The sequence below is a fragment of the Lysinibacillus sp. FSL W7-1291 genome, assembly GCF_038593415.1.
GTDB classification, from domain to species: Bacteria; Bacillota; Bacilli; order Bacillales_A; family Planococcaceae; genus Lysinibacillus; species Lysinibacillus fusiformis_D.
In genome coordinates, this window is the sequence record NZ_CP151994.1 from 3960001 (window position 1) to 4017671 (window position 57671).

The following is a 57671-nucleotide window of genomic DNA, read 5'->3' on the forward strand; positions in this document are numbered from 1 at the left end:
CTACGATTACTAGAGCTGGTGCAGTTACTGCTGGCGTTACAACAGCTAGTAATGGTGAGAAGAATAAAGCTACTAAGAATAGTACTGCAGTTACGACTGCCGAGAACCCTGAGCGTGCACCCGCTGCTACCCCAGAAGTTGACTCTACATACGCTGTTGTTGTTGATGTACCAAATAAAGAACCGATTGTCGTTGCTAGCGCATCCGCCATTAAGGCACGCCCTGCACGTGGTAATTTATTATCTTTTACTAAGCCAGCCTGTGTCGCTACAGCCATTAAAGTGCCTGCTGTATCAAAGAAATCTACAAACAGGAATGTTAACACTACTACTAAAAACTTCACGTTAAATAACGTTCCAATGTCACCAAGTGGTTCCAATGCTACCATAAATGTAGAGTCTACACTTGGAATAGCCGAAACAACTGCTGTTGGAGGATCAATGATACCTGTGATCATCCCAATAACCGCAGTAATGACCATCCCTAAGAAAATACCAATACTACGGAATTTAATGATAAGAATAACAGAAAGAATGATTCCGAATACTGCTAGTAATGTAGCTCCAGTAAAAGTTCCTAAAGTTACTAATGTCGCTGGACTATCAACTATAATCCCTGCACCTTGTAAACCTACGAATGTGATAAATAAACCAATACCTGCTGAAACAGCATATTTAAGTTGTACTGGAATGGCGTTAATAACAGTTTCACGAATACCCGTTAAAGATAAAATGATAAAGATAATTCCAGAAAAGAATACACCTGTTAAACCAGTTTGCCATGGAATACCATAAGCTCCGACTACAGTAAATGCGAAGAATGCATTTAATCCCATCCCAGGAGCAAGTGAAATTGGGAACTTAGCGAAAATCCCCATAATCAAAGAACCGACTGCTGCTGCTAATGCTGTTGCTACGAAAACAGCACCTTTATCCATCCCTGCATTTTCTAGAATACTTGGATTAACAGCTAGAATATATGCCATTGCAAGGAAGGTTGTAATACCACCAATTATTTCTCGGCGATAATTAGTTCCTAATTCATCGAACATGAAATATTTTTTCATTATCAAAAAATCCTCCGTATGGTCGTCTTCAATATCGAAAACAAAAAAGACACGCTGACTACTCTACTAGTCGCATGTCTACGATATATTTCATCACCATAGTGTGTGAAATAAATTAGTGTTTATACATAGATAAACCCAAATCGTAGTCAAGTTATTTACGGTAACTTGGTAGAAACTCACGGGCCTTATTCCCGACATTATACGACGACGTATTTAATTTACATTCGTAATATATCATTTCACTTTTTAGATTTCAACCCCATTTCCGAACATTTTTACAAAAATAAATACGAAAGTTCGTGTAAAATTCTTATTTAATGTTCATATTCAAATAATTCACCGCTAAATAAACGTAGTACTGAACATTTCTGTAATCAATAAAAAGCAAAAACCCCCTGGAACTCTTTCGAATTCTAGAGGATCGTCCCTTGAACGTTATGACTTAATTCATCACCTTACTTTGTAAGATTTGAATCCTTTTTTCTAGTTTTTCTTTCCAATCTTCCGCTAATGCATCCACTGCTTGTATTTGTTTCATAGCTATCGCATCTTTATTTTTAAAGTACACTTCATTGCCGTACAAAACTGTGATACGCGCAGGATGCTTTTCCACAACTTCTATTGTTGAATCTGCACAAATTGACCCCTCCTCCAGTACGCGTGCAAGATAACCTGTATAACCTGTTTCAATTAAACGTTTAAGTAATGTGGTTGCCTCAGTATATCTATCAATCGTACTACATGGAATACGTCCTTGTGTGATTTGTATGACGGCATTACCTATTTTATAAATATCCCCAATACAAACATCCGCTTCTAACATATTCGTTACTGTTAAATTTTCACCAAATGCAGCAGTAGGCAACGGTTTTCCAAGTTCATGTTCCCATTGTATGTAATGCTCTGCAGGGTATAAACAAACTGCACGGTCTGGGCCACCATGATGTTTTTTATCTGCCACATCATCCCCTTCGAAGCCACGCGATGACAAATAAACCTCTTGCATTTGTTGCTTTTCAATTCCTGTAATCATCGAACGTCCTTTACTATCAAGCAATTCTTTCGGCATTCCAACAGCAAGTGTGTGAATTATTGGCCTATTTTTCTCCATTTAAATCCCCCCCTAATCTGAATAGTACAATTCTTTTGCATTCATTTAGTTTACTACATACAGCACTTTACCAGCAATTACTGCTTTAACCTTGATATAATTCGAATTATACAATCTATGAATAGACTAAAAATGATCAAATCAAAAAACCCTAAAAACCTCTCAAGGCTTTTAGGGCAGTTACTGTTATTCCCACTCAATCGTTGCTGGTGGCTTAGATGTAATATCATACAGCACGCGGTTCACGTGTTTTACTTCGTTTACCATGCGGACAGAGATTTTCTCTAGTACGTCCCAAGGGATACGTGCCCAGTCAGAAGTCATGCCGTCGATAGATGTTACAGCACGGATACCGATTGCGTAATCATACGTACGTGCATCGCCCATTACACCAACTGAACGGATATCAGGTAATACCGTGAAGTATTGCCAGATGTCACGGTCAAGACCAGCATTTGCGATTTCTTCACGTAAAATGAAATCTGCTTCGCGAACGATTTCTAATTTTTCTTCTGTAACTTCACCAAGTACACGAATACCTAATCCAGGACCTGGGAATGGTTGACGCCAAACGATTTTTTCATCAAGACCAAGTTCTAAACCTAGCGCACGAACTTCATCTTTAAATAACGTTTTCAGTGGCTCGATTAATTGGAATTGCATATCTTCTGGAAGACCACCAACATTATGGTGTGATTTGATTGTTTGCGCCGTTGAAGTACCAGATTCAATGATATCTGTGTATAGAGTACCTTGTGCTAAGAAATCCATACCTTCAAGCTTCGATGCCTCTTCATCAAATACGTAAATAAATTCATTACCGATAATTTTACGTTTTTTCTCCGGATCTGATACACCTGCAAGTTTGTCCATGAAACGTTTGCGAGCATCAATTTTAATAAGATTCATATCAAAGTCTTCTGTGAATGTTTTCATTACTTGTTCAACTTCACCTTTACGGTTTAAGTTGTGGTCTACGAACATACAAGTCAATTGATCGCCGATTGCTTTATGAATTAAAACTGCTACAACTGATGAATCTACACCGCCAGAAAGAGCACATAATACTTTTTTATCGCCAACTATTTCACGAATTTTTGCGATTTCAAGCTCAATGAAGTTAGCCATTGACCAGTCGCCTTTTGCCTCACAAATATCGAATACGAATTGACGTAGTAAGTCATTACCATAAACAGAGTGACGTACTTCTGGATGGAATTGTACAGCATATAATTTGCGTTCTACATCTGCCATTGCAGCAATCGGACAAGATGCACTTGTAGCAATTACTTCAAATCCAGCTGGAACTTCTGTTACATGGTCACCATGGCTCATCCACACGATTTGCTCAGTTGGTAAGTCTCCAAATAACTTATTTGAAGTAGTGACTTTGATTTCCGCTTTACCATATTCACGCGTTTCAGCACCTTCAACTTTACCGCCATTTGTATGTGCCATTAATTGCATCCCATAGCAAATACCTAATATTGGTAAACCTAATTCAAAAATAGCTGGATCCACATGGAAAGCATTTTCATCATAAACAGAGTTTGGGCCACCTGAAAAAATAATACCCGTTGCGTTCATATCTTTAATTTCTTCCGCAGTTACCGTATGTGGGTGCAATTCACTGAAAACACCAAATTCACGGATACGACGCGTAATTAACTGGTTAAATTGGCTACCGAAGTCCAGTACAACGATTTTTTCTTGCTCTTTTAATAAAGGGCTAGCTGTCAAAATTTCCACCTCTTCTACTATTTTTAAAGGATATTTTCATTTGTTCAAAGAAAAACGCGAAGAAAGTAAAAAAACTTTCTACGCGTTCATAAGCTCTAGAATAGTGATAAAGGCGAATGCGTAGCAAAGTAAAGTGATTTACTATACTTTTCACCTAACGAAAACATCCGCCTTCATAGAGAAATCATTTAAGGTGATTTCGTAGAAACATCCGAACCCTATTATCGAACTTATATGAAAGCAATCCTTGCATTTAATTTTTTTCATTTTACTCTTTGTACACATTAAAATCAACTGATAGTGCGATTGATTAAATATTCCCAACTTTCTTTCAGCTCTCTAAAATCGACTTCTTCCTTATCTTTTCCATAAACATGTTGTTCATATACTTCTGTCAGCTTTTGCATTTCATCTGTCTCTAGCGCAGCATCTACTCGCTCAGCGAACGCACGCAATGTTTCCCCATCTCTTCTACGCAATCCAATACGGGATAATTGCTTCAGCAATACATGGTAAGAAGAATCGAAGTTTGACCAATCCGCTACCTTTTTGCGATATACACGCACATGCATCTTAGGAATCCATGTTTTACGTTGTAAGTATAACGTAATACTAATAATGATCAGTAAAACCACGATGGCAATCCACACATAAGTGAATTTTTTCAGCCATGTCCATACTGCATCTAAATTAAATGTTGATGGAGACTGTTCCTTTTCAGATACCTTTTCTTGTGGTTGGGGCTGCTCTGGTTTTTTTTCTGGCTGCAATACCTCTTCCTGATCAGCTGTATCTAGTGGTATATCATAATCAATATTCACATTACCTGTAAAGCCGATGGTAGGTTCAAACTCCATCCAACCCGTGCCAGGTATATATGCTTCCACCCAAGAGTGCGCATTGTCATTCGTGATTCGATATTCGCGCAGTCCGTCTGTTATCGGTCCTACTGTGCCAGGTGCAAAGCCTTTAACCCATCTTGCTGGTATGCCTAGTGTACGTAAAAGCACAACCATTGAAGTGGAGAAATTATCACAATAGCCTACTTTAGTATCGAATAAAAATTGATCGACATAATCTTGATTTTCAGCAGGAATTGCCGCTTCATTTTTATCGTATCTAAAGCCATTGGTTCTAAAGTAACTTTCCACAGCTTTAATTTGATCGTATATCGTAGCTTTACCTTTCGTTATATCAGAAGCTAAATCTCTTACACGCTGAGGCAGCTGGTTTGGTAATTGTAGAAAACGATTATATGAAGGATCTAATGTTTCAAGTGTAGTAGGATATGACAATTGAAGCTGCTCCATACTATAAACTGGTTCACTATAAGACAATGAGTAGTTTGATAACGATTTTGATTCACCCGCCTGCTGCTCTATCGTCATTTTTTCAGTCTGCTCATCCTGAATAAATAAAGTGGCGTCTTGAGCTGAAACAGATAATAAACCATAAGTTTGAATCAAAAATGGCATTGGAACAGCAATATCTAATTGAATTTGTCGCTCATTTTCTGGTAATCCTACTTGTAAAGAAGTATGAATGGGTGTATTTGTTTCATAGACATTTTTGCCAAAGTTTCCATCCGAAATAATCCAGCCTTTTGATGTATACGTATCTTTTGTTTCAATACGCCAATAATGCCGATCACGAGAAGAAGCCGTGAAAATTAATGTATTATCCCCTTGGAATGGGCCTCCGAGCTGACTATCATCTTGGCCATAGCCAACTGATTTTTCCCCAGTTCCGCTTCCAGCTTGGCCAGTAATTCCTTGGATAAATGGCACAGGATCTGCCCATGTTGGTCCTGTCTTTGGTAAAAAGAATGCGACAGAGCTAACAAGCAATACTGAGACAAGCATCGGAATGACAATTTTCCATTTCTCCAGTATAGTACCCGTTGTCTCAACTTGAAGCCATAGACGTTTAACAAAGAGTACTCCTGTCATAATTAATCCAAGTACAATAACTTTTACAATAGCCGCTTTACCATCATAATCACTAAACGTATCTAATGTGGCAATAAAGAAGACAGTCATAGCAAAAAAGTAAAATATATTTTTCCGCACTGAAACCCAATGGTGAATTAAATAAACAAGCATCCAAATTAATACAAGAAATAGCACTGTCCTAAAGGCATTTGATACTTGTCCAAAATCCCCCGATAGTATGGAGGTCATATTCCCTGTCCATTCAGACAATAAAAACGGTAAAGTTTCTCCTGAAAAAACGGGGCTTGTACTATAAGTGAAGACAATAAGCCAAGTAATATAGCCTAACTTCACTAATCCAGATAATATTGGGTGTACTCGGCATAAACTTAACGCTAGGGATAAACCAATAAACACAAGGAAGAGATGCATCCCGCCAGTATTCGTTAATTGCATAATAGGAATAAGCCATTCACGCAAAATGAAGAATATAATAATATACGCAATGGTTAATTCTATAAATTCCCCTAATGGTCGTTTCACGGTTTCATCACCTCCGTGAATAAATGATAAAAATCTGTTGGATCTACATAAACGATTTGAATATGTTTATAACGCATCATAAGCTCAGATTGCACAGGTGGCTGTTTTGCCACTACAAAACAAATACAGCTTTTCACTAAATTCGCAAGAGTATGTAGTAATTCTTCTGATACATCACTTGTCACATAAAGCAATGTTGCAACTTGCTTAAAAGATTGCTGATCATAAAATCTGAATTTGACATTCTCTGTAGGCTTTATAGCAGCTAAATGATACATAATCTGATCTAATTGCTTTTCACCTTGTATAACCGGGAATACTTTCGTCATTTCTTCAGCGGAAATAAAAGATAAATCTCCTCGTTCTTGAACAATCATCTGTAGCATGGATGCTACTAACTCCACTTTTTCTTCAAACATTGGAGATTTTTTAGCGTCTAATACGAGCAATAACTCTGAAGATTGTCGATCCTCAAACTCCTTCGATTGTAAGGTTTGCGTTCTCGCAAATGATTTCCAATGAATCCATGAAAAGCGATCTCCTGGAACATACTCTCTTAACCCAACAGCCATAGATGTGTCCTTTACAATGGAATAGGGTGACATCATAGAGCCAACATCATATTTCGTTTGAAGGGTAGCGTATTTCATCTCCCTGATTCTCGGATAAACTAAAATAGTTTGTTCCTTTTCTGCTATGACAGGCTTTTTTGCCCAGCCAAAGAAATCATAGAAAACCATTGTAACCCCTAAGTAGCGATGCTCTCCACGAGGCATCTTTTCCAAGTCATAATGCCAGCTAAATTTTTTCCTAAAGCCAACAAACTTAATGGCATTTGAATTTTCTATTTTAGCCTGTACTAACCCTTCACTATCTACAAGTTCCTCCATCATGATATAGGCAAATGGGAAACGTGTTCTTCTTTCTATCGTAATAAACACCTTTGCCGATTGCCCTCGTTCTATATGATTTGGTTCAATTTTACGCTCTACAAGTAAAATATCTTCTCTCACTACAAAGAACAAGAGTGCGTACACTAAAAATGGACTAACCGTAAAAAATACAAACCAGCTGACGAATCCTCCTTGGAACATAGCGTAACTAAATGTTACGACCATCAAAAAGGTAATCAATAAAAAATGTTTGCTTTTTTCTAAAAAGCCTTTCCATTTCTTCATTGTTCTGCAAACCTTTTAGTCGGAACAGGTGTACTCGCAATAATGCGCTTGATTATTTCGTCTGCGGCTACGTTATCGTAGCGTGCATCTGGTTTTAAAACTAAACGATGGTTAAAGACAAATGGCACAAGATATTGAACATCATCGGGTGTCACATAGCTGCGCCCTTTCATAAATGCATAAGCTTGAGAAGCTTTCATTAGCGCTAATGTTGCCCGCGGACTCACCCCTAAATAAACATAGCTATTTTCCCTTGTTTGGGCAGCAAGCTCCACCATATAATTTTTAACTGAATCTTCCACATACACGCCCTGAACAAGCTCCTGCAATTCAATTAATTGCGTTACAGATAACACTGATTCGATTTTTTCAATTGGTTTACCATTTTCAGCTCTTCGCAAAATTTCTACTTCCTGCCCTCTAGATGGGTAACCCATTTTTATCTTCAATAAAAAGCGATCCAGTTGTGCCTCTGGTAAAGGATAGGTACCCTCATGTTCAATCGGATTTTGTGTGGCCATAACAAAAAATGGCTGGTTAATTAGCAGTGTTTTTCCGTCAATTGTGACAGATGCCTCCTCCATGCCCTCTAATAAGGCAGATTGTGTTTTTGGCGACGTACGGTTTATTTCGTCTGCTAATACAACATCCCCCATAATTGGTCCTGGGCGAAATTCAAACTCCATTGTTTTTGGATTATAAATAGATATACCAACTACATCTGAAGGCAATAAATCTGGCGTAAATTGAATGCGTTTAAACTGAGCGTCAAAGGATTTCGCAAGCGCTCGTACCATCATCGTCTTTCCTACTCCAGGTACATCCTCTAACAAGACATGCCCTCTCGCTAATAATGCGACAAGACTAAGCTCAGCAACCTCTCTTTTACCAATCATTACTTTTTCTATATTTTCTAAAACATCCTGTATTTGAGAATTCATAAATCAAAAAAGCCTCCTATTCCATCAGGCAATTGTGTGAATTGCACGATAACTTATCCTAAGCATAGCGAAATCTGTCTTCTAAAACAATTATCTGAAACCGCTACATACTATTGATCCTCATAAAGAAGACTTGTTTGAATGTTATCAAACAAGCCTAGTCCTTATTATATAACGTCATTCTGTAATAGAATGTTACAATTTTATTCTTTTTAACCATATTTCTTCCAATGATGTAGCATCTTCTTGTAAAAAAATATCAGTTATCGTCCCAGAAACAATAATTTTCCCTTCATGTAAAACTAATATATCATCTGCTATTTCTTCAGCAAAAGACAGCAAGTGTGTAGAAAATATGACCGTATTCCCTTTCTCCTTTTCCTCCAACATCATTTTTTTCAGCTGCGCTATCCAAAATGGGTCAAGGCCATTAGTCGGTTCATCTAAGATTAACAAAGAACCGCTGCCAAGTAAGCTTTGCGCAAGATTTAATCGTTGTAGCATTCCCTTAGAAAACTGTTTAGCCTGTTGCCCGCGAACGTCCCACAAGGAAACGCGCTTCAAAATGTGTTCTTGTTCATATTTATCTACTTGTTTTAAAGATGCCAACAACTCTAAAATTTCAGCGGCAGTTAGCATAGTAGGGAAATCTACATCGTCAGGCATATAACGAATTGCCTGTGGTTTATGCCATATCATTTCCCCAGATTTTTGCTTTTCTTGCCCCGTTAATAGTCGAATCAACGTACTCTTTCCTGCTCCATTGCCTCCAACCAGCGCTAAAATTCGACCTGAATACAATGTAAAGGTTGCTTCTTTTAAACCTCTATCATTATCATAGACATTAGCTACATTTTTCGCTTCTAAAAGAATCATCGTTGCTGGTCCTCCTTTAATAACTTCGTAGCAAGCATAAGCGGCAAAACAATCCAACAAGTCGTCACAATCCCATATACCACGTGACCCAATGGCGACAAATAAAACTTCGTTACTCCATAAAACGCTGGACCAAGCACACTAGCTTGATTGCTGAATATAAAATAACCAAAGCGCAGCCATTCCACAGGATTTATATGTATCGTTATGATGGTAAGCTTTTGTAAAACATGACCAGCTACAACTGCACCTAGAGCCATTAAAGCATAAGATATAAGCAATAAAAAAAAGGACCATACAACAAGTGATAATGCTAGTGCAAATAACCTTGTTTGGGCAAATGCCCCCAGTGCAATACCTATTGAGACAAAAATAAAGATACTTAATAGCGTAAGGATAACTAAAACAAACGGTAATCGTACGCCGCCTAAAAAACCACCTAATGCTAAGACAACACCAAATGCCACTAACACAACCAGTAAAAAGGCAAGTGATGTTGCTACATATTTGCCTATAATATATTGTCGTCGTTTCATCGGATAGGTTTTTAGTAACGAATACCAACCAGATTCTATATCACCAGCTATACTCATACTTCCAATGCTTACAATAAATAATGGTAATAGAAACAATAATACATTTAAAAATGATGCTGTTTGACGTGTAAAACCCTCGATATCAGGTAAAGCCATTTGTTGAATGACAATAATTGCTACAAAAACAAATGTAAAAAGAAAGGCTACTAGTTGCATCCAACGACTTCTTAAAATTTGCTTCAGCTCTATTTTCACAAACATCACTCATGTATCCCCCAATTAAACGTTAGCAAATCCTGATAAGCCAATAGTTGACCATCTCCTTCATTAGTCATCCATTTTTGCGCTTCATCTTTTGTCGCAAATGCTAGAACTCCATAGTTCATCGGAGTCCAATACTCTTTGTTGTATACAAATGTCGCTTTATAAATGTCAATCCATTCATTGTTTGCCTTATTTTTAATATAGGCTGCGCCAACTTCATCCTCACCATTTAGCTCAAGATATTCCATCAGACACCCAATATCATCAAAAATCTCATAGTCTCCATTTTTCAAAACAATCTGTCCAGCATATTCATTATGAACAATACTCATATTACAAATTTCACAAACATCTGTTTCACTGATAATCTCACGTGGTTTATATGTTTTATCGCTACATCCTACCAATAGTGCACTGCATAAAATCAAAATAGTTATCCATCTAGTCATATTCGCATCCCTCTTTTCCAAAACCATAAACCACACATAGATACCACTAGACCAATTAACAATTGTATGATATTTATCGAAAACTCCGTCTTTCTCATATCGCTAAGTAATTTTGGTTCATTATCTACGAGTAGATTTTGTTCTGTTTTATTAATTTGCTGATCTAGTGACGTCAAGATCATGACGCTTGGTGATGCTACAAAAAATTGATAAACTGGTTGTCTCACCATCCACTGTCCAAAGCTCGATACAGCTACGTAGGGAACATCCCCGAAACCATCGCCCGCAACATCTATCCCAGTATAATCATCATAAAAATTGCCAATGAGACGCAAACCTTGGTGGTCTGATCTTGCCGTTAATATATTTCCCGTAAACTGATTATCATTTATGATTGAGTCATCCTCTACCTTTGTACCTTCTAATGCGGTCTGATTCATTCGAAAGCGATTTTCTTGTATTTGAATGTCTGAACTTTTTTGCAATGCTACACCTACTCGATTATTATGAAAGCTATTTTTTCTTATCATTGCTTGCTGAGTGTCATACATTAAAAGACCATAGCTATTGAAATCGTTATGGCTACTGACTGTATTATTAGCTATTTCTAAGTCAGTAGTCATCATGACCATTAGACCTGTAACATTATGTGAATACGTATTGAAAAGCACCTCCACACCACTCGAATACATAAAGTGTGTTCCGTAACGGCTATTCGTCACCTTGTTTCGTTGAACATCAATTTGCTTCACTTCTTCTACGTATATACCATCTTGCACTTGTTCAATAGTATTTTGTTCGATGGCAATGTCCTCGCTTTTAAACACAGCAATCCCATTGCCTTTTTCAGCATAATGTGACTGATTACCAATAATCCTATTTTCTAAAATTCGAACATGCTTTGAACGTTGAATATGGATACCTACTTGAACATCTTTTACCTCTATCTCTCTCAACTCTAGATTCTCTGCCTCATTGGCTACAATGCCTTTGTTTTTTGCACTTATCATTATATTTTCTACAGAGACATTAGCTACATGTTCAATTTTTAGTGCAGGGTTATTATTTAAAGAATACAACTCAACCCCCTCTTCTCCGCGTAGTATAATTGGTTTCTTCACCGTAAAATTCCCTTGGTAACGACCAGCAGGAATATGAATAATCTCTCCAGTTTTCGCTTGATCAATAGCAAATTGAATATCAAATTCCGCATATGCCGTTTGACTTGTAAATAGAAAAAACAAAAAGAAAAAACTGATTTGTTTCATCACTCTTCACCTCCCCATTCAGCATGAAAAGACTAGAGGAATGCCCCCTAGTCTAACGCTTTAATGACTGTGTCCCTCTTGTTCATGATTCATTTCATTCGAATGCATGGAACCAGATTCGCCATTTTCTTCCTCAGCCTTTTTTTGCATCATTTTCTTCTTACGTCTCTCCAATGCATCATCTTTAATTTTTTGTAGATCTTCAACGTAAGCTTTCGAATTTTCTTGGATATATTTATCTGCTTCAGCCTTGTTCACAAAATAAATATAGCCCCAGTTCATTGGAGATTTCAGCTCTGTTTTCACAATAGTTACATCTTCAACCTTTGCCCAATCCTTTGTCACAAAATCACGGACAAATTTTTCATTTTTTTCTTCATTGGCAACCTCCGCGTTCAACAAACAGCCAATATCGTCATAAAAAGCAATGGACCCATCTTCTTTTATAGCTTGTGTTGAAAATACTCCCATCTCGTGATCTTTCATGTAAACCTTCATATTACACATTTCACAAACTGTATCTTCCTTTGGCTCTTGTAACCGTGGGTCTACTAGCGAAGCAACCTGGACAGAATCTTCTTTCAATGTTGCTGTTTCATTTTTCGTAGCCTCTTGCTCCGTTTCCTTCTCTTTCACTTGGGCTTTTTCACTGCCACATGCTGCAAGTACAAATAATAATATTAGTGCAGGTAACCATAATTTTTTCACAACTATTTCCTCCAAATTTAGTTTTCTGTTGCTATACTCTACATTACAGATTAGTTGTGAAATTAGTTAAAAATCGGAGTGAAGAATTGGAAAAATTATCTTGAACATTCAATGAACATCTTCACTTCAAATATTTTGAATTTAGAGCAATTCTTTTTCCACTCTTATATAAAAACTCCCCACACTATGCATGTGGAGAGCTCGTTATTTATATGGAAGAACGGTAACTATTGAGTCGCTTCTTTTGTTTGCTTAAACGGCTTAGCTTTAACGCAGTTTCATTTAATTCCCGACGAATTTGTAAATCACTAGCACTATCCATATGAATAGGCGCTGTATGTTGATGTTGCTGCTGTTGATTTGGTGCATTTATTGAACTGTGCTTCTTCTCTTTATTTTTTTGCAAACTATTTTTAAATAGTTTTTGTGGATTTTGCCCAAAGTTATGGCTAATATCCCCAGCATGCAAATACTGATTTTCTTGCCGAAAAACACTGCTTGTCGTTGCACTCACTCTAGAAGTCCTCATAAAAAGTTACCCTCCCCTACATTTTATTATCCTTATAGGTAATTATATCGACATTATATGCTGATAATTAACAACATAGAACCAAATGGCATAAAAAAAGAGAGAAAAGAGCTATTTTCAAAAGCGAAGTTCACTTTTTCATAACTCTTTTCACTCATCTTACTTCCAAAAATCATCAAATATCGTAATTGGCATATGACGTTTATGTTGAGAACGCAAATAATATCCTTCTAAGATTCGGCGTGGTTCTTCAGGAATTTCTTTTCCCTCTAAATAATCATCAATTTGATCATATGATACACCAAGTGCCACTTCGTCTGGCAATGATGGACGATTCTCCTCTAAATCCGCTGTTGGCACCTTTTTATAAAGATGCTCAGGACATTTAAGTTCTGCTAACAGTTGCTTACCTTGTCGTTTATTTAGACGAAAAATCGGCATTAAGTCCGCTCCACCATCACCAAATTTTGTATAAAACCCCGTAATAGCCTCCGCAGCATGATCCGTTCCTAACACAACTGCCCCATTCATCGCGGCAATTGAATATTGCACCTTCATACGCTCACGAGCTTTTTCATTCCCTTTCACAAAATCATTCAGCTCAACGCCTGCATTTGCTAAAGCCAACACACTAGCATCTACAGCATTTTTTATATTCACAGTGTAAATTTTCGTTGGTTTTATATAATCAATGGCATCCTGACAATCTTGTTCATCAGCCTGCACGCCATATGGTAAACGTACAGCCAAAAAAGAATACTTCATTTCCCCAGCCTCTGCATTTAGTTCATCAATTGCCAACTGTGCTAGTTTTCCTGTTAACGTCGAATCTTGACCACCAGAAATACCAAGAACGAATCCTTTTACAAAGCTATAGTGTTGTGCATATTCCTTTAAAAAATCAATGGATTTACGTATTTCTTCCTGTACATTAATAGTAGGCAATACACGTAATTCTTCAATAATTTGTTGTTGTAAAGTCATTGTACCCGTCACTCCTCTTATTTACATTCGCTTAACCATATTGTGCACTTCTTCAATATTACGCATCTTATTATCCCAGCATTTTTGGCTGAGATCGACCGGATACTCTTCAGGATTCATCGCACGTTTATATTCATCCCACAGCAATTCTAAATTTTCCGCAGCATAATCACGCATTTCCACCAAAGTAGGATTTTGATAATTGATTACTCCATTTTTAATGACATGCTGATGTAAATTTTTTGCTTCAAAATTTGTGACAAACTTTGATACAAATGTATGGATTGGATGGAACATTTTTATGCGTTCCTCAGCTTGAGGGTTTTCTTCTTGCATCGTAATATAATCGCCCTCTGCCTTCCCATTTTTTTTATCGATAATACGATAGACATTTTTTAATCCTGGCGTTGATACCTTTTCCGCATTAGCCGAAATTTTGATTGTATCTTCAAGTTGCCCTTCGCTATTTTCGATAGCCACCATTTTATAAACTGCACCTAATGCAGGCTGATCGTAAGCTGTAATAAGTTTTGTACCGATTCCCCAAACATCTACTTTTGCACCTTGAGATTTTAAATTTAAGATTGTGTATTCATCTAAATCATTCGAGACAATGATTTTGGCATCCTGGAAGCCTGCAGCATCCAACATACGACGAGCTTCTTTTGATAAAAACGCGATATCACCGCTATCTAAACGTATGCCAATAAAGTTAATTTTGTCTCCTAGCTCTTTAGCTACTTTAATAGCAGTTGGCACACCTGATTTCAATGTATTGTAAGTATCTACTAAAAAAACACAATCACGATGACGTTTAGCATAAGCATGGAATGCATCATAATCATTTTTATAAGCTTGTACTAACGCATGTGCGTGTGTACCAGAGACAGGAATATTAAAAAGTTTACCTGCACGAACATTACTAGTAGAAGCAAAGCCCCCTATAAACGCAGCACGAGTTCCCCAAATAGCTGCATCCATTTCCTGTGCACGCCTTGTCCCAAATTCCATCGCCACTTCATTTTTAGTAATTTGTTTAATACGGCTTGCCTTTGTGGCAATTAATGTTTGGTAATTAACAATATTAAGCAATGCCGTTTCAATAAGCTGCGCTTCTACTAATGGAGCTTCAATTCGAACAATCGGTTCATTGGCAAAAACAAGCTCCCCTTCTACCATAGAATACATATCCCCTGTGAATCGAATATTTTTCAAGTACTCGATAAAGTCCTCCTTGTAGCCCACTTCCTCACGTAAATAGGTAATATCGGATTCGCTAAAATGAAAATCACGTAGATAATCAAGCATTCGCTCTAACCCAGCAAATATGGCATAGCCATTACCAAAAGGTAATTTCCTAAAATATAATTCAAAAACTGCTTTTTTATTATGTATGCCATCCGCCCAGTAGGATTCTGCCATATTAATTTGATATAAGTCTGTGTGTAGCGCTAAGCTATCATCTGCATAGTTTGATCTCAAAAGAAACCCCTTCTTCCGCTTTGATAATTAGTCCTAGTATACACTATATACCCAAATTCTTGCGTTTTACATATCTTCTATTTGATGTTAGGTTTTCTAACATAAATAGTCAGAAAATTTAGAACTGTTCACATTTTAGACACATTTTTTAGTACCGCTTTCATTCCTTTTATAAAAACATTTTCTGCAAACTATTTCGAGAATAGAAATATAAGATGTAAGGTAATGTAACATGCATTCTAAAAAAACAATTGCATTGATTTTTATTCCGCTTTAACATGTAAATTAAATTTACGCAAGGAGCTGGTACACATGAAAAAAATTGAAGCAATCATTCGTCCTGAAGTTTTTGGGGCCGTTCGGGACGGACTTGCAAAGGAAGGAATTGCAGGTTTAAGCGTCTCTGAAATTGCCGGCTGTGGTCGTCAGTTAGGTAGAACAGGACTCTTTCGCGGCAATACGTATGAAATTGAATTTTTACCTAAATTGAAATTGGAAATGATTGTGGACGATGGGAAAATCGATGCCATCGTAGAGATTTTATTGCGTGAAGCAGCAACTGGCAAGGTCGGGGACGGAAAGATTTTCATTTATCCAGTAGAACAAGCAATTCGTATCCGAACAAAAGAAGTCGGATCGATTGCAGTAGAGTAAAGGGGGAAGATGTAGATGGATGCAGTATTATTATCGGTTAATTTAATTTGGGTGATGCTTGGTACTATTTTAGTATTCTTTATGCACGCTGGTTTTGCTATGGTCGAGGCTGGATTTACCCGCTCGAAAAATGCCGTCAATATCATCATGAAGAATTTCCTAACGATTTCCCTTGGTGGCATTGTCTATTTTTTATGTGGTTACGCCATTATGTTCGGCGACACAGTAGGTGGTATTTTCGGCACTAGCGGCTTTGCTTTAAAAGGAGTAGATGATCTTTCCTTCTTTATCTTCCAAACAATGTTTGCTGCAACTGGAGCAACGATTTTGTCTGGCGCTGTCGCAGAACGTACTAATATTTTTGCTTATATCGGCGTCATTATACTTATGTCTTTAGTTGTTTATCCTGTTGTTGGTCACTGGGTTTGGAGTGGGCAAGGCTGGTTAACAGATCTAGGCTTTGTTGATTTTGCCGGCTCTACAGTTGTTCACTTAACGGGGGCTGTCGCAGCATTTGTCGCAGCTGTTATGGTTGGACCTCGACTTGGTAAATATGAAAATGGTCGAGTAAATGTAATTACAGGACACAGTATCCCATTAGGAGCTTTAGGCGTATTTTTACTTTGGTTTGGTTGGTTTGGCTTTAATGGAGCTTCAACGTTAGCTGCCGATCCTGAACTTGTTCCTAGTGTTATTTCCAATACATTCTTTGCAGCAGCTGCTGGTGTAGTTGCTACCGCTTTCTATACGAAATTCCGTTACGGTCATATTGATGGCTCCCTTACATTAAACGGTGCATTAGCCGGGCTTGTAGGGATTACGGCTGGTGCTGCGAATGTCAGTATCATGGGCTCCCTCATCATCGGCTTAATCGCCGCGCCATTACTTGTAGAAGGTGTACGTTTCCTTGAATGGAAGCTAAAAGTAGATGATCCTGTTGGAGCGATTGCGGTTCATGGTATTTGTGGTATTTGGGGAACATTGGCAGTTGGTTTATTTGACATTGGTGGTCAAGGCTTATTGTATGGCGGTGGTTTTGGTCTACTAGGGATTCAAGCAATCGGTGTCATCGCAACAGTTGCCTGGGTTAGCGTATCTGTGTCAGCAGGCTTATTGATTATCAAAGCATTTATCCCATTACGTGTAACAGCTGAAGAAGAGATTGCTGGTTTAGATGTAATGGAACATGGCGCTCCTGCTTACGAATTCCAAGACATTTTCAAAAGCTCTGCTGTACGAGGAGAAACCTTTGCTCATCGCTTAACACATTTCGGTAAATCACAAAGCAATGTCCAAGAAGAACAACATGTATAGCTAGTGGAAAATCTGCTCCTGTATCTCTAGATGATGGGGCAGATTTTTCTTTTTTAGTTCGGTAATTATTTCCAATTCTTTCGCTCAAAACGCTCTTCCCATTGCTCAAACCACCCTTCATCAACCTTCACTTAATTTAAACTTGCTCTAACTCAAGTAAAAACTGTTTCATAGCGAGGCCACTTCGGAAGCCTGTTAATTGACCATTTTTGCCAATGACTCGATGGCATGGAATAATCGCTAGTATTGGATTTGCACCAATTGCAGTCCCTACAGCTCTAACTGCTTTCGGATTACCAATGCGTTGTGCGATATTACCATAGGATGTTGTTGTACCATAAGGCAATTCTTTTAGGGCATCCCAAACGGCTAATTGAAAAGGTGTTCCCTTTACATGGACAGGTAGGTCAAACTCAGTAAGCTCCTTGTTAAAATAAGCAGTTAACTGAGCCTTATATGGCTGTAATTTTTCTGGATTTTCTTCAAAGCCATACCCTTTAAAAGGTTTTTTAGCCCACTCTTCTACTTCCTCAAATGATGCATTTGGTGTTCCTATATAGACAAGACCTTTATCTGAAGCCACTAGATACATATCCCCCTGTGTATACGTTAATGTATCGACATACAATATTTGCATTTCCAAATCCCCTACTTTCTACTATTTAAACTGCATCTTCCAGTCATTTCATGCTACAGTTATTTTACCGACTATAACAAAGGAGCTTCAATAAATGAATACGTTATATGAGCCTGCCATTCACTTTCAACAAGTTCATTTTTCAGTAAATGACAAAATGATATTAAAGTCAATTACTGGGTCATTTCCAAAAGGGCAAATTACGACTCTTGTTGGTCCTTCTGGTGCTGGTAAAACAACGCTACTTAAATTATGTAATGGTCTTCTGTCACCAACAAACGGGCATATACTCGTTGAAAATCAGCCTATTTCTACATATGAGCCCACCGCTTTAAGGAGACATGTTGGTATTGCTTTACAGGCAGCTCCGATGATAGCAGGTACAGTGCTAGATAATCTCGCCCTTTCCCGTACACTACAGGGGCAAAAACTCTCGCAGCAGGAGGCTGTCCAATATTTAGAGGATGTTGGATTAAACGAAAGCTTCTTACACCAATCAACAAGTGAATTGTCTGGTGGACAACGTCAAAAGGTATCCATTGCACGAACCCTGATCAATCAATCCTCTATTTTATTATTAGATGAAATTACATCTGCGCTGGATCGTCAATCCGTACAAGAAATTGAAAAATTGATTGCTACTATTAACAAAAAATACAATGTCACGATAATTTGGATTACACATAATTTGCAACAAGCATTGACAATTGGTCACTATACATGGGTTATGATGGATGGTGAGTTAATTGAAACTGGTAAAAGTGCTTTACTTGAAGCCCCAACGAATCCACGTGTTGCAGCGTTTGTTCAGGGGGTTAATCAATGACATTTACAGCCTTATCCTTAACCCTAATCTTTGTCTGTATTCCTCTCATATTATCTAAAACATTAAAGTTGGGTCTTGAAAAAGATACGCTCATTGCAACGTTACGTTCCATTGTTCAATTGCTTGCTGTCGGCTATATTTTAAAATTTGTTTTTGACGCCAATAGTTATGGTTATATACTTCTCATGGTAGCGCTAATGATTGTCGTCGCAACATTAAATGCACGAAAAAAAGGGGTGGGTATTAAAGGAATTACTTGGAAAATAGCACTGACACTTGTCGTCATAGAAATTGTTACACAAGGTGTCTTGCTAGGATTTCATATTGTTCCAGCTACTGCCCAGTATATCATTCCGATTAGTGGGATGTTAATTGGCAATTCGATGGTGCTGTCCATTTTATTTTTAAATCGTTTTACAGCTGAAATTAGTAGCCATAAAGATCAAATGGAATTAATTTTATCGCTAGGTGGCACGCCAAAACAAGCCGTTCATCGCCAACTGATCAATGCCGTAAAAGCTAGTATGATTCCTACGATAGAAAGCCAAAAAACAATCGGTTTAGTACAGCTACCAGGTATGATGAGTGGGCAAATTATTGGTGGGGCTGACCCTATCCATGCTGTCCAATTTCAACTTTTAATCATCTTTGCGCTCTTAACAACAGCAACATTATCCAGCATCATGATTGGTTTTTTAAGTTATCCTGTGCTATTTAATGAACGTATGCAAATACTTGATATGAAATAATTGTTAAGCTGAAATGAATATAGTTTAAAACATTTATGTTATACTAAAAAGAAAATGCAGTTAGGAGAATGACCATGTTATTACGCAATTTTTTCATCCAGTTATCTGAAAACCAACTATTAAATAGTGCTGCAAAGAAATATGGCCTAAAATTAGGAGCACAGAGTGTAGTAGCTGGTACAAATATTGAAGAAACAATTGCAAGCATCAAAGAACTAAATGCACATAATATTTCTTGTACGGTAGACAACCTAGGTGAATTTGTTTCAAGTAAAGAAGAAGCAACGGCTGCAAAAGAAAAAATCCTTACTGTAATCGAAGCCATCCATGAGAACGGTGTTGCTGCACATATTTCATTAAAACCATCTCAATTAGGTTTAGACATTGATGTTGATTTTTGTTATGACAACCTGTATGAAATAGTAGAAAAAGCCGCTTCTTATGATATATTTGTTAACTTTGATATGGAAGACTACGGCCGTCTTCAAACATCCTTTGATATGGTAGAAGAGTTATCTAAAACATTTAATAATGTTGGTACAGTTATTCAATCCTACTTTTACCGTGCAAAAGACGATATCGAAAAATTCAAGGACTACCGTTTACGTATTGTAAAAGGTGCTTATAAAGAGCCTGTAGAAGTCGCCTATCAAGATAAATTAGATATTGATTTAAACTTTATTGAGTTGATTGAATATCACTTGCTACACGGCAAATTTACGTCAATTGCAACACATGATCATAATATCATCGCACACGTAAAACGCTTTGTTGCAGATCATAATATTCCACTTGATAAATTTGAATTCCAAATGCTATACGGTTTCCGCACTGATATGCAGAAAGAGCTTGCAAAAGAAGGCTATAACTTCTGTGTGTACGTTCCATTCGGTGAAGATTGGTACGGCTACTTTATGCGCCGTTTAGCTGAGCGTCCTCAAAACCTTAACCTTGTAACAAAACAAGTGTTTACGAAAAAAACGAATACTGTTCTTGCTGTAGCAGCAGGTGCATTCGTTCTTGGACGTATAACAAAACGCAAAAAGTAAAAAAACGAACCTTATCGCGCTCATGCGATAAGGTTCTCTTTATTTGTTCCATCCTTTTTCTTTAAAGCGTGCAATGGCCTCAATACGATTACCAACATTTAGTTTTTCTAAAATGGTTGAAATATAATTACGTACCGTTCCAGCAGATAAAAATAGCTCTGCCGCAATTTCCTTTGTCGTCTTGCCCTCTGCCACAAGTGTCAGCACCTGGCTTTCACGCTCTGTTAAAGGATTTTCACTATCATCCTCATAGACAAAATCAACAAGCTCTGGTGCATAAATACGTTTACCGTCCATTATTGTACGAATCCCACTTACTAATTCCTCAATAGGGCTATCCTTTAATAAATAGCCTCTTACGCTCGCTTTCCTAGCACGCTCGAAATAACCTGGTCTGGCAAATGTAGTTAAAATAATGACCTTACAATCTGAGCCAATACTATGCATTTCTTCTGCTGCGTCTAGTCCCGTTTTCACTGGCATTTCAATATCCATAATACAAATATCAGGCTGATGCTCTGCCACCAGCGTCAATGCTTCCTCACCATTTTTTGCTAAGCCGACGACCTCCATATCCTCTTCCATACTAAGTAAAGAGCGAAGAGCCCCTAATAGCATCCCCTGATCTTCAGCGATCACAATTCGTATCATGTCACAAGCCTCTTTTCTATTCTATATGTTCTTCAGATTTTCTTTGACATTTTGATGCGTAATAGCCACTGGTATAGTTACCGTTAATGTAGTACCCTCAACACTTTCAATCTTAAAGGACCCATTAATAAACTCTAAGCGTTCCCTCATTCCCTTCAATCCGTTCCCCGTTTTCCATGCTTGTTTTTTCGTAATACCTTGTCCGTTATCCCGAACGATTAAGTAAACTTCCTTAAAGTTTTGATGGAAAGCAATTTCACATTTTGTTGCTCCACTATGTTTGACAACATTATTAACCGCCTCTTTTAGGCACATGCATAAAACATTTTCGACAAGTGGCGGAACTTGCAATGCATTTTTATCTCCTTCAAAAACAAACTCCATTTCTGCTGCCTTTAGTATTTGAGAAATACGCATTAGCTCATCCTCAAATTTTGCCGTCCGCATGTCTGACACCAATTCACGAACCTCTTTTAAGGCAATGCTTGCCGTCTGGCGTATATCCTTAATCTCAATCAAAGCCTGCTGTGGATCACGTTCAATCAACCTAGAAGCTAGATCACTTTTTAAGCCAATCATGGACAATTTTTGCCCCAAAGTATCATGCAAATCACGAGCAATTCGTTGTCGTTCCTCAAAAACAATTAACTCGGCAATACGTTCATTAGCTGTTTCTAACTGCCCCTCTAAGTTTTCACGTTTATTTTTGGAATAAATTGTTAATGGCAAAAGAACAACAGCTAGAATGGTTAGCACAACAAAAGGTAGCTGCGATAAAAATAAGTGAAGCTCCACAAAGAAGCCGACACCAGTAGATATAACTGTAAACCCAATATGTAGACCGTACATAATATAAAAGCCGACAGGTCTTCGTATGTTGCCAATAAAAAATGCTGTGAAAATAGATAGATACACATAGCCATATAAGATGGTCATGACAATATTGATGGCCATTTCAAAGCTGATCCACATATAAACTAAACCGCTTTTCGAATTCATGGAAAATCGATAGAAAATAAAATAAAGCATTAAAAACGTAATGCCAATCGAGATTTCGATATAAGATGATTTCCTAAAAATGAAGAAAAACGGTAGGAAACAAAAAATAATCCATAAATATACACTGAGCATTGGACTATTCGGAATAATACTATGCCATTTCCTCAACATAATCTCACGCTCTTTCCTACTTTTCCCTTATTATAACAAGAAAATTTAATTTATGCCTGCACATGCTTTAGACAAAACCCATCCTTTTACATAAAACAGCCATCTCGTTTGCAGAGATGGCTGTTTTCAACTAAGCGGCAATACTGCCTCTTGCTTTGCGTTTGATGATTTCATTTACTTCTTTAAACGATACAAATTTGCCTTGATCTTCATCATATAACTTGTAACGTAATGATTCTAAACTTGTACGTAACGTAATCGTTGTTGCCATGTGTAAAGGCGGCGTTTCATTATGTGCTTTTTCAAGATTATAGTTAGGTACTCGAGGAGCTAAGTGATGGACATGGTGGAAACCAATATTCCCTGTAACCCATTGTAAAATCTTTGGCAATTTATAATACGAGCTACCTTCCACTGCGGCTTTAACATAATCCCATTCCGATTCATGTTCAAAATAAGAATCTTCATATGTGTGCTGAATATAAAACAGCCAAATTCCTAAAGAACCAGCAATAAATAAGGTAACGCCTTGGACTAATAAAAATGCTTGCCAGCCCATGAAGAAAATTAAAGCAGCACAAATTCCGACCATAACGATATTCGTTAAAATTGTGTTCAAGCGTTCTTTCTTTCTTGCATCCTTACGATTAAAACGATTTAAGATAAGCACCATATATAATGGTCCTAACCCAAACATAACGAATGGGTTACGATAAAAGCGATACCATAATCGTTGTCCCTTTGAAGCTTGCATATATTCTTCCACTGTCATCATATCAATATCACCAATACCACGCTTGTCTAGGTTTGAGCTTGTTGCATGGTGAATTGTATGTTCACGTTTCCATTTTTCATATGGGAATGATGTTAGCACTCCAGTAAAAAATCCAACCCAGTCGTTTGCCTTTTTACTTTTGAAAAATGATCCGTGTGTGCAATCGTGAAAAATAATAAAAGTTCGTACGACAAACCCCGCTGAAATGGCACTTAAGCCAACTGTTAGCCAAGGTGAAACATCTACTAATAAGTAACCAGCCACCCACAATGCAATTAACGGTACAAGTGTATTTATCATTTGAAAAACACTTTTACCCGTATTAGATTTAGCAAATGGCGCTACATCTTGGCGTAACTTTTTTGTTTTTTCTTTAATAGTTGCCATCCTTTACTCCCTCGTTTCTTTTTTTCTTATGACCTCATCATAAAACAAGAGTACAAGTCAGTAACAGACGCAAACATCATAAAAAGGATATGACATTTGTCATATCCTTTTTATGATGTTGGTCCATTCAAATGCAACTGATAGAACACAAGGTCTAGCCATTGTTCAAATTTATAGCCTGCATTTTTAATTGTACCTGCATATTCAAAACCTAATTTTTCATGTGCTTTAATGCTAGCAATGTTTTCTCCATCAATGCCAGCAACGAGTGTTTTGACACCACGCTCCTCTGCAATCGCTATAAGCTTATGCATGAGCTTCGTTGCAATCCCCTTTTGATAATGCTCATTATGCACGTAGACGGAATGCTCCATTGTATATTGATAACCAGGGTAAGGACGGAATTGACTATAAGTAGCAAAGCCAGCAACAATCCCATTTTCCACAAATACAAGCAGTGGATTGCCGAATGCTTGCTGCTCCTTATACCATCGCATTTTTTCATCTAAAGTTTGTATATCATATCGGTAGACAGCCTTACTTGTTAAAATAATATCATTATAGATGTCTAAAACCTCAGGTATATCTTTTTCTTCCATGAATCGAATCATCCTGCTCACTTCCTTAATGAAATTGTCCTCACACTCTTCAATGATTCAATGGAATGGATATAGATAGTCAATTCATTGACTATCTATATCCTCCTATTTTACGCCTTAAACATTGAAGTAGCGAGCATCGGGATGAGCAAAAACAATCGCTGAAACAGATGCTTCAGGCTCCATCATAAAACCTTCTGTAAGGTGAACGCCAATATCCTCAGGCTTTAATAAGCCGAATAGTTTTTCCTGATCCTCCAAGTTAGGGCACGCAGGATAACCGAAAGAAAAACGTTGCCCTTGATATTTAGCTGCAAAACGATCTCTCATTGTAAAATCAGTGGCATCTGGGAAGCCCCATTGGTCACGTATTTCTTGATGCATACGTTCAGCAAAGCCCTCTGCTAATTCTAGTGCAGTCGATTGCAGTGCATGGCTTTCAAGGAATTTGCCAGAATCTTTTAACTGACGAGCTGTTGCCATAACCCCTTGCCCTGCTGTTACCACCATGAGCGCAATATAATCCATTTCTCCACTCTCTACCGTTTTTAAGAAATCGGCAAGACATAAAAATGGTTCTACTTGCTGGCGCGGGAAAGTAAAACGTTCAATTTCTGTTTTACTATCGGCAGGATCATAAACAACGACATCATCCCCATCCGCTTGAGCAGGGAAAAATTGATATAAACCTGAAGGCTTTAATAAATCACTTTTTAAATAATCATCTACTAAATCCTTTAGCTCTGTTGCTCGTGAATCACCGGCATCTAGCAATTGCTGAACCTGCCCTTTCAAGCCTAAATGATGTCCCAGCAATGTACGCATATTGACGTATGGATATAAATGCGATACTGCATAGTCTTTCTTCACATGACGACGTAAATCAGCTGGTAAAAATACTGACGCTCCCTTTACAGTACGTACTGGCTTTATTGTTATCTCTTTAGCTGGACGTGCAGCTCTTTTTACATCTGCCTCTAGACGTTTTTGACGAGATTCCTGGATTTCAGCTAAGAAATTCGCACGCGTTTCCTTACCCATTAATAGATTTGCTTGCTCTAATCCCTGCATAGCATCCTTTGAATAAATAACTGGACCGTTGTATTCATCTGCAATTTTTGTTTCTGTAAAGCGTCGAGAAAGTGCAGCTCCACCAACTAAAATCGGTACATCAATGCCAGCCTCTTTGAAATCCTGAGCAGTAATGACCATCTGTTGCGCTGATTTTACCAGTAAGCCTGATAGCCCGATAAAATCTGGTTTTTCCTTGCGAATCGCTTCAATCAATTGTGCTGGTGTTACTTTAATGCCTAAATCGACAACCTTATAGCCATTATTACTTAAAATAATATCAACAAGGTTTTTCCCAATATCGTGCACATCTCCTTTAACGGTAGCCAAAACCATTTTCCCTTTTCCAGCACTCTCTTCATCCTTTTCCATGAATTGCTCTAAATGGGCAACAGCAGCCTTCATCACGCCTGCTGATTGTAAAACCTCCGCTACAATGAGTTGGTTATCATTAAACAATCGACCTACCTCAGCCATACCAGCCATTAAAGGACCATTAATAATATCAAGTGGCGCCTCAAAGATTTCGCGTGCAGCATCTAAATCCTCAATCAGCCCTTCTTTTGTACCTTCTAAAATATAATAAGCTAAACGACCCTCAACCGTTTTTGGTATATCCGCTTCGGTCTTTTCTTTCTTTTTATCACGATAAAAGTCTGTGAATACTGCTAATGTTTCATCATTCGTATTAAACAGTAAGTCATTTGCAAGTTTAATTTCTGCCTCTGGAATGGATGCATAACGCTCTAGTTTCTCTGTATTGACAATGGCATAATCTAAGCCGGCCTGTGTACAATGATAAAGATACACAGCATTCAGTACTTCACGGCCAACTGGTGGTAAGCCAAATGAAATATTACTTACACCCAGTACAGTTAATGTCTGTGGCATCTTTTCTTTGATTAGTCGAATTCCTTCAATTGTTTCTAGAGCCGATCCAATATACTGCTCATCACCAGTCCCTACAGGGAACATCAACGGGTCGAAAATGATATCCTCCGGTGCAAGTCCCCATTTTTCAGTTAATAATTTATAGGAACGTTCGGCAATTTCAAGCTTGCGATGACGATCAACGGCCATTCCTATTTCATCAATGGTTCCAACTACCAATGAGGCTCCATACTTCTTTACGAGTGGCATTACTGCATCAAATCGTTCTTCACCATCTTCTAGATTTATAGAGTTAATGATGGCTTTTCCTTGAGAAAATTTTAATGCTTCCTCAATGACCTTTTCATCTGTCGAGTCGATTACAAGAGGAACCTTAACCTTTTTCACAACCTCCTGCATAAAACCACGCATATCAGCTAATTCATCACGATCAGGGTTGGCTAAACAAATATCAATAACGTGTGCACCATTTTTTACTTGCGCACGTGCAATTTCTGCAGCTTCTTCAAACTTCCCATCAATGATTAAATTCTTAAATTTACGAGAGCCTATAACATTCGTTCTTTCACCAATAAATAATGGACGCATAGAATCGTCATACAATAATGGTTCGATTCCTGATACCGCATGACCATGTGTTTTCTCTGGTATTTGGCGTGGTTTTTCATCTTTTAAAACCTCACGGATAGCTGTGATATGAGCTGGAGTCGTCCCACAACATCCACCTACAATATTAAGCCAGCCCTTTTCTGCAAAGCCTTTTAATTTTTGTGATAAAGATTCTGGTGATTCATGATAGCAACCTTCTTCATCCGGTAAGCCTGCATTCGGATAACAGCTAATATAGCCTGTGGAAAGCTCTGCTAATGAACGAATATGATCCGTCATAAACTCTGGTCCAGTCGCACAGTTTAAGCCAACGGATAGTGGTTTAATATGTTCAATAGAAATATAAAAAGCATCAATCGTTTGCCCTGCGAGTGTTGTACCCATCGGTTCAATTGTTCCTGAAATCATGACGGGTAGTTCTTTGCCAGTTGCCGCGAAAGCACGTGCTACACCTAGAGTACCTGCTTTTACGTTTAACATATCCTGACTAGTTTCTAGTAAAAGGACGTCTGCTCCTGCCTCAATTAACGCCTTCGCCTGTACATAAAAGTTTTCCTCTAGCTCATCAAATGTAATACCGCCAGTTACGGATAATGTTTTTGTTGTTGGACCCATTGCGCCAGCAACAAAACGTGGCCAATCTGATGTTGAAAAGTTATCCACTGCTTGACGAGCAATTTCGACGGCACGTTTATTAATTTCTTCCGCTTTTGCGCCAAGATCATATTCATTTAACACAAGAGGCGTCCCGCCAAAAGTATTCGTACAAATAATATCTGCGCCTGCCTCTAAGTATTTATGGTGAATTTCCTTAATTACATCAGGTCTAGTCAGCACAAGATTTTCATTACAGCCATCAAGCTCCTCCCCGCCAAAATCCTCAGCGGATAAGTTTTCGTTTTGTAGCATTGTTCCCATTGCGCCATCAAGAATTAAAATACGTTTCTCTAGTTGCTTTTCAATCAAGTGCTTAGCCATGTATACTTACCCCTTTTTTCTGTTCATCCAATTGCTCAATATATTTCATCAACTCTAATGTCACATCATAACGTAAAAATGGAGTGATAAGGTAAATGCCATTGAAATACTGCGCAGCCACCTCAACTAATTCCTTCGCAATGGCAATCCCCTCAAATGTTGCACGTTCTTTATCTTCACCACAGGCCTTCATTCTTGCTAAGGCATCTTCAGATAATTTTATGCCTGGCACCTCATGATGTAAGAATTCAGCACTTTTATAACTTGTAACGGGCATAATACCAATATAAATAGGTGCTTGCAAATGCTTGGTTGCCTCATAAATTTCCACAATTTTTTCCTTCGTATATACTGGCTGTGAAATAAAGTAGTCTGCTCCATACTCAATTTTCTTCTCTAAGCGTGCCACAGCACGATCTAATACACGGACATTTGGATTAAATGCAGCAGCTACTGAAAAATTTGCTTTTTTACGAAGTGGTTTACCTGAGAAGGAAATGCCTTGATTTAACTGCTTAATTAATTGGATCAGCTCCATTGATGAGACATCATAAACACTTGTGGCACCTGGGAAGTCCCCAACTTTTGTTGGATCACCAGTAACAGCTAACACATCATGAATTCCTAATGCATTTAACCCCATTAAATGTGATTGCAGACCGATTAAATTACGATCTCGGCATGTAATATGTGTTAGAGGACGTACACCATTAGTACTCTTCAACAATGCACCCATAGCAATATTGCTAATACGTGGAGAAGCCAGAGAATTGTCTGCCATCATGACGACATCTGCTCCTGCATCATACAATTGTTTTGCCCCTTCCAAAAAACCATCAATTTCCAGATGTCTAGGTGTATCTAGCTCTACAATGACAGAGCGTTCGCGCTTTACTTTTTCATGAAGAGGTTCATACTTCGTTGGCTCTGCTTCACGAACAATTTGAATCTTCTCCGGTTTGGCATACTTTTCATGAACTGGTGATAACTCTTCTAAATACTTCTTCGCTGCTGCTATATGCTTCGGTGTCGTACCACAACAGCCTCCAATTAAGCGTACCCCTTGATCACGTAATTCCACAGCCGCTCGACCAAAATATTCAGCTTCTGACTCATAAACGACACGACCATCTTCTAAGTCAAGGAGTGAAGCATTCGGATAAGCCGACATAAATGCCTTATCAGGAAGTTCTACACCTTCAAACGCCTGAATGGTATGGTGTGGACCTAAACGACAATTGACACCCACAATATCCGCACCAAGTTTTTCTAGCTCATGCAGGGCGTTATTTAAAGACATACCGTTTTGTAAAACACCAGGTTCGTGCATGGAAACTTGCGCAATAATCGGTAATTTTGTCTTTGTCCGTAGCATCTTTAAGGTAGCTGTTAATTCTTCAAAATCATAATAGGTTTCGAGTAAAAGGCCGTCTGGATTCCCAGCAAGTAAAACACTCGCTTGCTCCTCAATAGTTGCTAAGATTTCATCTAACGTTGCATCACTTTTACGAATACCACGAATACCACCAATTGTCCCTAAGACAAACTGACCTCCATCTGCCGCAGCTCGCTTTGCGATTGTAATCGCTGCTTCATTAAATTGTTGGACACGCGATTCTAATCCATAGCGAGCTAATTTAATGGCATTTGCACCATACGTATTCGTTTGGATGATATCAGCACCAGCTGCAATATATTCTCTATGAATCTTTTCAATTAACTCAGGTTTCTGTACATTCATTTCCTCATGACAATACTCCAAACCATAGCCATAAAGTACTGTGCCTATTGCGCCATCTGCCGTCAATACATGCGTTTTTAACCTTTCAAGCAATCTCATTAAACTAGCCTCTCTTCCTATATCTCTGTATAATAAAAAGCCTTCTTTTATAAAAAAAAGAAGGCTTTAATGACTCATCATTGTTTTTTCCTTCTCATCTTCGACTCAATGGTCTTCTGGATTTAGCACCTGACAAAAAAGTTGGTTGCTGAAGCTTCAATGGGCCAGTCCCTCTGCTTCTCTTGATAAGAATGTAGTATGAATTTTTTAAATAATTAAAAGAATCATATCGTTTACTGACGAATGAGTCAAGACTATTTCACATAACAAAGATATTTTTCACTTAAAAGCTTAGAAATTGGCTAGTTCCTTTGCAAGCTCCTCACCGATTTTCTTCCCATTTTGAATACAAGCACCAATCCCTACCCCAAAGTATGAACAACCTGCGATGGATAGATTAGGATAGTTTTCTTGTAATTCTTGAACTAAACCTTGTAATGCTTCACGGTGAGCTAGATCATATTTTGGCATTTGATCAATCCATTTTGTGACATTAATAACTGTTGGCTGTTCCTCTATTCCTAGGCTCTTGCGCACATCCTCTAAAGCAACCGCTGCTAATTCTTCGTCAGACATGGCATGGAGTTGCTCATATGCTGGATTGATGCTTTTATAAAAGAGTCGCACAAGTAATTTATGATCTCTTGATGTATGCCTCCATTTACGACTTGTCCAAGTTGCAGCATTACATGTAACGTCAGAATTATGTGAGACAATATAGCCCGTTCCATCTGCTGGCAATCTAGAGTCTGGTACATCAAAACCTAAATAGATCGTAATTGCTGAAGCTGTCGTAAATTGGTCAAAATAACTGTTTAATGATTCATCCTGTAGTAGGCCTTGAACAGCCTCATTCGGCAGTGCTAAAACGACATAATCTGTCTCGATGCTTTCACCATTAGCTAAGGCAATTGAATAGTGGTTTTCTTGCTTTTGAACATTGACAGTTGCGACACCCTTGATGATCTCTACATCGGTTAATGTTTGTTCGAGACGATCAATTAGAGAAGATAAACCGTTTTTGAACGATATAAACTTTTTATTGGCTGCTTTAGCAAATTGCTCACGATTCGCATCAAAGCCTTTTATGATACTTCCATACTCGTTCTTATAGTCAATCAAGTACGGTAAAGTAGAGGCAATCGAAAGCTGGTGTAAATCACCTGAATAAACACCTGCAAGAACGGGTGCAATTTGATTTTTTACAAGCTCTTCCCCTAAATAATAAGTTAAAAACTCTCCAATTGAACTTTCCTTTGTGAAGTCTTTGTTTGGTAAAGTCAAATCTTTTAATGCATCTTGTTTACCTTGCTCTGTAATCAATGTGCTTTGCTCCAAGGATGCCAAACTCATTGGTATTCCAAAAGTAGAATCTGCCGGAATGGCATGTAATTCATTATTCGTATAAATATAGGAAATACCTGTTTCGTTGTAAACTAGATTCTCCTCAAAATCAAGCTCCTGTACAAGCTCCATAACACCTTTATGACGAGCTACAATCGAGTCAGCACCTGTTTCCATAATAAAACCTTGCTCATGTGTTGAATATAATTTGCCCCCTAAATATGTATTTTTTTCTACAAGCACTAGACGCACATCTACATTATTTTCCTTCACTTGACGTTGTAAATAATGCATTGTGCATAATCCTGTAATACCGCCACCTAATACAACAACTGTTTTCATAGTAACCGCCCCTATTTTAGTTCTTCCTACAGTATAAACTTATTTTCATTGAAAATTACGTTAAACCCTTTACAAATTTAGCAAAAATAGAGCTACCTCATCTGTGAGATAGCTCTAGCTTAATCATATGGAATTTCCATTTCAAGGTTTACAAAAAATACACATATTTATAGGTACTATAGTGTTTAATATGTTTAAAAAATACGGAAACATAAACGTTAATTTAGTAGTCTATCCTTTTAGATTTTGGGAAAAGCTCGCTAAGTTTTCTGCTGAATTCGTTACTTCTGTAAATGATGTCCCTAACTCGTTTAATATCCCGACGATTGCTTGTATTTTCGTTGCCATACAGTCGTTTTGATCCTTTGCTTCTGTCATGGCTCCCAATATGCTTGTAAATTGACCTTCAGTTTGTAACATGTTTTCCTCACCTGACGCTACTTCATCTTGAATATTTGCCAGAGAATGCTCTAATTTCTCTGTCCGTTCACTCGTTTTTTTCAATAACAATGCCACCGAAGTAACCGAATCCTTCGTTTGAATAGATAATTTACGCACCTCATCAGCCACTACACTAAAGCCTTTGCCCGCTTCTCCAGCACGCGCCGCTTCAATTGCAGCATTCAATGCCAACAGATTGGTTTGATTAGCAATATTAGTAACAACATTCATGATTGTCTCCATTTCCCTAGACATATCCGATAATTGTTCAATATTTTCTTCTATATCATGAAGTGAATGAATAATATTAAGCATATTTTGTGATTGATTTTTTAAACGTTCACGACCTTCAAGTGCTTGATTTTCAGCCAGTGTTGAGACATCAAGTGATTTTTTAGCCAATTGTTTAATTTCGTCAGATTGCTTGCTTAAGCAGCAAAATGAATTATTTGTTTCCTGAGAAATTGTGGCAAGTGCTTCGGAAGAATCAACAATTTGTCGTTCAATAGCTTCTTTCTCATGCATCATTTTTTCTTTCATTTGTTCTACAGTGTTTTCAAAAGCCTCCAAAACCAGCTGCTGCTCGAAATTACAAATTTTCGATATGGCCCTGATCGTATTAAATTGATCTTGGGGGTGCTCTATATTTTTTTCGACTAAATCAATAAATGATATGGATAAATCTTGAAATGCGCAAATATACCATTGGGTTCTAAGCCCAATATGAACATGTACCTTTGCAATTTTTACTCGTCTTTGGTAATACACCTCATCAATGGTTCCGTTAAACATTTCAATAATATGCTGCCGTAGTGTTACTTTAAGTCTGTCTACAGAACTATGATGACTAATAATATCTACCAAATGATGCTCTGTTCCTATCATGTTGTAAAAACGGTTTACGATGTGATCTACATTGTCCATAACATATGGCTGGAAAGCTTTTAAATATTGTAAGTCTTGCTTCGTTAGATTCAGCATTTCAATTTGTTTCACCATTGATTGGCGAGTAGACAAATCCATTTTTACTGTATATTGCTGTAAATCCAATACCTTCGTCTTTCTCTGTTTTTGAAAAATCACACATCTTCCCTCTTTCATTCCGTTTACTTTCAGCAGGCTGAGAAACACCAAATCCCTTTTTTAACATATTGATTGATACAAGAAAAAATACCGATAAAAACAGATTAGCTATTATGCTATAGGCTAATGCTCTTTCTGTCTGGCACACTTCCTCCAAAAGCATGTCGAGTACCTCTTTGTACAATCACACAAAAAATATTCCCGCTCAGCAAGCAGACCTAGTCAGTACATGACTAACAGTAGACTTATTTACGTATGCTTTATTTCAAAATCACTCATTTACATTAATCATTTTATAAATTGCTGTCAATCTTATCGATTCCGTTTTTTTACATATATCATACCAAAAGTCCCTATCTTAAAATTAATGGTAATGCATAAGAAAAAAGCTACCACAATATTATTTGGTAGCTTTTTTACCCGTTTTCTTGTTTATTATGCCTATTTTTTTTATTTTTCTTATCCTTTTTTATTAATCTTCTTTAAATATCACTATATCAATATTTTTTACCCTCTCCACAAGAGCATCTATATACCTAAAAATACAACCCATTTTAAATCAAAAGTTTTATAAATGCATGACAAATAAATAATTCAAATAAACTATATTTTTTCACACAAAATTTACAATCCTTTAAGTTCCTGTAATATTTTAGAAGCTTCTGCAACACCAGCATCCGCTGCGAGGCCATACCACTTGATGGCTTCTTTCAGGTTTCTAGCAATTCCTTCACCTTTATTGTAAATATGCCCTAGTTGTAGCTTAGCATCCGCGTCTCCTTGAATTGCAGCCTGTTTAAACCAATGAATACCTTTTTCGATATTGCGTATACCAGTTAGTCCATTACTCCATATATAGCCCAAATCATAAAAGGCATCTACATGATATTGTTCAGCAGCTCTTTCATACCAAAAGAGGCCACGGTTTACCTCCTTTGTTTGACCCAAGCGTCCCTCTAAATATGTTCCACCAAGCCGATATTGTGCTTCGACATAACCTAGCTCTGCTGATTTTTTGTAGGCATTGAAGGCTGCTTCTACATCTGCTTCGACACCCAGCCCCTGCTCGTATATAATTCCTAACGTAAACATCGCCTCTGCCACATTTTTTTTAGCAGCATAGTCGAACCATTGTTTTGCTAATATAAAATCTTGCGGTACGCCCTCCCCATTGAAATACATATCCGCTAAATTATTGGCGGCATCCGCATGCCCCTGTAAAGCTGCTTTTTCATAGTATGAAAAAGCAAGGGAATCATTTTCTTCCACACCAATCCCCTCAAAGTAAAAATTCCCTAGTACGTATTGAGCATCTGCATGATTCTGAAGCGCTGCTAATTCAAACCATTTCAATGATTTTTCAGGTTGAAAATGTTCACCTTCTCTAGCGTTGTAGTATTCTCCCAATTGATATTGTGCATCTGCGTCTTGTTCTTCAACTGCTTCTTTATATAAATCAATAATGACTTCATGATCTAAATCCTCTTCATCTAAAATAGGGAGCTGTTCATCTTGATGACGGAAGTACCACTCCACAATATCAAGTACATCATCAACTACTGCTATACGGCTTGCTAGCTTTTCTAACGAAGAAATTTGCCAAACAAGGATATAGATAGATTCGGGAATGGCATCACGCAAGACATCGTCATATTCCGCTAACAATGTTAAAACATTCTCCTGTATGGACTGAGATTGTTCTGAATGGATAATTTGTAAATGCCGTTGTTGCTGTTCTTTCAATAGCCCTCGCACTATTTGATACAATATTTTTTGCAAGGTTGTTAGGGTAACTTCCGTGAATGTAAGTAATTTTATATTTTGAGCAAACCATGTATTTTCTGACTGTGTCAGATTTTGTAGGGAATCAATTCTTTCTTTATTTCGCTTGGCTAACATTTGCTCGTACATTATTTTCCTCCCTTGCACACTATGTAAAAAAACTGCCTTGCCACTATTATATGGAAGACAGTTGAAATTTGGTTACACATATGCTCTCAATAATAAGCCAACAAATAGCGTAATGATTAAAAAAACTGTAATATGGGCCCATTTATACATATCTAATAAGCCTATAAATTCTCGTGTAAATGCATTGGGAACATAGTAAAAGGCTGTCTTTGAGCCAATTCCTTCTGCATCTAGCTTTGCTTTCTTAGCATAAATACTTGCACGAAATACATGGAAATTATTTGTCACAAATAGCGAACGATATTTTTCTCCCTGCGCATGATGGTCCATTATTTTTTTTGAAAAGACCATATTTTGTTCTGTATTGATCGATTGATCTTCGAGCAATATCTTGTCAGTGGGAAGATGATGTACATCTATTAAGTATTGTTTCATGGCATATGCCTCGGTTAGCTTTTCGTCATTGCCTTGACCACCTGAGACAATGATATAAGCTCTCTCCCCATACTTTTTATACTGCTTTACTGCCTCATCTAAACGACTTGCTAAAAGTGGGGGCACTTTATCCCCAATTAACCCTGAGCCCAATACAATAATATAATTTGGTTCATAGCGTATGGGTGTAAAATGATACAGTATTGCATAGGCAAGGACACTTGTGTATAAAAACATTGTATAGCCAAAAACCAAAAACGCATAGAAGAAAAGAATATGCCAAAGTATATTTTCTATTTGGATAAAAATGACGAAAACATACCATATCATCATAATAACAAAACTTAGTCCGAGAATGGCTAACATTAAATTACGTACTTTACGCCCTTCCTTCTCTAATAATACTTTACTATTGAAAAACATTGCGATTGATAAAATAAACATAATGCTTGGAAAGCTTCCCAATATAATAAATATCCCCATTTCTGAAATAATCCCCTGATCATTTGGCAGCAATAATGGATAGTGCATAATGAGCGCTCTTATCAGATAGATCCCTATTAAACCTAGTGCTACCGCATTGAGAAAACGCCTTTTTTCTGTTAAGTACAACACGATAAATAATGTGATGAAAAGTGTTAAAGTTAGTAGCATCGTTTCACTCCTTTCTATTGCAGAATTTTCACAATCATGGCATTTGTCACTACTTGTTCAAATTTGATGATATAGCTCAATTATTGAAGGCATTTGTTTTATTTTTTAATATAGTTCATGTAATATTACTATATAAGAACTAGTTTATGACCAAATTCAAAATTATATTGGAGGAATGTAAGTAATGAAAAAAATTCTTGCCGCTCTTTTTGCAGCGACACTGATATTTTCGACTGTTGGTGCAACATTATTCATTTCGGATACACCAACGGCAGAAGCTAAATCCTATAAATCAGGTAAAAAAGGCTTCACTAATAACAACAATAATAGCTCGAATATCCAAAAATCTAAGGATACTTCTAAAGATCAAAATAATGCAACAACAAATAAAAACAACTCATCCTCTACTAATAAAGTAGATACTACTAAAAAAGGCGGCTTTTTCTCTGGCGGTCTAATGAAAGGCTTAATGCTTGGTGGTCTAGCTGGTTTATTATTCGGCAGTCTATTTAGTGGCATGGGGATTCTTGGCAATATTTTAGGTCTACTCATTAATGTAGCTGCAATTGCCGTTATCGTGATGCTTGTGGTAAAGATTATGAATATGTTTAAAGAGAAAAAGCGCAAAGAGGAAGCACAATGGCACAAATAATCAACGAACAAGATATTATTAATGCTATTTGTTTATCTCAAGCTTATTATAAAAACATTCGTCCCGAGGCAGTTCTTGTCGAATTGACTTACGAAGATGACGCTGGCTTTGGTGCAGAGGTTGAAGTAAACGGTCAAATCGAAGTGCTTAATACAGCAGCTATGATTGGTGCATTACGTGTTTGGATTAAAGATGTTCTACATAGTGACCCATTCTCAACTGGGATTGAGCTTGTTTTAGACGACGAGGAAGGCATTATTGCCAAACTATCATAAAAAAAGCAGTACAATGAATTGTTCAAAAATTCATCGTACTGCTTTTTACTTTTTCAAATGTTTCTTCATCTCTTCTTTTTCTTCCTCATTAAGAGAAAAATCTACGATAGAACGCCCTAGCATTAGCAACATAATAAACATTACTCCCGTACCAACTATTAAATAAATCATTGTAAATACTTTAGAATAAGTCGTTGTTGGATATAACCCTGTTTCTACGCCTGTTGGTATCAAACTCACTACAGCAAAATACATAGCATCTAACCAATACCATCCTTCAGTTCCCTTGTAAAACAGTGTTCCTGATAAAATGATTAAAAACAATGTAGTAAATAATGAGATAAATTGAGGACGTTTAAATGACTTCCACAACCCTTTTACTAATCTTTTTGCAGATAATATAAATGACAGCATCCCCATTCTCCTCTTTAAATACGTTCTACAACATAGTTAGACTATACTTCGTTTTTATTAAAAACGTCAAAAGGTAGAGGTGATGGTCCCCTACCTTTTCAGAATTATTTAATGAATATTTGACTAAGGCTTGTAAATATTTTAGCGGCTTGACCTCTTGTTGTGACAGCTTCTGGTGAGAATTTCCCTTCATTTCCTGTCACAATCCCCAACTCATACAACATGGTAATGGCACGTTTTGTTTCTACATTATAAGAGGTTACATCTGTAAATGGCACATCGCCCTTTGCACTATATGGTTGATTAAATTGCTGTTCATAGGCACGACTGATCATTAAGGCTAGTTGACCACGTGTAACAGACTGTCCAGGGTTAAATTTCCCATCAGTTCCTTTAATAAGCCCATGAACATATGCTGCTGCAATTTCTGATTGTGTTACTGCGTCATAATTTGCAATGTCAGTAAATGGTGCCTTCTCATCTGTAGATAACTCTAAACTTCTTACAAGAATAGCAGCGGCCTGCGCACGCGTTACACTACTATCAGGTCTAAATGTCCCATCCGTATAACCATTCATTAGCCCAGCATCCGCAGCTTTTTGAATGTATTCTTTCGCCCAGTGCTGTGCTGTATCTGTAAAGCTTACTGTTCCCTTTGTAGTGAAAGTAATCGTTGGATTTTGAACACTTTCATTACCAGCTGCATCGATTGCTTTGATGGAAACATTGTAGGTTGTATTTTCTGTTAAATCTTCAAGTGTAAATGTTGTCGTATCTGCATCCAATGTTGAGATTAATTTTCCATTCACATAGACATTGTAATTTGCCACACCTACATTATCTGTCGCGTCCTGCCATTTAACCTCTACAGTTGTACGATCTTTCACATCTACTTGAATAGCCTTCGTTATATCCCATAACGAGCTAGTTTTAATGATTGGTAAAAATGCTTCATTTGCGACTGCTAAATAACCAGCTTCACTTAAATGAATGTTATCAGGGTTTGGTAAATAGCTTGCAACATCCTTTGCAACAACATCGTATGTCGGCACAAAAATGGCACCTGCTTTTTCAGCGGTTGCTTTAATTGTTGAATTCACTGTAGCCAATAACAGTTTAAATTGATTTTGTAGATTCTCACTATAGTATGGGAAAGAATTATAATAGCCCATCACATATATTTCTGCTTGTGGATTTATCTTTTTGATTTCAGATAGGATTGTAGCAATATTCGATACAGCTTCTTTAGTAGCTTTAACAAGGGCCATCGTATCAATTCCCGTTGTTTGGGACTCTTTTAATAATGGTAATAAATCATTTGCTCCAGCCGTTAATGTAATGATTTCTGCCTCTTTAATAGAAGCGCGTAACTTTACTTGTTCCTTTGTGTATCCAAAACCTGTGACTGTTTTCTCTACATCATTTTGTAAATCTGCTAAAACATTTTTGGTAGTGTAGCCTGACATAGCAAAGCCCTTATTATAAGAAGTAAGGAAGCCCCCCTGCTGTAAGGCCTGTGCAATAAAATCCGTGTAGCCTAACCCAATAACACCTACCTCATTCATGCCATGTGCTAATGAGTCGCCTAGTGCCACATAATCAGATTGAATAACCCAGCTTGGTGCTATGTAGTCGTCTTGTTCTTGTGCATTAGCTACTACAGGGATGGTTAATTGCAAAGCCAGTACACTCGCTGCTAAATAACGAAATTTCTTTGATAATCGCATTTATTCTCTCCTCCACTTGTAAAATAGTCATTGTTTCACTATTTTACTAGAGGCGAGTTAAAAATAGGTTAAATTACAGCAATCTTTTTAAACTTTTCTCTACTCAGACTGTATTTTTCCATATATTCCACCACCACCAACCTCGATCGCTAATTGACCCGTTCTAGCTAAATCAATTAAATGGGCGATTTTATGTGGCACAACTTGTTCAAGCTGGTTGAGCGTTACCACATGTAAAATATTCATTTCAGTACCAAATGCTTCTATTAAACGTTCCATCATTTTAGGGCCGATACCAGGGATGAAATCAAGTGGTACTTGATGAATATAAGGCGGTCTATTTCGTTCATTCAGAAAATCCTCTGATAGTTCCTGAATACGTGTAGCTACACCCTTTACGATTTGCATACTTCCACAGTTTGTACATATGGTAGCTTCGTTACCTAGTCGTTCTCCACATTTAGCACAGACCGTTTGATGATACTTGCCAAGCAAAGGATTTAAACCATAATTCGCTGTTACTGCTCGACCTTGTTGTTCATGTAGAGCCATTTTTAATTCTGCAAAATTTGCTTCTGCTAATTGTAACTTTTGATATTCACGTGCCAGTTTTCCAAGCGAATGAGCATCAGAATTACTAACGAACGTATATGCTTGTAATTCTTTGATACGACTTACCATATTGGTATCAGAGCTTAACCCTAATTCAATGGCATCGATAAGCTGCGCATCAAAGACTTCTGTTAAGCTACGCTCAACCCCTCTACCAAACAAACTTTTAAATGGTGTAAAAACATGGGCAGGAATAAACAGACCTCCCAATTCATGCACCTTTCGCTGTAATGTGAGACCGTCACAATAAATTCGCTGTGAACTCAAGTGGATATTTTTCATATGTTGGGACATCCAATCAGAGAACTGCTTCATTAGCATCAGTGTTGGAAAGTAAGCAAGCACATGAATAGGTCCATGACAATATTGATCGTAAATTTCGATTTCCGACCCTGGAATCAACGTTGTTTCCTGAAAGCGTAGGCCGCCCTCTTTTAATTCCTGTAGTTCACCTTGTTCAATCATCTCCATCATTTCTTCGATTACTTCGGGTGAATGACAATCAATAATCCCAATAATATCTAATCCCTTTCTAGCACTAGCAGTCTCTAAAATTTTTGCTAATGTTAATGTTTTACTGCCAGTAATTTTCACTGCTCGCCCACTAGAAGTACGCCCAATATGAATATGTAAATCTGCATAAAATGTTTGCATTTCAATCGCTCCCTTTAGTATTCAAATACGTAAAAATCTTTGTTCAAGCGGATTCAAGATAAAAATACCTTACATCACAGCAAGGTATTTCTCACTTTATTATGATGGATGATTGGCGGTAGTGCTATTATTTGTCTCATAAGCATCTGAACTATGTGATGACCCTGACGATGAATCATAGGCAATTAATGTCACACCAATCTTTTTTTCAAGCTCGTTAATTTTCGCAAGTTGCTGTGGATCTAATTGAGCAAATTTAATGTCTTCCATTATCATCAATCCTTTCACTCATAAAGTTCCCTGAAATAAAAAAAGTATACTTCATTCCACCTCAACTTAATTGCTTAAAGCTTTGTGATTTAGCTAATTTCCAAACGTTTGTTGAATGAAAATGACTGATATTCAGTCATTTTTTTATTGACATTGTTTTTCTCATCCTGTAACATACTAAACAAGTAAGGCAAAAGTGAGGGATTGCATGTCAAAGGAAGAAAAAATTATTCAAGCTGCAATTGAAGTTTTTCGCGAAAAAGGAATTGAAAAGACGAAGGTTTCAGATATCGTCAAAGCTGCTGGGATTGCTCAAGGAACATTTTATCTCTACTTCCCATCACGCCTTTCTGTCATGCCAGCTATTGCAAAAAATATGGTAGAAAGAATTATTACTACCGTAGATGAAGGTGTTTCAGATCATAAGCCTTTTGATCAGCAACTTGAAGAGGTTGTTGAAATCATTTTCTCGATCACAAAGGAATATGGTGATATCGTTGCACTCATTTATGCTGGAATTGCACAAACAGAGCATTTAAAAGAATGGGAAAGCATTTATGCACCATACTATGATTGGATGAGTAATTTCTTATTAACGGCTCAACAACAAGGCATCATTCGAGATTCAATTAATCCATCACGGTCAGCAAAGCTTATTATTGGTCTAATTGAATCCGCCGCAGAACAAGTTTATTTGTTTGATGACAGCAAGGATGAAACGATGACACTGCTTAAGCTTGAACTTCTAGACTTTTTATATCATGCACTTGGCCTACGTCACGCGTAAGTGACGTTCTCTTTTATCTACAAAATGACTGAACGTCAGTCATTCATTCTATTAATGAAAGGATTTTAATTATGCAAAAAGAATGGTTATATGTCGGTCTAACAAGTTTATTTGAATTATTTTGGATATTTGGTTTTAATGTAGCAAGTTCCTGGTGGCATTGGATTATTATTGTGTCTATAATTGCTATCGATTTTCACTTCTTATCAAAAGCTTGTGAAAACCTACCTACTGGTACCGTATACGCTATTTTCGCTGGTGCAGGTGCAATTGGCACTACGTTAATGGACATTTTTATTTTCGATGGAGAGTTTAATGCGATTAAAGGTATTTTCATGTTTATTTTAATATCGGGCGTTATTGGATTAAAATTAGCAGATAACGCACCAACAGATCACGATGAAAAGAAAGGAGTGAATGCATAATGGGTTGGGTATATATTTTATTAGCAGCAATAGCCGAAATTATAGGTGTTATTGGATTACGCTTTTATAGTCAAAATAAAACGATACGAAATTTATTATTATATATCGGTGGCTTTGGATTATCATTTGCCCTTTTATATGCATCCTTCAATTATTTACAGCTAAGCATTGCCTATGTTGTCTGGGTAGGTATTGGTACTGTCGGTGCAGTGCTTGTCAATATCATTTTCTTTGGTGAATCCAAAAATCTATCACGAATTATCAGTATCATTGCTATTATCATCGGTGTAGCAGGGTTAAAGGCCGTATCTTAATTAAACTACACTCAAAGGACATCCTTCTTATATCGAGGAATGTCCTTTGTCATTTAAACCATTGAGTATATCTTTGAACCTGTTACATTTTTATAATTAAAAACAGATACACTGCGGTCATTACTCTAGCTAATGAAAAATCCGTCTCCTGTATAAACATTGACTATTTTTCTAACTAAGAAACATAAGAACTCTTCCTGATATGACTGTTTCCAATGCCATGTATTTTCGTAAATGCTACTTTCATAATGAATATATTATGTAAATTAGTTGTCCTTACTTTTTTAAACTTGACTGACCTTCTTTGCGAATTGATCTGGAACATACGTGAGGTATGGTTTACCAGTCAAGGAATGTGTTTGAATATCAGCAAAAACACCAAATACTTCTTGTAACAATGCTGGTGTTAGCACTTCCTCGGGTGTCCCATGACACACAATTCGACCTTGCTGCAACACGTAAATTTGATCACAGTACATTGCCGCAATATTCAAGTCATGTAAAGCCGCAACTACTGTTAAATGTAAGGTTTGAATTAAGTCCATAAGCTGAAGTTGATGTTGGATATCTAAATGATTCGTTGGCTCATCTAATATAAGCACTTGTGCTTGCTGTGCTAGTGCTCGTGCAACCATTACACGTTTTTTCTCTCCACCTGAAAGGGAGCTAAAGCTTCGTTTTTCTAAATGAGCTATACCTGTTTGCTTCAAAGCATCTTTAACAATTTGAAAATCTTGCTCTTGATCTAGCTCTAACAGTTTTTTATGTGGCGTTCTCCCCATGCTAACTAAATCATGTACAGTGAAATCAAATAAAACAGGTGTATCTTGACTAACAACAGCTAAATTCTTCGCAATTGCTTTACTAGATTGCTTTAAAATATCATGCTCATTTAATAATACCGTCCCGCTTTCAGGTTTTAGAAGACGATACATATTTTTTAGCAATGTTGATTTGCCACTACCATTAGGACCAATTAACCCAACAAACTGCTTTTTCTTTATTTGAATACTTACTTCATGTAGTATACGTTGATCGTTAATGGAGAATGATACTTGCTTTGCTTCTAATGTCATATAAGTTAATCTCCTTCACCGAAAGAATAATTATTGCGACGGAGTAGCCAAATGAAAAATGGACCTCCGCAAAAGGCTGTAATAATACCAATTGGCATTTCCTGAGGAGCAATGATAATTCGAGCAAAGGCATCAGCCCACACTAAGAAAATCCCCCCTATTAAAGCACTAATCGGTATCACATATTTATAGTTAGATCCCACAATTAAACGTACTATATGAGGGATAATTAGACCTACAAAACCAATAGAGCCACTGACTGCCACCAGTACACCTGTTAACAGGGAGACAAGTAATATAAGCTGAATCCGAAATTGCTGAAGATTAACGCCTAATGTCACTGCCGCTTCTTCCCCAAGTAAAAGTAAATTTAAATTTCGATAGTGTAGCCAGAGAAGCCCAAATACGACGAAAAATATGGAAGCTGGAATGATAATATTATTCCATTTAGCTCCTGCTAGACTACCTAGCATCCAAAACATAACAGCTTTTAAAGCCCCCTCTTGCTTTGACATCATTAAAATAAAATTAGAAATGGCCGTTAAAATAAAGGAAACAGCCATACCTGCCAATAACAGACGAAAAATAGAAACCCGTCCCCCAACACGAGATAAGAAAAACACCAGTGCAATGGCAAGTAATGATCCTAGAAAGGCTGATATTGAAAGCGCGTAAATACCTAAAAATGAAAAGGCTCCTAAAATAATCACAGATGTCGCTCCGACGGCTGCCCCTGAAGAAATCCCTAAAATATACGGGTCAGCAATGGAATTTCGCACAAGTGCCTGAATGGCTGCCCCCGCAATGGCTAATCCAGCACCAACAATAGCAGCCAATAAAACACGAGGTGCTCTTATTTGCCAAATGATAATTTCCTGTGAGCGACTCCAATCTTGCTCTATGGCATTTTGTATAAAGGGGATTTTAGAAAGAATAACTTTCCATACATATAATGGTGTAACTGATACAGAGCCGACCATGACAGCAAAGGTCATAGAAACAATTAATACGAAGAAAAGGATTAAGGAAAAAAATATAAACTTTTTATTCATCCGTTTTAAACTCCTACTGAATAGTGATGAATGAAGCAATAAAAAAAGGTATTCCATACGCAACTACGCATAGAAATACCCTAGAATAAACAAAGTCAGAAAAAATCCAGCTATTGTCCGTAATTGCTTGCATCCTCGTGGGCATTACAGGTATTACTAACTGGCAGGTCTCCTGGCTTCGATTCAACACCCTATAATTGCCTTCCCATTCTTCCACAGTGGCAAATAATATTATAGGACTCCTCGTTACAGTTGCGGGACAGCGTCGGACTTACACCGACTTCCCTTTTAAGTGACATTATAAAATGGCACACCAATAGTATTTGAATTTATAAAATTGTGACGATTCTATCATACATTTTTATAGATTGTTAGTCTACATGGAATTTTATTTCTAAGGAAGAACAATATATAAGCTGTATCTTCGCAGTTTTGAGCACAATAGCTATTTGCTCGTTATAAATTGGCTATCTATTACTTAATAGTTTTGGCATGGGAGGATACTCCACCACATCTTAGCCACTTTTCCTATCACATACATCAATAACATTTCGCTCTCTTCATTCATGTCAAAAAGCAATTGACATCCATCATTTCTGCACATTTGTTTGCTACAGTAAGGGAAAATAGTGAGGAGGATATTACATGATATTTAAAAGAAAATGGTCTACTGGACTTCTAGCAGTAACGGCCTTCATTAGTTTAACAGCTTGTGCGGAGGAGCAAACGAAGCCTGCATCTCCTTCCAATAACACTGCTGAAGAAATGGATCATTCTACGATGAGCCACTCAAGCTCAGGTGAAGTACCATCCACATTAAAGAACGCGGATAATCCGAAGTTTTCTGTTGGAAGTAACGTGATTATTACGGATGGACATATGGACGGTATGAGAGGTGCCGAAGCAACAATAATAGGTGCCTATAACACAACTGCCTATGTTATTTCCTATGAGCCAACTTCCGGTGGAAAGCGTGTAGAAAATCATAAGTGGGTGATTCATGAAGAATTGATTGATCCAGAAGAAGCACCACTAGCCCCTGGCACAGAAGTAAAAACGGACGCAGCGCATATGGAAGGTATGGAAAATGCGACTGTCCGTATTGAGGAGGCTATCCAAACGACTGTTTATATGGTTGATTACACTTCGACCACAAATGGTGAAGCTGTTAAAAATCATAAATGGGTGACAGAAGAAGAATTAACCTCAAAATAATATGAACAACCTCTCCAGCATTTCTGGCAGAGGTTGTTTTCTAGCTTTTGTGTTGTAACGGTTTTCTATCAATTGACTTATGCCATTTATAGCCGATACCCCATACTGTTTGCAAGTAATCATCCGCAGGGAACCCACTTTTTCTTAATTTTTCTCGTAAATTACGCACATGAGAATCAATGGTACGATCTTCAATTGTCACATTATATCCCCAGACTGTGGTGATTAGATGTTCTCTAGAAAATACTTTACTTTGATGATCTAAAAATAAAACAAGCATGGAAAATTCCTTTGGTGTTAGGGGAATTGCCTCATGTTGAAAATATAATTCAAAGGATTCCTTATCTAAACGAAGACCCTCAAAGCTAATAACTTTTTCCTCTATTTTCGATCTTCTTAATACCGCATGTATACGTGCTAATAACTCTTCCTCATCAAAGGGTTTTAATATGTAGTCATCAGCACCGAGGTTTAAGCCTTTTACAATATCCGCATGCTCTCCTTTTGCAGTAAGCATAATGATGGGTACATCCCAAAACTTCCTAATTTCTTGGCACGCCTGCCACCCATCCATCTCTGGCATCATAACATCCAAAAGAATTAAATCTGCATGCCCATCTTCTAAAAAATCGAAAGCCTCTTGAACGGAAGACATAGCTCTACAATAAAAATTCGGCTCTAAATAAAGGGTTAATAAATCTAACATTCTTGGCTCATCATCAATGCATAAAATGGTTTTCATCTGTTTCTACCCCTTTAAAAGATAATTCAAAAGTAGTTCCTTTATTTATTTCACTGCTAACCTTCACTTCGCCCCCATGCGCCTGTACAAGTTCCTTGACAATAGCAAGCCCCAGTCCAGAACCACCTAAAGCACGACTACGAGATTTTTCCACTCGATAAAATCGTTCAAAAATATAGGGTAAATCCTTCTTTGGAATCCCCTTCCCTGTATCTTGAACGATAATGCTTAAAACATCATTGTGTTTCTTTGCGGTGACTGAAGTCGTATCTCCTGACGCACAATAGATTAATGCGTTATTTAATAGATTTATTAGGATTTGCTCTAGCCTTGCTTCATCTGCCCATACTGTCAAACCCTCTTCATAACGTACAATAAAATGTATACCCTTCTCTTGAAAAGCAGGGCTTAGCTTTTTTTCAATGTTTGTAAAAAATGAATTTAAATGTACGTTTTGTTGTTCAATCACAAACGAGTTTTCATCCATTTTAGCTAAATCAAATAAATCTTTAATTAATCGAGAAAGTCTATTTGTTTCTTCTATTATAATGGCTAAATACTTTTGGCGATCCTGCTCTGTTAAATCCCGTTTCGAAAGAATGTCGGTATAGCCTTTAATAAAGGTTAGAGGTGTGCGAAGCTCATGTGCAATGCTCGATAAAAATTCCTTACGCTCATGCCTTAAATGATTCAGATCGTTAGACAACAGCTGTATAGCATTCGATAAATCCCCAAGCTCATCCTTTCCATTGGTAGAAAGGGCGACTGTAAAATCACCTTTGCTCATTTTCAATGTGGCCTCTTTCATTTGAATTAATGGTTTAGCAAGCTTTCGAGATAGAACGATAATGACTGCTATAGTGACAAGACCAGATACTAACCCAACGATGAGAAAATGTTTATTTAAGCGTTTCATTAACGCATGAATGGAGTCTGTATTTTGAAACATAAAGACATAGCCAATCGTTCTTTGCTGATTTTGAATAGGACTAATAGTGGCAATCGCTTGAACCTCTTGCCAATCATCTTGTAAGATCCTTCCCTCATACGGTATTTTTCCCTCAATCTTATGGATCATATCACTAATTTCTAAATCAGGCTGCGAAGAAACCAGTATTGTTCCCTCATAATCAGTCACTACTACATCCGTACTTTCATTAGATTCCATAAGTACCACATGTGCTAGCGTTTCCTCGTTGAAGTTCTGTTCTAATACCGTACGATGTGAATTTCCCCTTGCTTGCAAACTTGCTAGCTCTTCCTCAACTCTAGAATTGGTTAAGGAGACATGTAAAAAAAACATCATAAATGTTTCGATACAAAATAATGTAATAAAAAAGATGATGCCCAGCTTTAGTGATAATTTTCTCATCTGCAACCACCATTTTAGAATTTCTTAAAAGTATAGCGTGAAAGTATGAAGATTTCATGCAGAAACAACATTAAAAAAATGTCTATAACGAAATGGACCTCCACTAAGGGAAATTTCTTGATGCTAATGCTTCTTCTTGTGCAGGGTCTTGAATTCGGCACAACTTTATAAAATGATTGTCACAACCCATGTACGTCAGCAACAGTTAATTAATTTAGTACATAATATTGCTTAAGCTATCTTCGTTAACCTGACTTGCTATAAAATTAGTTGATGAGTAATGGATTGATTGAAGAAAAACAAGCGACTCTTTGGGGATTAGCGTCACAGAAGTAGTTTTGGAGAGAACAATGTGGGTGAAACAGTTCATCGGATGATCCTTGAAAGCTTAGCTCTATGCAAAGAACAAAGTGATCGTTCACAAAGGAAATCAACTTTGCTTTGCTCAACTGCCATTCTTATTTTTCTAATAAGATGACCCATAAGTAAAGTATACTTATGGGTCAGATTTTAATTAAATGTATTTTTTTGCCCAGTTTAAAAAGTTATCGATGACTACATCAAGGAATTTTACTGTACCTTCATCAGTTAAATTGCCTTCTGCATCGAATTTAGTGTGAACAGCACCAATGTAAACATCATTGCCGCTTAGTAATGGTGAGTTAATGCCAGGAGAGAATAAAATATCGCGTAAATGTAATTGCGCTTTTACAGTACCTAAGTTCCCCATAGATGCACCCATAATGATAGATGGTTTACCAATCATTACTTTATCTACACGAGATAGCCAATCAATGGCATTGACCATAACGCCTGGTACTGTACCATTATATTCTGGTGTCACCCATAGTACAGCATCTGCCGCCTTTACTTTTGCTTTAAAATCAAGAACCTCTTGCGGTGCTTCATTTTCGATATCTTGATTATACATTGGTAGATCCTTTAAGCTTAAAACTTCAAGATCTAACTTTTCTGTATAACGTTTTTGAATAAATTGAGCTAATTGCATATTATAAGATTCTTTACGGATACTACCAACGATAGCTACCACTTTCATGATGTTTCCTCCTAAATGTACATTATTCATAGTATTTGTATAGCAATTCTATTTTATACCACATTAATAATAAGTGGCAAATTCTTCAACTGGCTTGCGATAGCCTCGTAAGCGACGACTGTCTTCTTTTTCTTTCCCAATTGTAATCATCAGTGCTATCTCTTTGGTTTCTGGCACATGAAATAGTTCTCGCAATTTCTGATGATCAAAACCAATCATAGGACAAGTGTCCCAGCCGCGATTTTTTGCAGCAAGCATAAATAGCATGGCAGACAAAGACGCATTTCGAATAGCTTCATCCTTCATAAATGTCTCACCACGTTCTTCATAAAATTTAGTATTCTCTGCAACAATTTCTACTAGTTCACTAGCTGTTATTATACCCAAATCAACCATACCTTGACTTAGTTCAGCAGTATCTTTATAAGCATCTTTATCACCTAAGACAAGGATTACCCCTGAAGCTGAATGCACTTTATATTGACCAAATGCCGCCTCTCGCACCTTTTCCTTCATATCCTCATCCAGCACAACGATATAGCTTGCATGCTGTAAGTTAAATGCTGATGGGGCGAGCTTAACATCCTCCAAAATAGGACGAATATCTTCCTCAGTCATCTTAACGCCCTTGATAAAATTATTAGCAGAGCGACGCTTATCAATCAGCTTGGAAAATTCCACTTATTAAACCTCCAATATAGTTATGTATTCATCCAGTAGTAACCCTACTGAATGAAATAATATTACTCATATTCTTTATCGAACGTAATGGAGCTTCTTACAGTATCTATTGGACGAACGAGGCCTTCAATCTGCTCACGCTTTGGTTCTAAAAACGGTGGTAATGACAGTTTCTCACCTAGCGTTTCATATGGCTCATCACCCATAAACCCTGGACCATCTGTAGCCAATTCAAATAAAATTTGAGGTGCTACCCGTGCATACAATGATTCAAAGAAATGACGATTTACATAGCCAGATGTATGGAAGCCAAAGCTTTCAAAACGTGCAGTCCATTCATCTAATACTGCACGATTCTCTACACGAAAGGCTGCATGGTGAACCGTACCAAAGCCTTGTCGAGCAACAGGTAACACAGTGTTATGCTCTACAATAATTTGAGCGCCATTTCCACCCTCACCTACTTCAAATAGATGGAAATCTCCTTCTTCTGCAATTTCTTTAAAAAGCATCACTTTTTCTAGCATATCTTTAAAATATTTCACATTAGCTACACGAACAAATACTGGCCCTAAACCTGTAATTGCAAATTCTACTGGGATGGGACCATCTTGCCAAGGCGTGCCTGAAGCAACTCCTGTATTATGCTCATCAGAAATAAGCTGATAGTGCTGATCGTCAAAATCAACAAAGGACAATGTTTTTTTACCAAACTGTTCTTTAATACCTGTATGTTTTACAGTCAATCGATCAAAGCGCTTTACCCAATAATCTAAAGCTGCATCCGTCGGTACACGGAAAGAAGTTTTTGATATTTCATTTGTTCCATGTACCCCTTTTGGGATGTTTGGGAAATCAAAGAATGTCATATCTGTCCCTGCACTACCTTTATCATCTGCAAAGAATAAATGGTATGTTTGAATATCATCTTGATTCACTGTTTTCTTTACTAAACGCATACCTAAAACGAATGTAAAAAATTTATAATTCTCTTCAGCACTACTTGTAATAGCCGTTACATGGTGTACACCTTTTAAATGATTCATACAATATTCCTCCCATTTATCTCGACTTCGAGATATATGTGTAAAATTTTTTAATAATTAGTAGCGTTTTTACCTACTTTTTTAAGAGACAAAATCATTGTGTCCAGCTCCTGCGATTCCAATACTTCAAAAATCTCGTTTATTTTTTGTTCATGCCTAGGGAAAATCCTTTCCATTAAAGCCTGTCCCTCATAAGTTAATAACACATACGTAACACGTCGATCTTTCGGACATGCCTTTCGATATACATAGCCTTTTTGCTCGAGCTTATCAATTACATAAGTAATACTACTGCTTGCAATTAATATTTTTTTACCAATCGCTTGAATAGGCTGCTCTCCATGATGGTACAAAAATTCAAGAACCGAAAATTCGGTTTGATTTAAATCATATTGAAGTAAATCTCTTTTAGTGGCATCCTGAATCGTTTGATATGCTCGGAACAAGACCGTAAATGCTTTTAAGTTACGATTGTCTTCCTTCATACGACTCCCTCTTTTACTTCGAATTCATTTATCTTTAATTCGAGATAATAATAACATATTCATTTTTAATCAGCAATCATTTTGTTTCTCACGTTTGCCATCTTCTTCTACGGGTAGAATGTAGTTGTAACTTATAAAGGAGGATTTTACATGAAAAAAGACGTCAATCAAAAACAACAACAGCTAAAAGCATTCCGAGTAAGTGATAAAGATCAACCTCTAACAACCAACCAAGGATTAAAAATATCGGAAGATGAACATTCACTAAAAGCTGGTGAACGAGGACCCACTTTATTGGAGGATTTTCATTTTCGTGAAAAAATGACTCATTTTGATCATGAACGAATTCCTGAACGAGTGGTACACGCACGCGGGTCTGCAGCTCATGGAATCTTTGAAACCTATAAATGCGCGAGTGACATTACAAAGGCTCAATTTTTAAATGGACAAGGAACTAAAACACCTGTCTTTGTTCGTTTTTCTACCGTTGCAGGCTCAAAAGGATCTGCTGATACTGTCCGTGATGTACGCGGCTTTGCTACAAAATTTTATACACAGGAAGGTAATTATGATTTAGTTGGGAATAATATACCTGTTTTCTTTATTCAAGATGCCATTAAATTCCCCGATTTTGTACACGCTGTAAAGCCTGAACCGAATAACGAAATTCCTCAAGCTCAAAGTGCCCATGATACGTTTTGGGATTTCATTGCAAATAATCAGGAATCTGCCCATATGGTCATGTGGCATATGTCCGATAGATCCATCCCACGAAGCTATCGAATGATGGAGGGCTTTGGTGTTAATACCTATCGCCTTGTCAACGCTGAAGGAAAAGCACACTTTGTTAAATTTCATTGGAAACCTATACTTGGGGTTAAATCATTAGTATGGGATGAGGCGCAAATCATCGCTGGAAAAGACCCTGATTTTCACCGTAGAGATTTATGGGAATCCATCGAACGAGGCGATTTCCCAGAGTGGGAGCTTGGTGTCCAACTTATTCCCGTTGAGGATGAATTTAATTTTAGCTTCGATATTCTCGATGCAACAAAAATATGGCCAGAGGAAGAAGTTCCAGTACGTATCCTTGGGAAAATGACACTGAACAAAAACGTTGATAACTTTTTTGCTGAAACGGAACAAGCTGCATTTCATGTTGGACATGTTGTACCTGGTATTGATTTTTCAAATGATCCTTTACTACAAGGTCGCTTGTTCTCCTATACAGATACTCAGTTAATAAGACTTGGAGGACCGAACTTCCATGAAATCCCTATTAATAAACCAATCTGTCCCTTCCATAATAACCAACGAGATGGCTATGGCCGACAAACCATTAATGTCGGGCAAGTTAGCTACCATAAAAACTCCTTAGCCAATAACTCACCCTCTCCTGTCTCTGAAAGCGACGGAGGATATAAACATTATGAAGAAAAATTGGAAGGACACAAAGTACGTGCACGTAGCGATAGCTTTAAAGACCATTTTTCACAAGCAAGATTATTCTGGCTCAGTATGACCGATGTGGAGAAAAAGCATATTATTAATGCCTTTAGCTTCGAACTTGGAAAAGTAAAAAATAAAGACATTCGAAAACAAGTTGTAAATATGTTTGCTCATGTCAGCTACACACTTGCATCAGCTATTGCTGATCAAATTGGTATAGTACCACCAATCCAAGTAGAAGTACCACATACTCAACAAACCTCACCTGCTGTTAGCCAAATGATCAATGCAGTCGAAAATGTTAAATCTTTTAAAGTAGCTCTGATTGTAACAGACAATAGTAGTGAAAACTTAAACGAACTAATGGCTACATTGTTAAGTAAAAATATAGTGGTTGAACTTGTGAGTACTAAGCAAGGCATCCTAAATGGCTTTGAAATTCAAGAAACATTAGCTACTACCTCCTCCGTTCTTTATGATGGGGTTTATGTGACTGGAGCTTTCCAGCATTCTGATCAGCAATCAAAAGCACTACAATTCATTGAACAGGCCTATCAGCACTGTAAAACAATAGGCTATACGGAAAATGTTTCGTTTTTACAGCATCTTGCCAATAAAAATGGTGTGGCAAACAATCTGAATTCTTTTATTCGTTTCCTTGCTAAGCATCGACATTGGGTACGATAATGAATGGAAAAGCCAGCTAACGTATTGAATCTATTAGCTGGCGTATTTCTCTTATTTAATTCGTGTAAATTCCTTTTCATTTCCGTCAACAAATTCAACATCGACTTCAATGGATTGGTAGTTGGCTTCAATATTAAATACTTTAATTACTTGATCGATTACCTCATCATTAGGTGTTGTCGAATCGAAATTTAACTGCTTAAATAATGGCTCTAATTTTGTATAAGCTTCATCCCCTTGCAGTCTTTCATTCTTACGGTCATCCTGTAACTTCGCTTCTATACCTGATTTTTTGTCTTCATATTCTACCTCATATGACTCTGTTGCAGAATAATCAACATCTAATGAAAACTCTAAAAAATTAAAGGTCATTTGGTCTGTTGGCGTATCACCAGTCTGCTGTGTACCATTTTGATTTGCTGGTGCGTTAGTAGGTACATCCTTTACTTCATCCTTATTACAGCCATAAAGAATAACAGTCATGAAAGAAATCGTTAATAAAAATTTCAATTTCAAATTATACACTCCCTTCTTTCCATATTATTTCCCCATCCAGCTATAAACTAACCCAAAAAAGACATCTCCTTTGATGAGGAAATGTCCTTTTAATGACACGCTAATTAATAATAGAAGTTGTGATCAACTTTATTTTCTTGAATAGCCTTTGCTAAACGGACTGTTGAGATAGCCAAGTCAGCATATGACACACTCTTCGTAGCATTAAAGTTGTTTTGCTGTGCATCAATTAGACCCATACCATGTGCTAAAGCAATATAGCCTGTATACGCTGGATCAATTGAAGTTGCATCAGCAAAGTTTAATTTATAAATATCTTTATATTTAGCAACATTATCTAATTGTAATAGTTTGATTGACCACTCTGCGAACTCTTGACGAGTCAGAGTCGCATCCAATGCAAATTGATTTGCAGGCTGTATGATCCCCATTTTAACAGCTTGTTCTACTACTCCATAGAGTGGATGCTTTTTATCAATATTGTTAAAGGATTGCTTTTCACCATCTCCATTACCATAGTAACCATATGTTAAGGAATGTAATAAAATTTTCAATGCTTCTCCTTTTGTCACAGCAGCATCCGCATTAAAGTTTGCTAGATCTTTTACCTCTAACACATTTTGATTTAATAAATAATTTAACTCTTTGGCAGCCGTTGGGTGAGAAATAACAGGCTTCTCTTTAGAGTCATCTACATTATTTAACCATTCACCAGAAATAGCATCAATCTGGTTAAATAAACTACCATTGTACGTAGGAGCATACACTAAATCATAATGTTGTTTATTCTCCATATCTTGTTTTACATATTGTAGTTGCAATGTAAGTGCCTTGCTATAGGCTTCTTTTGCTTTGTCAGCTGAAATGACCTTATTGATAGATGGCCAGCTATCTATCTTTTGCTTATATACACTTAGTGAGCGTAAAGATCCATCAGAGCCAATACCTACATATAAGCCATCTCCTACAACTGCAATTCCATTCATAATGCGTGGGAAGGTGAAGTAATATTCCTTATTATATTGATCAAATACAGCATCCTCGATTGGCATTGAATACTCATGTAGATATGAAGGTGCCCATTCCTTCAAGTAATCAGTTGCCTTCTTCAATGCAGCGTCCTTCGAAATAGCATTTACTTTGTTATCTACTAAAAAATCTCTCGATAGGTCATGATACTGAACTAGTTCACCTGTCGCCTTATTGATTTCTAAAGAGCTACCAGATCCACCATTGCCATACATATACGTATAGTTTACAGAGTATATCGTCTCACCATTGTCATTTTCTCTTTCATCTACTAATTCTATATTGAGCTTCGCTTTACTCTCATCAACCTTTAAGAAATTTTTCGCGAACTCTTCAGCCTCTGCTGCCGTCATACCGTTCTTTCTTGGTGGTAATGGCTGTGCTGAAATTTTCTCAACACTCTTTGTCTTTGGCAATTGCTCAGTAAAACCATTTGCTGTCTGCCATTGCCCATTTAGAGCATGTACACCATTGAACCCTGTGGCAGGCGTATACACAAGCTTCACATTACGTTGATTAGATCTGTAGTCGTAATCAATATAATAACGAAGCTCGACAGCTAAATTATCACGAACTTGTGCCAGCATATCTTCCTCATTCTTTTTTTGATCTAAACGATCAAAGGAAGCTTTACTAATAGATTCTGCATTACTAGACATCCCCGTAATTTCACCATTTGCCAGAACATGAATAGTAATACTTTGATCTCCAATAAGAACCCCATTATAAATTGGTGAATAGACAAAGGAGTAAGTAATTGGTTCTGATAACGGTCTAGTAATATTAAAACCATATTCGTTATAATCATCACGAAGTTTGTAATTATCCGAATCAACAAATTTACCCAGGAATTTTTGTGCAATTTTTTGCGCCTCATTCTCTGAATACTTTGCTGGATAGATTGCTTCTGCTATATTTGCAGGCTGATAATAAAAACTTTCTAGTTCTAAATCATCGCCCTTAAATACAAAACTACCATGTGCATCTTTACCATTAATTGTCTTATAGAAGTTTAGTTCATATCGAACCGTTGTATCATCTCTATAAAAATGACCTGGTCCAGAATTAAAGTCATTATCCGCTACAAATTTGAACTCTTCTGGGAATAGTGAACGTAATTTTTTTATCAGCATGTTTTTTGTAACTTTTGTTTCAGTTGAAGCTACCTGAATTTCGATACGCTCCGATGATTCCTTTACATTTGCAGATACATGCGAAATTGGTGCTAAAATACCAACAGAAAATGCTGTTGACGTCAAAATAATACCTAACTTTTTAAATTTACCCAAAATATCCCTCCTAAAATACTATTTACCATAATTATAATGTATTTTCCGATATTTAGAAATGTTTTTTACAGATAATTTCCACTTAGAAGAAAATACATTGGGTAAACCCTATTTTCCTTCCTCATGTTATTTCTTCACCACATCAAAATTGGCTCCAATTAATACCCAATTTTGAGGGAATGGTAGCCCCAACTTCCAATAACCAATACCACGGAGATTATATTGTTTAATAAGATTGAATTTTGCTTGAATAGATCTAGCATCTTCAAACCACACCATATGTGCCCTACCTTGCTCATCATAGTATTCAAAGAATGGTGCTTGGGCTCGCCAATCAAACTGAATTGCTGCATTATAACGTTTGGCAATTTCAATGGCTCTTTGTGGGCTAAGTGCTTCCGCGTACGGTCCACCCTGTACAAAAGGTAACGTCCAGTCATAGCCATATAAATTTTGTCCAAGCATAATTTTACTTGCAGGTATTTCACTAATCGCATATTTTACAACAGCTTCTACCTCAGGGAGAGGCGAAACGGCCATTGGCGGTCCTGCAGAATATCCCCATTCATAGGTCATGAGTAAAACAAAGTCGACTATTTCTCCATGCGCCCTATAATCATGTGCTGCTGTCCATGGACCTCGTTCACTATCACTTGTTTTTGGAGCTAGTGCGGTAGACACTGTATATCCTTGAGCATGGAATTTTTCGACAGCTCTTCTTAAAAAATTGTTATAAGCTTGTCGTTGATCTGCTGGCAAATTTTCAAAGTCAAAGTGGATATCTTTCACTTCCCCAAGTCGCTTTGCTTCTGCAAGAATATTATCAAATAATAAATCTTGAACAGCCGTACTTTGAAAAATATCTCTCGCTAACTCGCCACTAAAACTAAAATTCTCCAGATTGGAAATAACCATAGCCAGAGATGCTCCCGTATCATCCGCAATTTGTGTCACACCTTGACTCGGTGGTCTCTGTAGGGTTCCATCCCTTCTTGCCTCATAACTGAATAAAGCTAAATATGTTAAATAGGGACCCGCTTCCCTAGCCTGATTCAAGAGGGCCTCGCTAACAGATGTTCCTCTGGGCTCTAAATACGCCAATGTTTCTGCCCTGGTTTTTGGCGGTTGTGGAATATATAATCTCGTTCCAATAGCTAATGGTTGATTGGGATTAATACCATTTACTTGAGCAAGCGTTACATAATTAATACCAAAGCGTTGCCCGATTGACCATAAGCTATCGCCTGGCTGTACATAATAAAAACTTCCGACAATTGGGATCACAAGAGCTTGCCCCACAACTAAACGATTTGGATCGGGAATTTGATTGGCCTCTACAATACTCTGAACCGTAGTCCCATACGCCTGCGCAATACCCCATAAAGACTCGCCAGCCCGTACAACATGTATTTGAATGATTTTGCCTCCTTCTCGCTTGATAAAATCATACCTATAAATCTTATGAAACCCGATAAGAAAAGATGTCTTGCTACAACACCACAAAAATCTATTACTTCGAATAGTGGATGAATTTTTGGATGGTGTATTTTATCATCCTTTTTAAAATAGTTTTTTTATTAGTGTATGAATAATAATTTCCTAAGGCTTCGGAACCCCCATTCACCTGATTTTTTGTTTGCTATGTATTCTACTGCTGTATGCCATGTACTCGATAATATCCATGTTTTTACTTTCCCTTCATTTTAATGTTTTCAATATATCTAGTGTCCTATCTTCTGCTTCTTCTCTACTATTTGTATAAGAAAACGCAAAATGATACACAACCCTAAAATATTTATCGTACAAACGTTCTATATATGACATAT

General features: G+C 37.3%; 52 protein-coding genes and 4 riboswitches (1 of these 56 running past the window's edge). Of the genes, 12 read left to right on the forward strand and 40 right to left on the reverse strand.

Annotated elements, in window-relative coordinates; genetic code table 11:
• From NST76_RS19270 to NST76_RS19335, 14 genes are all read right to left on the reverse strand, one after another.
• Nucleotides 1–1066, reverse strand: partial view of an NCS2 family permease gene (locus NST76_RS19270; protein WP_036124549.1) — the 5' portion only. The gene continues 236 nt to the left of window position 1, outside the view; the window shows 1066 of its 1302 coding nt (coding positions 1–1066); its start codon is at nucleotides 1064–1066; its stop codon lies beyond the left edge, outside the window.
• A 126-nt stretch (nucleotides 1067–1192) separates the two neighbouring features.
• Nucleotides 1193–1294: riboswitch (purine riboswitch) on the reverse strand.
• A 217-nt stretch (nucleotides 1295–1511) separates the two neighbouring features.
• Entirely contained in the window at nucleotides 1512–2180 is a 669-nt protein-coding gene (locus NST76_RS19275; protein ID WP_101967016.1) for an MOSC domain-containing protein, read from the reverse strand.
• A 186-nt stretch (nucleotides 2181–2366) separates the two neighbouring features.
• Entirely contained in the window at nucleotides 2367–3920 is a 1554-nt protein-coding gene (guaA, locus tag NST76_RS19280; protein ID WP_036124553.1) for a glutamine-hydrolyzing GMP synthase, read from the reverse strand.
• A 156-nt stretch (nucleotides 3921–4076) separates the two neighbouring features.
• Nucleotides 4077–4178, reverse strand: a riboswitch (purine riboswitch).
• 32 nt (nucleotides 4179–4210) lie between these two features.
• The gene (locus NST76_RS19285) at nucleotides 4211–6394 is read right to left on the reverse strand and encodes a DUF4129 domain-containing transglutaminase family protein (RefSeq protein WP_342544343.1); all 2184 of its coding nucleotides are present in this window, start codon (nucleotides 6392–6394) and stop codon (nucleotides 4211–4213) included.
• Complete coding sequence (locus tag NST76_RS19290; RefSeq protein WP_342544346.1) at nucleotides 6391–7572, reverse strand: DUF58 domain-containing protein; 1182 nt, start codon at nucleotides 7570–7572, stop codon at nucleotides 6391–6393. Before NST76_RS19290 ends, NST76_RS19285 begins: the two co-directional genes overlap by 4 nt.
• On the reverse strand, nucleotides 7569–8513 hold the full coding sequence (locus NST76_RS19295; protein WP_342544348.1) for a MoxR family ATPase: 945 nt from the start codon (nucleotides 8511–8513) through the stop codon (nucleotides 7569–7571). The genes NST76_RS19290 and NST76_RS19295 overlap by 4 nt, the downstream gene beginning before the upstream one ends.
• A 195-nt stretch (nucleotides 8514–8708) precedes the next feature.
• Nucleotides 8709–9389 carry an ABC transporter ATP-binding protein gene (locus NST76_RS19300; protein WP_342544349.1) on the reverse strand — a complete coding sequence of 227 codons (681 nt, stop codon included), beginning with the start codon at nucleotides 9387–9389 and terminating at the stop codon, nucleotides 8709–8711.
• Nucleotides 9386–10186 (reverse strand): ABC transporter permease subunit, encoded by an 801-nt coding sequence (locus tag NST76_RS19305; RefSeq protein WP_342545309.1) that lies wholly within the window; start codon nucleotides 10184–10186, stop codon nucleotides 9386–9388. The genes NST76_RS19300 and NST76_RS19305 overlap by 4 nt, the downstream gene beginning before the upstream one ends.
• Entirely contained in the window at nucleotides 10186–10638 is a 453-nt protein-coding gene (locus NST76_RS19310; protein WP_058845192.1) for a nitrous oxide reductase accessory protein NosL, read from the reverse strand. Before NST76_RS19310 ends, NST76_RS19305 begins: the two co-directional genes overlap by 1 nt.
• Nucleotides 10635–11906, reverse strand: coding sequence for a right-handed parallel beta-helix repeat-containing protein (locus NST76_RS19315; protein ID WP_089934285.1), 1272 nt, complete (start codon nucleotides 11904–11906; stop codon nucleotides 10635–10637). The genes NST76_RS19310 and NST76_RS19315 overlap by 4 nt, the downstream gene beginning before the upstream one ends.
• Nucleotides 11907–11966: 60 nt before the next feature.
• Complete coding sequence (locus NST76_RS19320; RefSeq protein ID WP_058845194.1) at nucleotides 11967–12614, reverse strand: hypothetical protein; 648 nt, start codon at nucleotides 12612–12614, stop codon at nucleotides 11967–11969.
• A 208-nt stretch (nucleotides 12615–12822) separates the two neighbouring features.
• Nucleotides 12823–13143, reverse strand: a complete 321-nt coding sequence (locus tag NST76_RS19325; RefSeq protein ID WP_058845195.1) for a hypothetical protein — start codon at nucleotides 13141–13143, stop codon at nucleotides 12823–12825.
• A 159-nt stretch (nucleotides 13144–13302) separates the two neighbouring features.
• Nucleotides 13303–14127, reverse strand: coding sequence for an ammonia-dependent NAD(+) synthetase (nadE, locus tag NST76_RS19330; protein WP_271911045.1), 825 nt, complete (start codon nucleotides 14125–14127; stop codon nucleotides 13303–13305).
• A 21-nt stretch (nucleotides 14128–14148) separates the two neighbouring features.
• A complete protein-coding gene (locus tag NST76_RS19335) occupies nucleotides 14149–15609 on the reverse strand; it encodes a nicotinate phosphoribosyltransferase (protein ID WP_082673778.1) in 1461 nt (486 codons plus the stop codon).
• Between the two features lie 312 nt (nucleotides 15610–15921).
• On the opposite strand from NST76_RS19335, the gene NST76_RS19340 reads away from it, so the two are divergent.
• Together NST76_RS19340 and NST76_RS19345 are read left to right on the forward strand one after the other, a co-directional pair.
• Entirely contained in the window at nucleotides 15922–16263 is a 342-nt protein-coding gene (locus NST76_RS19340; protein ID WP_036124574.1) for a P-II family nitrogen regulator, read from the forward strand.
• Nucleotides 16264–16278: 15 nt separating this feature from the next.
• Nucleotides 16279–17577 (forward strand): ammonium transporter, encoded by a 1299-nt coding sequence (locus NST76_RS19345; protein WP_058845197.1) that lies wholly within the window; start codon nucleotides 16279–16281, stop codon nucleotides 17575–17577.
• A gap of 136 nt (nucleotides 17578–17713) precedes the next feature.
• Here NST76_RS19345 and NST76_RS19350 read toward each other — a convergent pair whose 3' ends face one another.
• Nucleotides 17714–18214 carry a methylated-DNA--[protein]-cysteine S-methyltransferase gene (locus NST76_RS19350; protein ID WP_058845198.1) on the reverse strand — a complete coding sequence of 167 codons (501 nt, stop codon included), beginning with the start codon at nucleotides 18212–18214 and terminating at the stop codon, nucleotides 17714–17716.
• A 94-nt stretch (nucleotides 18215–18308) separates the two neighbouring features.
• Here NST76_RS19350 and NST76_RS19355 point away from each other — a divergent pair, with 94 nt between their 5' ends.
• The 3 genes from NST76_RS19355 (at nucleotide 18309) to NST76_RS19365 (ending at nucleotide 20838) form a co-directional block, all read left to right on the forward strand.
• Complete coding sequence (locus NST76_RS19355; protein WP_342544355.1) at nucleotides 18309–19040, forward strand: phosphate ABC transporter ATP-binding protein; 732 nt, start codon at nucleotides 18309–18311, stop codon at nucleotides 19038–19040.
• Nucleotides 19037–19789, forward strand: coding sequence for an iron export ABC transporter permease subunit FetB (fetB, locus tag NST76_RS19360; protein ID WP_089934273.1), 753 nt, complete (start codon nucleotides 19037–19039; stop codon nucleotides 19787–19789). The genes NST76_RS19355 and fetB overlap by 4 nt, the downstream gene beginning before the upstream one ends.
• A 74-nt stretch (nucleotides 19790–19863) precedes the next feature.
• Nucleotides 19864–20838: a proline dehydrogenase family protein gene (locus NST76_RS19365; protein WP_342544357.1), complete on the forward strand. Its 975-nt coding sequence runs from the start codon at nucleotides 19864–19866 to the stop codon at nucleotides 20836–20838.
• 39 nt (nucleotides 20839–20877) lie between these two features.
• Here NST76_RS19365 and NST76_RS19370 read toward each other — a convergent pair whose 3' ends face one another.
• The 10 genes from NST76_RS19370 to NST76_RS19415 form a co-directional block, all read right to left on the reverse strand.
• Entirely contained in the window at nucleotides 20878–21489 is a 612-nt protein-coding gene (locus NST76_RS19370; protein ID WP_036124587.1) for a response regulator transcription factor, read from the reverse strand.
• Between the two features lie 21 nt (nucleotides 21490–21510).
• A complete protein-coding gene (locus tag NST76_RS19375; protein WP_170829892.1) occupies nucleotides 21511–22518 on the reverse strand; it encodes a sensor histidine kinase in 1008 nt (335 codons plus the stop codon).
• A 271-nt stretch (nucleotides 22519–22789) separates the two neighbouring features.
• Entirely contained in the window at nucleotides 22790–23821 is a 1032-nt protein-coding gene (locus NST76_RS19380; protein ID WP_036124589.1) for a fatty acid desaturase, read from the reverse strand.
• 110 nt (nucleotides 23822–23931) lie between these two features.
• Nucleotides 23932–24432, reverse strand: a complete 501-nt coding sequence (locus NST76_RS19385; RefSeq protein WP_036124592.1) for a GNAT family N-acetyltransferase — start codon at nucleotides 24430–24432, stop codon at nucleotides 23932–23934.
• A 105-nt stretch (nucleotides 24433–24537) separates the two neighbouring features.
• Nucleotides 24538–27969 (reverse strand): methionine synthase, encoded by a 3432-nt coding sequence (metH, locus tag NST76_RS19390; protein ID WP_036124594.1) that lies wholly within the window; start codon nucleotides 27967–27969, stop codon nucleotides 24538–24540.
• A complete protein-coding gene (locus NST76_RS19395; RefSeq protein WP_036124596.1) occupies nucleotides 27962–29809 on the reverse strand; it encodes a bifunctional homocysteine S-methyltransferase/methylenetetrahydrofolate reductase in 1848 nt (615 codons plus the stop codon). Before NST76_RS19395 ends, metH begins: the two co-directional genes overlap by 8 nt.
• A 91-nt stretch (nucleotides 29810–29900) precedes the next feature.
• Nucleotides 29901–30001, reverse strand: a riboswitch (SAM riboswitch).
• 99 nt (nucleotides 30002–30100) lie between these two features.
• Entirely contained in the window at nucleotides 30101–31495 is a 1395-nt protein-coding gene (locus NST76_RS19400) for a protoporphyrinogen oxidase (protein ID WP_330493953.1), read from the reverse strand.
• Between the two features lie 231 nt (nucleotides 31496–31726).
• On the reverse strand, nucleotides 31727–33019 hold the full coding sequence (locus tag NST76_RS19405) for a globin-coupled sensor protein (protein WP_036124600.1): 1293 nt from the start codon (nucleotides 33017–33019) through the stop codon (nucleotides 31727–31729).
• A gap of 624 nt (nucleotides 33020–33643) precedes the next feature.
• Nucleotides 33644–34930, reverse strand: a complete 1287-nt coding sequence (locus NST76_RS19410) for a tetratricopeptide repeat protein (protein ID WP_141905385.1) — start codon at nucleotides 34928–34930, stop codon at nucleotides 33644–33646.
• A 72-nt stretch (nucleotides 34931–35002) separates the two neighbouring features.
• Nucleotides 35003–36019 carry a YdcF family protein gene (locus NST76_RS19415; protein WP_141905386.1) on the reverse strand — a complete coding sequence of 339 codons (1017 nt, stop codon included), beginning with the start codon at nucleotides 36017–36019 and terminating at the stop codon, nucleotides 35003–35005.
• Nucleotides 36020–36203: 184 nt separating this feature from the next.
• On the opposite strand from NST76_RS19415, the gene NST76_RS19420 reads away from it, so the two are divergent.
• Entirely contained in the window at nucleotides 36204–36671 is a 468-nt protein-coding gene (locus NST76_RS19420) for a hypothetical protein (RefSeq protein WP_141905387.1), read from the forward strand.
• Nucleotides 36659–36946: a DUF2653 family protein gene (locus NST76_RS19425; RefSeq protein ID WP_036124608.1), complete on the forward strand. Its 288-nt coding sequence runs from the start codon at nucleotides 36659–36661 to the stop codon at nucleotides 36944–36946. Before NST76_RS19420 ends, NST76_RS19425 begins: the two co-directional genes overlap by 13 nt.
• 45 nt (nucleotides 36947–36991) lie before the next feature.
• Here the strand turns inward: NST76_RS19425 and NST76_RS19430 are convergent, their stop codons facing one another.
• From NST76_RS19430 to NST76_RS19445, 4 genes are all read right to left on the reverse strand, one after another.
• Nucleotides 36992–37360: an ion channel gene (locus NST76_RS19430; RefSeq protein ID WP_342544361.1), complete on the reverse strand. Its 369-nt coding sequence runs from the start codon at nucleotides 37358–37360 to the stop codon at nucleotides 36992–36994.
• Nucleotides 37361–37464: 104 nt separating this feature from the next.
• Nucleotides 37465–39087: an S-layer homology domain-containing protein gene (locus NST76_RS19435; RefSeq protein ID WP_342544362.1), complete on the reverse strand. Its 1623-nt coding sequence runs from the start codon at nucleotides 39085–39087 to the stop codon at nucleotides 37465–37467.
• A 99-nt stretch (nucleotides 39088–39186) separates the two neighbouring features.
• Entirely contained in the window at nucleotides 39187–40353 is a 1167-nt protein-coding gene (locus tag NST76_RS19440; protein ID WP_342544363.1) for an endonuclease Q family protein, read from the reverse strand.
• 99 nt (nucleotides 40354–40452) lie between these two features.
• The gene (locus NST76_RS19445; RefSeq protein ID WP_180957837.1) at nucleotides 40453–40623 is read right to left on the reverse strand and encodes a hypothetical protein; all 171 of its coding nucleotides are present in this window, start codon (nucleotides 40621–40623) and stop codon (nucleotides 40453–40455) included.
• Between the two features lie 208 nt (nucleotides 40624–40831).
• Here NST76_RS19445 and NST76_RS19450 point away from each other — a divergent pair, with 208 nt between their 5' ends.
• From NST76_RS19450 to NST76_RS19460, 3 genes are all read left to right on the forward strand, one after another.
• Nucleotides 40832–41410: a TetR family transcriptional regulator gene (locus NST76_RS19450; protein WP_036124620.1), complete on the forward strand. Its 579-nt coding sequence runs from the start codon at nucleotides 40832–40834 to the stop codon at nucleotides 41408–41410.
• A gap of 71 nt (nucleotides 41411–41481) precedes the next feature.
• Nucleotides 41482–41835, forward strand: a complete 354-nt coding sequence (locus NST76_RS19455; protein WP_036124623.1) for an SMR family transporter — start codon at nucleotides 41482–41484, stop codon at nucleotides 41833–41835.
• Nucleotides 41835–42149, forward strand: a complete 315-nt coding sequence (locus NST76_RS19460) for an SMR family transporter (RefSeq protein ID WP_342544365.1) — start codon at nucleotides 41835–41837, stop codon at nucleotides 42147–42149. Before NST76_RS19455 ends, NST76_RS19460 begins: the two co-directional genes overlap by 1 nt.
• A 284-nt stretch (nucleotides 42150–42433) precedes the next feature.
• Here the strand turns inward: NST76_RS19460 and NST76_RS19465 are convergent, their stop codons facing one another.
• Both NST76_RS19465 and NST76_RS19470 read right to left on the reverse strand, forming a co-directional pair.
• Complete coding sequence (locus NST76_RS19465) at nucleotides 42434–43225, reverse strand: heme ABC transporter ATP-binding protein (RefSeq protein WP_036124627.1); 792 nt, start codon at nucleotides 43223–43225, stop codon at nucleotides 42434–42436.
• Nucleotides 43226–43230: 5 nt separating this feature from the next.
• Nucleotides 43231–44277 carry an iron chelate uptake ABC transporter family permease subunit gene (locus NST76_RS19470; RefSeq protein WP_036124629.1) on the reverse strand — a complete coding sequence of 349 codons (1047 nt, stop codon included), beginning with the start codon at nucleotides 44275–44277 and terminating at the stop codon, nucleotides 43231–43233.
• Nucleotides 44278–44421: 144 nt separating this feature from the next.
• A riboswitch (cobalamin riboswitch) is annotated at nucleotides 44422–44610 on the reverse strand.
• 312 nt (nucleotides 44611–44922) lie between these two features.
• On the opposite strand from NST76_RS19470, the gene NST76_RS19475 reads away from it, so the two are divergent.
• Entirely contained in the window at nucleotides 44923–45492 is a 570-nt protein-coding gene (locus NST76_RS19475; RefSeq protein WP_271911064.1) for a YdhK family protein, read from the forward strand.
• Between the two features lie 40 nt (nucleotides 45493–45532).
• Here the strand turns inward: NST76_RS19475 and NST76_RS19480 are convergent, their stop codons facing one another.
• From NST76_RS19480 to NST76_RS19505, 6 genes are all read right to left on the reverse strand, one after another.
• Nucleotides 45533–46234 carry a response regulator transcription factor gene (locus NST76_RS19480; protein WP_342544367.1) on the reverse strand — a complete coding sequence of 234 codons (702 nt, stop codon included), beginning with the start codon at nucleotides 46232–46234 and terminating at the stop codon, nucleotides 45533–45535.
• The gene (locus NST76_RS19485) at nucleotides 46212–47606 is read right to left on the reverse strand and encodes an ATP-binding protein (RefSeq protein ID WP_036124634.1); all 1395 of its coding nucleotides are present in this window, start codon (nucleotides 47604–47606) and stop codon (nucleotides 46212–46214) included. Before NST76_RS19485 ends, NST76_RS19480 begins: the two co-directional genes overlap by 23 nt.
• 514 nt (nucleotides 47607–48120) lie before the next feature.
• The gene (locus NST76_RS19490) at nucleotides 48121–48663 is read right to left on the reverse strand and encodes an NADPH-dependent FMN reductase (protein WP_271911067.1); all 543 of its coding nucleotides are present in this window, start codon (nucleotides 48661–48663) and stop codon (nucleotides 48121–48123) included.
• Between the two features lie 63 nt (nucleotides 48664–48726).
• Complete coding sequence (locus tag NST76_RS19495) at nucleotides 48727–49344, reverse strand: nitroreductase family protein (protein WP_036124638.1); 618 nt, start codon at nucleotides 49342–49344, stop codon at nucleotides 48727–48729.
• A gap of 62 nt (nucleotides 49345–49406) precedes the next feature.
• Complete coding sequence (locus tag NST76_RS19500; protein WP_036124640.1) at nucleotides 49407–50390, reverse strand: ring-cleaving dioxygenase; 984 nt, start codon at nucleotides 50388–50390, stop codon at nucleotides 49407–49409.
• Between the two features lie 50 nt (nucleotides 50391–50440).
• Complete coding sequence (locus NST76_RS19505) at nucleotides 50441–50875, reverse strand: MarR family transcriptional regulator (protein WP_036124642.1); 435 nt, start codon at nucleotides 50873–50875, stop codon at nucleotides 50441–50443.
• A gap of 150 nt (nucleotides 50876–51025) precedes the next feature.
• On the opposite strand from NST76_RS19505, the gene NST76_RS19510 reads away from it, so the two are divergent.
• Nucleotides 51026–53011 carry a catalase gene (locus tag NST76_RS19510; RefSeq protein ID WP_342504390.1) on the forward strand — a complete coding sequence of 662 codons (1986 nt, stop codon included), beginning with the start codon at nucleotides 51026–51028 and terminating at the stop codon, nucleotides 53009–53011.
• A gap of 51 nt (nucleotides 53012–53062) precedes the next feature.
• On the opposite strand, the gene NST76_RS19515 is transcribed toward NST76_RS19510, so the two are convergent.
• The 3 genes from NST76_RS19515 to NST76_RS19525 all read right to left on the reverse strand — a co-directional run bounded on the left by NST76_RS19515 (nucleotide 53063) and on the right by NST76_RS19525 (nucleotide 57261).
• Nucleotides 53063–53527 carry a YusW family protein gene (locus NST76_RS19515; RefSeq protein ID WP_036118972.1) on the reverse strand — a complete coding sequence of 155 codons (465 nt, stop codon included), beginning with the start codon at nucleotides 53525–53527 and terminating at the stop codon, nucleotides 53063–53065.
• 104 nt (nucleotides 53528–53631) lie between these two features.
• A complete protein-coding gene (locus NST76_RS19520) occupies nucleotides 53632–55845 on the reverse strand; it encodes a YcdB/YcdC domain-containing protein (protein WP_036118974.1) in 2214 nt (737 codons plus the stop codon).
• 126 nt (nucleotides 55846–55971) lie between these two features.
• On the reverse strand, nucleotides 55972–57261 hold the full coding sequence (locus tag NST76_RS19525) for a glycoside hydrolase family 18 protein (RefSeq protein ID WP_036119005.1): 1290 nt from the start codon (nucleotides 57259–57261) through the stop codon (nucleotides 55972–55974).
• Nucleotides 57262–57671 lie beyond the last annotated feature (410 nt).

Bases quoted from the DNA above. Each gene is read 5' to 3' on its own strand.
- NST76_RS19355 (WP_342544355.1), top strand. From the start codon at position 18,309: ATGAATACGTTATATGAGCCTGCCATTCACTTTCAACAAGTTCATTTT.
- NST76_RS19340 (WP_036124574.1), top strand. From the start codon at position 15,922: ATGAAAAAAATTGAAGCAATCATTCGTCCTGAAGTTTTTGGGGCCGTT.
- NST76_RS19365 (WP_342544357.1), top strand. From the start codon at position 19,864: ATGTTATTACGCAATTTTTTCATCCAGTTATCTGAAAACCAACTATTA.
- NST76_RS19445 (WP_180957837.1), bottom strand. From the start codon at position 40,623: ATGGAAGACATTAAATTTGCTCAATTAGATCCACAGCAACTTGCGAAA.
- NST76_RS19290 (WP_342544346.1), bottom strand. From the start codon at position 7,572: ATGAAGAAATGGAAAGGCTTTTTAGAAAAAAGCAAACATTTTTTATTG.
- NST76_RS19295 (WP_342544348.1), bottom strand. From the start codon at position 8,513: ATGAATTCTCAAATACAGGATGTTTTAGAAAATATAGAAAAAGTAATG.
- metH (WP_036124594.1), bottom strand. From the start codon at position 27,969: ATGGCTAAGCACTTGATTGAAAAGCAACTAGAGAAACGTATTTTAATT.
- NST76_RS19460 (WP_342544365.1), top strand. From the start codon at position 41,835: ATGGGTTGGGTATATATTTTATTAGCAGCAATAGCCGAAATTATAGGT.
- NST76_RS19440 (WP_342544363.1), bottom strand. From the start codon at position 40,353: ATGCAAACATTTTATGCAGATTTACATATTCATATTGGGCGTACTTCT.
- NST76_RS19345 (WP_058845197.1), top strand. From the start codon at position 16,279: ATGGATGCAGTATTATTATCGGTTAATTTAATTTGGGTGATGCTTGGT.
- NST76_RS19420 (WP_141905387.1), top strand. From the start codon at position 36,204: ATGAAAAAAATTCTTGCCGCTCTTTTTGCAGCGACACTGATATTTTCG.
- NST76_RS19435 (WP_342544362.1), bottom strand. From the start codon at position 39,087: ATGCGATTATCAAAGAAATTTCGTTATTTAGCAGCGAGTGTACTGGCT.
- NST76_RS19425 (WP_036124608.1), top strand. From the start codon at position 36,659: ATGGCACAAATAATCAACGAACAAGATATTATTAATGCTATTTGTTTA.
- NST76_RS19375 (WP_170829892.1), bottom strand. From the start codon at position 22,518: ATGCTTTATTTTATTTTCTATCGATTTTCCATGAATTCGAAAAGCGGT.
- NST76_RS19275 (WP_101967016.1), bottom strand. From the start codon at position 2,180: ATGGAGAAAAATAGGCCAATAATTCACACACTTGCTGTTGGAATGCCG.
- NST76_RS19505 (WP_036124642.1), bottom strand. From the start codon at position 50,875: ATGAAGGAAGACAATCGTAACTTAAAAGCATTTACGGTCTTGTTCCGA.
- NST76_RS19430 (WP_342544361.1), bottom strand. From the start codon at position 37,360: ATGCTGTCATTTATATTATCTGCAAAAAGATTAGTAAAAGGGTTGTGG.
- fetB (WP_089934273.1), top strand. From the start codon at position 19,037: ATGACATTTACAGCCTTATCCTTAACCCTAATCTTTGTCTGTATTCCT.
- NST76_RS19350 (WP_058845198.1), bottom strand. From the start codon at position 18,214: ATGCAAATATTGTATGTCGATACATTAACGTATACACAGGGGGATATG.
- NST76_RS19380 (WP_036124589.1), bottom strand. From the start codon at position 23,821: ATGGCAACTATTAAAGAAAAAACAAAAAAGTTACGCCAAGATGTAGCG.
- NST76_RS19395 (WP_036124596.1), bottom strand. From the start codon at position 29,809: ATGAGATTGCTTGAAAGGTTAAAAACGCATGTATTGACGGCAGATGGC.
- NST76_RS19490 (WP_271911067.1), bottom strand. From the start codon at position 48,663: ATGAAAGTGGTAGCTATCGTTGGTAGTATCCGTAAAGAATCTTATAAT.
- NST76_RS19385 (WP_036124592.1), bottom strand. From the start codon at position 24,432: ATGATTCGATTCATGGAAGAAAAAGATATACCTGAGGTTTTAGACATC.
- NST76_RS19510 (WP_342504390.1), top strand. From the start codon at position 51,026: ATGAAAAAAGACGTCAATCAAAAACAACAACAGCTAAAAGCATTCCGA.
- NST76_RS19300 (WP_342544349.1), bottom strand. From the start codon at position 9,389: ATGATTCTTTTAGAAGCGAAAAATGTAGCTAATGTCTATGATAATGAT.
- NST76_RS19370 (WP_036124587.1), bottom strand. From the start codon at position 21,489: ATGATACGAATTGTGATCGCTGAAGATCAGGGGATGCTATTAGGGGCT.
- NST76_RS19480 (WP_342544367.1), bottom strand. From the start codon at position 46,234: ATGAAAACCATTTTATGCATTGATGATGAGCCAAGAATGTTAGATTTA.
- NST76_RS19400 (WP_330493953.1), bottom strand. From the start codon at position 31,495: ATGAAAACAGTTGTTGTATTAGGTGGCGGTATTACAGGATTATGCACA.
- NST76_RS19465 (WP_036124627.1), bottom strand. From the start codon at position 43,225: ATGACATTAGAAGCAAAGCAAGTATCATTCTCCATTAACGATCAACGT.
- NST76_RS19500 (WP_036124640.1), bottom strand. From the start codon at position 50,390: ATGAATCATTTAAAAGGTGTACACCATGTAACGGCTATTACAAGTAGT.
- NST76_RS19310 (WP_058845192.1), bottom strand. From the start codon at position 10,638: ATGACTAGATGGATAACTATTTTGATTTTATGCAGTGCACTATTGGTA.
- NST76_RS19485 (WP_036124634.1), bottom strand. From the start codon at position 47,606: ATGAGAAAATTATCACTAAAGCTGGGCATCATCTTTTTTATTACATTA.
- NST76_RS19455 (WP_036124623.1), top strand. From the start codon at position 41,482: ATGCAAAAAGAATGGTTATATGTCGGTCTAACAAGTTTATTTGAATTA.
- NST76_RS19475 (WP_271911064.1), top strand. From the start codon at position 44,923: ATGATATTTAAAAGAAAATGGTCTACTGGACTTCTAGCAGTAACGGCC.
- NST76_RS19410 (WP_141905385.1), bottom strand. From the start codon at position 34,930: ATGTACGAGCAAATGTTAGCCAAGCGAAATAAAGAAAGAATTGATTCC.
- NST76_RS19315 (WP_089934285.1), bottom strand. From the start codon at position 11,906: ATGAAACAAATCAGTTTTTTCTTTTTGTTTTTTCTATTTACAAGTCAA.
- NST76_RS19470 (WP_036124629.1), bottom strand. From the start codon at position 44,277: ATGAATAAAAAGTTTATATTTTTTTCCTTAATCCTTTTCTTCGTATTA.
- NST76_RS19450 (WP_036124620.1), top strand. From the start codon at position 40,832: ATGTCAAAGGAAGAAAAAATTATTCAAGCTGCAATTGAAGTTTTTCGC.
- NST76_RS19325 (WP_058845195.1), bottom strand. From the start codon at position 13,143: ATGAGGACTTCTAGAGTGAGTGCAACGACAAGCAGTGTTTTTCGGCAA.
- NST76_RS19415 (WP_141905386.1), bottom strand. From the start codon at position 36,019: ATGCTACTAACTTTAACACTTTTCATCACATTATTTATCGTGTTGTAC.
- nadE (WP_271911045.1), bottom strand. From the start codon at position 14,127: ATGACTTTACAACAACAAATTATTGAAGAATTACGTGTATTGCCTACT.
- NST76_RS19305 (WP_342545309.1), bottom strand. From the start codon at position 10,186: ATGTTTGTGAAAATAGAGCTGAAGCAAATTTTAAGAAGTCGTTGGATG.